Below are 57,671 nucleotides of genomic sequence, written 5' to 3'. Positions count from 1 at the left end.
CATTTGGAAAATGGTGTCCATTCTTAAGCCATCTCTAATATCTGCAACAATAGCCGTATAACTATGTTTACCTTCACGTTTTAAGTCTTGTTGTACATCATAAAGAGCAGATTCAGCCTGGTCTACTAAAATTAAATGTTTAACATTAAAGTTCGATAATTGTTTTACTAATTCGCTTCCTATAGACCCAGCTGCTCCTGTAACAAGTACAGTTTCGCCATTAAATTCGCTTAATAAATTAGGGTTATCAATTTCAATTGGAGGACGCCCTAATAAGTCGTCTATTTGTACTTGTTTTATCTGTTTAGCACTTAACTCACCATTAATCCATTGTTCAATTGGTGGCACTTTGGTTACTTTTACACCAGAGTCAGACAAACTATCCATAAGTTGCATAAGTTTACTTGTCTCTGTATTTTGAGGTGTTACAATAATTTCATCAATGTCATTATTAAATAGATAATGTTCATTTAAAGCTTTATAATTTAAAATTGGAATTCCATTTATAATTTTAGAACTCTTTTTAGCTTGGTTATTAATAAAGGCTACTACTGTAAAACTTACCGTAGCATTATTTAGTAAAGCGTTATAGGTTGCAATTGCCGAGTCCCCTGTTCCATAAATTAACACACGTCTTGTAGATAAAAATTTACATTTCAAGTATTTGTAACCCATTTTAAAGGCTAATCTACTAGCACTAAGTATTACAAAACTTAATAGTGCATGTATTACTATTATTGAAAGCGGTATGGTAAATCCTGGAATAATACTAGCCGCTCTATTTGTTAGTACAAAGCATATACATAGTAGAGACATTAACAAAACAGATTTAAATACATTAAGAACATCTGTAAATCCCGTATGTCTAATAACACTTCTAAAAGACCCTACAAAAAGCATACTAACTGCAGAAACCACAATTAAGAATGGTATTTCTATAAAGAACTGATTTAAATCAAAATCTAATGTAAAATTAAACCTTATAACATAAGCAGCAAAAAAAGCAACTAAGATTAAAACCAAATCTATAGCAAATACCAACCACTTGGATACATATTTTTGAGAGAAGTTAATAAAATAATTGTTTATCATAATTTGAGGGTTTTAGTAATATTATTTAGGATTCTGGATAAATCATCCTGTGTTAAATTAGAGCCACTAGGTAAACAAAGTCCTCTTTGAAAAAGATCTTCAGAAATACCGTTACTAAAATGCAAATTATCCTTAAAAATAGGTTGCATATGCATTGGTTTCCATAATGGTCTAGATTCTATATCGTCTTTTAATAATTCTAATCTTATTTTTTCTCTTAATTCGAATGATGGTGTTTCAATACAAGTAATCCATCTGTTCGAAAAGAAGTTATCCGGTTCTTCTAAAAATGTAATGTCTTTAAATTCAGACAAATGTTTTTTGTAAAACTCAAAATTCTGTCTCCTAGCACGTACTCTATCATCAAGTACTTCCATCTGCCCTCTTCCTATACCTGCCAAAACATTACTCATTCTATAATTATATCCAATAGATGAGTGCTCATAATGAGCGGCATTATCTCTGGCTTGCGTTGCATAAAACACAGCTTTTTCTTTCAGCTCCTTTGTTTTTACTACTAACGCTCCTCCACCAGATGTTGTTATAATTTTATTACCATTAAATGAAATAATACCCATATCCGAAAGCATACCACACGTCTTACCAAAATAAGTGCTACCTAAAGCTTCGGCACTATCTTCAACTACCGGAATATCGTATTTATTAGCTATAGCATTAATTTCATTAGCTTTGTAAGGCATTCCATATAGATGTACGGCAATTATGGCTTTGGGTTTTTTGTGTTTTTCAATTCTATCTTTAATAGCAATCTCTAACAATTCTGGACACATATTCCATGTATCTCTTTCGCTATCTATAAATATAGGTGAAGCACCTTGATACAGAATGGGATTAGCTGAAGCCGAAAAGGTGAAGCTTTGACATAAAACTTCGTCACCACGTGTTACTCCTAAAAGCTTCAATGCCATATGAATAGAAGCTGTTCCTGAACTTAATACAGCTACTTCTTTTTTACCTCCTAAATAACTTTTTATATCATTTTCAAAGCCATCAACGTGCGGCCCAAGTGGAGCTATCCAATTAGTATCAAAAGCTTCTGATACATACTTTTGCTCTGAAGTTCCCATATGAGGGGAAGACAAATAAATTTTTGTTTTTGTTAGCATCATTTATTTAACTTAATTACAAGAAAAATTAGAACTTATAATTCTACAAGCCCATAAATTAATATTTAAATAAACATGAATAATATTCCCTCTAGTGTACATATAACAAAATTAATTTTGATAAAATAGTTAAACTAAGTATTAAACAACCACCAAACATTTAAAACGAATAAGTTATCCACAAATTCTTAATTTGAGAGTTTGAATATTTAAGTGTTTCCTGGTACTTATAAATTACATTTAATACAATTAAATTAATTTGCTATTAATCAATCTAATTTCATTTTGTTGAGACAAATTTAATAATTGTTTTAAATTTATTAACCATCAATCTAGTTATTTCGCTAAAACAGTATTTTAAATCGGTTAAATACCTTTTGTTTAATTTTCATAGTAAAAGTTAGCACATTATCGATAGCTGGACTAGCCTTTTTATAAGTAGTGGTACTTATTTTACCATAAAAAGCTTGTTGTTTTATAACTTAGATAAGGACCAGTAAATTAGTTATTCCTTTAGGTAGTTTATTTACGGGTAAATTGGAGGGCTGCGCTGTTTTCTTAGCCTTTATATTACTTATTATAGCTGATGAATGTATTTGTTCTAATAAACATTAAGTATTAAAAAAACAGTTATACTATACTTAAATATGATTATGGTTTTAACTATTGTGTTATAACGGTTATTTAAAAGCTGTACTGTAATTTTAATAAAAACAACTATTTTTAATCGGGGTTATAAAGTGCATTTTTACCGATAAATTCCTACATTCTATTTGTTTTAAGTTTTTTGTCGTAAAAAACCTCTACTTAGAATAATAAAAACGCTTGTTAATTTATTTTTTTACATATTTGTCCTGTAAAATAAAATAAACCCAAATTGAATGTTTCATAATTTACAAAATAAAACAGTTTTAGTCACAGGAGGAGCAGGTTTTATTGGCTCTAATTTATGCGAAGTACTACTAGCCAATAGCATTAAAACTGTCTGCTTAGATAATTTCTCAACAGGAAAAAGAAAAAACATTGAACCCTTTCTTGGTAATTCAGATTTTAAACTTATTGAAGGCGACATAAGAAATCTTGAAGATTGTAAAAAAGCATGTAAAGATGTTGATTATATTTTACATGAAGCAGCTTTAGGATCTGTACCACGTTCTATTAACGACCCTATTACTACTAATGATGTTAATGTATCTGGTTTTTTAAATATGTTAGTTGCAGCCAAAGATGCTCAAGTTAAACGCTTTGTATATGCTGCAAGTTCATCAACTTATGGGGACCATGAGGCGCTACCTAAAGTTGAAGATGTTATAGGAAAACCTTTATCTCCATACGCTATTACTAAATATGTTAATGAGTTATATGCCGATATTTTTCAGAAAACGTATGGCTTAGATACTATTGGTTTACGCTATTTTAACGTGTTTGGTAAGCGTCAAGATCCAGATGGAGCTTATGCAGCCGTAATCCCATTATTCGTAAAACAGTTTATAAATAAAGAATCTCCTATTATTAATGGAGATGGTAGCTACTCAAGAGACTTCACGTATATTGACAACGTGGTTCAAATGAATATTTTAGCATTAACAACTACTAACCAAGAAGCGTTAAATACCGTTTATAATGTGGCCTATGGCGACAGAACAACGCTTTTACAGTTGGCTAACGTATTAAAAAGCAACCTTTCTGAGTTTGATTCAACTATTCAGGACATCGATATAAAACATCGTGAAAACCGTGTTGGAGATATCCCCCATTCTTTAGCATCAATAGAAAAAGCTAAAAAACTTTTAAATTATAATCCTAAATTTAATATTAATAGCGGCATTAAAGAAGCTGTTAAATGGTATTGGAAAAATTTATAGTTACGCAAATGAAAGTTACAAAAATTTGTTGTATTGGTGCAGGATATGTTGGTGGACCAACCATGGCTGTAATAGCTAAAAAAAACCCAAACATAACAGTTACTGTTGTTGATGTAAATCAAGACAGAATTGATGCATGGAATAATGCCGATGTAAACAATCTTCCTATTTACGAGCCTGGTTTAGCTCAAATTGTTAAAGAAACCAGAGGAAAAAATTTATTTTTTTCTACAGAGATTGATAAAACAATTGATGAATCTGAGATGATCTTTATATCTGTTAACACGCCCACTAAAACCTATGGAAAAGGTAAAGGGATGGCAGCAGATTTAAAATATGTTGAGCTATGTGCAAGAAATATTGCAAAAGTAGCCACCACAAATAAAATTGTGGTAGAAAAATCGACTCTTCCAGTAAGGACAGCTCAAGCGATTAAAAGTATTCTAGATAATACAGGAAGCGATGTTAAATTTAGTATACTTTCAAATCCTGAGTTTCTAGCGGAAGGCACTGCTATTCAAGATTTAATTAATCCAGATCGTGTACTTATTGGGGGCGAATTTGAAGATGCTATTGAGGTTTTAGCTAATATTTATGCAAGTTGGGTACCACAAGATAAAATATTAAGAACTAACGTATGGTCTTCAGAGCTTTCAAAACTAACGGCTAATGCGTTTTTAGCGCAGCGTATATCGTCTATTAATGCCATTTCAGAGCTTTGCGAAAAAACCGAAGCCAATGTAAACGAAGTAGCAAAAGCTATTGGCATGGATTCTAGAATTGGACCTAAGTTTTTAAAAGCCTCGGTAGGATTTGGCGGGTCTTGTTTTCAAAAGGATATTTTAAATTTAGTATATATAGCACGCAGCTATAATTTGCATGAAGTTGCCGATTATTGGGAGCAAGTTACGCTATTTAACGATCATCAAAAAAGGCGATTTGCAGACCATATTGTAAATACACTTTATAATACCGTTTCCGGAAAAAAAATTGGGTTTCTGGGATGGGCGTTTAAAAAAGACACCAATGATACTAGGGAATCTGCTGCTATTTATGTGGCAGATTATTTGCTAAACGAACAAGCTAGCATCTCCGTTTACGACCCAAAAGTACCTGCTAAAAAAATGCAATCAGATTTAAATTATTTAAATACCAGGTCTGTAAGTGAAAACGAGCAACAAGTTACTGTATTTAGCAATCCTTACGAGGCACTAAAAGATACACATGCGGTTGCCATTTTAACAGAATGGGACGAATTTAAATCGTATGATTGGAACAAAATATATGTAAACATGAAAAAACCTGCTTTTATTTTTGATGGAAGAAACCTTCTAGACAAAACTGAAATGATAAAAATAGGTTTCGAATATTCTTCAATTGGACAATAATAAATTATGAATAAAGAAAAAATCGCGATTATAGGACTGGGCTATGTAGGCTTACCACTAGCTAGATTATTTGCAACCAAATACGCCGTGGTTGGATTCGATATAAACCAAAGACGAGTTTCAGAACTTACTCAAGGTAAAGATGTTACTTTAGAGGTTGAAGACGATATTTTAAAAGCTGTTTTAAAGGATACATCAAATGATAATGTAGGACTTTATTGTTCTCATAATATTAAAGATATTGAAGATTGTAATTACTACGTAGTAACAGTACCTACACCTATCGATAAAAATAACAGACCAGATTTAACGCCTTTATACAAGTCTAGCGAAACAGTTGGTAAAGTATTAAAAAAGGGAGATATTGTAATTTATGAGTCTACCGTTTATCCAGGAGCTACCGAAGATGAATGTATTCCTGTTCTAGAAAAAGTAAGTGGTTTAAAATTTAACCAAGATTTCTTCGCTGGCTATTCCCCGGAGCGTATTAACCCAGGAGATAAATTACATACCGTAGATAAAATTTTAAAAGTAACTGCTGGTTCAACACCAGAAATTGGTAAAAAAGTAGATGCTCTATATTCAAGCATCATTACTGCAGGAACTCACCTTGCTCCTACTATAAAGGTAGCCGAAGCCGCTAAAGTTATAGAAAACTCGCAACGCGATATTAACATTGCATTTGTAAACGAGTTAGCAAAAATATTTAATTTAATGGATATTGATACGCACGCTGTTTTAGAAGCAGCTGGTACAAAATGGAATTTTCTTCCGTTTAAGCCAGGTCTTGTTGGCGGACATTGCATTGGTGTAGACCCTTATTATTTAGCACAAAAAGCGCAAGAAGTTGGGTATCATCCAGAAATTATTTTAGCCGGCCGACGTGTAAATGATGGTATGGGGCAATATGTAGCTTCCGAAATCATTAAATTAATGGTTAAGAATGATATTAGAATAAAGGGAGCTAAGGTATTAGCATTAGGTATAACTTTTAAAGAAAACTGTCCGGATGTAAGAAATACAAAAGCCGTAGATGTTATTAGCCAATTAGCTAGTTTCGGCACTGCTATTACAATATATGATCCTTGGGCAAATCCTGAAGAGGTAAAACATGAATATAATTTAAAAACAACAAGAGATTTACCCCAAGAAAAATATGATGCTATTGTATTAACTGTAGCACATAAAGAGTTTCTAGACATTAATTTTAAGGCCCTATTAAATACAAATGGTGTGCTTTATGATGTAAAAGGTGTTTTAAAAGAGGGCGTAACCGGTAGATTATAAATCTATCCTAAAAACAATTATTTTGAGCCAATTAAAAAAAGGAGCCTTTTTAAACTATGCTACTATAGTTTTAACCAATGTAATTGGGTTACTAATGACGCCCTTTATATTAAACCATTTAGGAAAATCCGAATATGGAATTTACCTAACCATTGGGGCGTTAGTTGGTACCATTTCTTTATTGGATTTTGGTCTTAACAACACCATAGTTCGTTTTGTGGCTAAATACAGAGCAGAAAATGATAGTAAGGGTCAAGAAAACTTTTTAGCTACCACCATGCTTCTATACCTAATTATATCTACGGTTATTGTTAGTATTGGCATTATTTTTTATAATTATATCGATACGTATTTTACCAAAATGAATGCGTCCGAAATTGAAATTGCTAAAACCATTTATAAAATTTTTATTTTTAATTTAGCTATAGGTTTACCGGGAGCTGCTTTAACTGGTATATGTTATGGACACGAAAATTTTGTATTTCCAAAAACGCTTAATATTGCAAGATATATTTTACGTTCTATTACTGTAGTTGCGGTATTAATATTAGGAGGAAAATCCATTTCTTTAGTTATTATAGATTCTGTATTTAATATTCTAATTATAGGTATTACTAGTTATTATGTATTTAAAAAACTAAAGGTAAAAATTAAGCTACACGAGTTTTCTATAAAATTCATAAAACATATTTTTAGTTATTCTACCTGGATCTTTGTTTTTGCATTAGTGTCGTTATTTCAATGGAAAGCTGGACATTGGGTATTAGGCCGCATAAGTCCGCCAGAAATACTAACTATTTATGGAATTGGTATTGTTTTAGGAACTTACTACGGTGCCTTTTCAACAGCAATTTCAAGTGTGTTTTTACCAAGAGCAACAAAAATGTCTGTAGATGATGCTTCGGGTGAAGAACTTACAGATATGATGATAAAAATTGGTCGATTATCCTTTATAGTACTCATGTTTATTCTTACAGCGTTCACGCTTTTTGGAAAACAATTTGTATTTCTTTGGGTGGGTAGCGAATTAGGAGAAGACGGGAGTTTCCAATCATGGATCATTGCATTAATGATAATGGTTGCTTATACCCTGCCCCTAGTTCAAGGTTTTGGTAATTCTATTTTAGAAGCAAAAAGCAAATTAAGGTTTAAAGCCATATTATATTTATCCTTTATGCTAATAGGAACCGTATTAGGTGCTATTCTTGCCAAAAAGTATCAAGCCATTGGTATGATGGTGGGTACGGTAATAGCATGGTTAATTGTTCAAAATGTCATGAATTTTTATTATCATAAAACTATTGGTTTAAATATTCCTAGATTCTTTAAAAGCCTTTTAAACAAAACTTTTGTTGTAGTTATTATAGCTTTTGCTATAGGTTATGCTATAAATTTTATTCCTGGTTTTGGTTGGTGGAATTTTATTATAAAAGCGGTAATATATGCTGTAGTATTTTCATTGCTCATGTATAACATGGGCTTAATACCTTTCGAGAAACAACTATTTAAAACCACATTAAGTCCCGTACTAAAGTTCTTAAAATAATAACATGGTAAAACTTAATAACATACAATTAGCAGACCATAATCATAAGATTGTATATGATTATAGTACAAATACAAATTCAAAAAAATATTTTAATAAAAACATACCGTTTTATTCTAAATATAAGCAAGAATTATCAAGTGTACCTCAAAGTATTCTGGCTATTCCTTTTATTTCTAATGTATTACCTATTGCATGGTTTGCAGGTTTCAATATAGAAGTTCCGGAACTAGACGAAGATTTTTTTAATGCCTTAAAACAAGTTAAAATTGAATTTGAAAAGCAATTTCCGGACTATGAACTAAAGGGCGAAATTAAAGCCTTAAAACTTGTAAAAAACACAATTAGCCAAACAAACTCTGCCATGCTTTTTAGTGGCGGTGTTGATGCCTACGCAACCTACATTAGAACCTTTTCTGAAACCCCAGATTTAGTAACTATTTTAGGTGCAGATATTGAAATTGAAGATCAAGAACAATGGTTAAGCTTTACAAATTTTATAGAAGAAGAACCACTACTAAAACAAAATAAAAAGCGATATATAGAAACCAATGTACGTACGTTTTATACCTATCAAGTAGAGCTTTTACTAAAAGAAGTTGGTTGGTGGGGTAAGGTGCAACATGGCCTGTCTTTAATTGGTTCTCTTGCTCCTATATCCTATTTAAATGGTTATAATAAAATTTACATTGCATCCTCCTATACCGAGCAAATTGCTATCGCTTGGGGTTCAACACCACAAATCGATCAAAGTATTTCTTGGGCAGGTATAAAAGTTTTTCATGATGGTTACGAGCTCCAACGTCAAGACAAAGTCGATTTAATTACGCAGTTTTCAGAAGAAAAAAACATCAACTTTAAATTGCGTGTTTGTTATTCGGAGCTACGTAGCTCTTTTAATTGTAGCAAATGCGAAAAATGCTACCGTACCATTTTGGGTCTCATTCTTAACGGTAAAAACCCAAACAATTATGGTTTTAATGTGGATGAGCATGTTTACACAAAAATGTTTGCAAACCTAAACTATGGAAGTGCCAGTAAAGGCATGCAATATTTCTGGTGGGAACTCATGGAAAAGGCAAAAAACACAAAATCTATATACACATTTAAGGACGCCTCTATAGAGAAAATAGAACTAGATAGAATTAGGAATGGCGAAATCCATAACTTATTGCAGAAAAAAATTGACACACCTAAAAGTAAAAAAAGTAAAATAAAGTTTTTAATAAGAAATAAATTTTCAGGTTTATACAACATATATAAAAAATTAAGATAGCCCTTTTATTATGAAATACGGATTACTAAAATACGACGAAAACAAACGCTTTTTTAATGTAGGCGATAATATACAAAGCTTAGCGGCTAAACAATTTTTACCTAAGGTAGATACGTTTTTAAACCGAGAAAAGCTGGGAGAATATAAAGGTGAAAAAACTAAATTAATTATGAATGGATGGTTTACACATAACATTCATAATTGGGTACCTTCAGAAGATATCGACCCTTTATTTGTATCCTTTCACATGAATAATACCGCTGCTCCTTTTATGTTAAGCGAAAAAGGTATTGCCTATTTAAAAAAGCATGAACCTATTGGTTGTAGAGATCAATTTACGGCAAACACGCTTATAGAAAAAGGTATCGATGCTTATTTTACAGGCTGTTTAACCCTTACATTGGATTCGTATAAAGTACCAGACTCCCAACGTGGAGACGACATATACATAGTCGATCCTTTATACAGCTACCCAAGGCCAGAAAAAATATTTTATAACGCAAAAGCTACGGTGCGTAATGTTTTAAATGGTACAGCTTTTAAATTAAATAAAAAAAACAAACATTTAAAAAACTTTATTAGTCCAGAACTTTTAGAAACCGCACATTTTGTTAATCAGGAGCCGCCTTCAAATACCTATACCACAGAACAAAAGTTTGAAATGGCAGAAGATTTATTAAAAAAATATGCAAAAGCTAAATTAGTAATTACCTCTAGAATTCACTGTGCACTACCCTGCTTAGCGTTAGGAACCCCGGTAATTTTTGTTAATGGATTTGAAAGTTTTGTTGATTCTTGCCGTTTTGATGGTATTCTAGAGCTATTTAATAGAATTGATATCGATAGTAAAACCGGGAGTTTTACAAATAATTTTAATTTGGAAGGTAAAATTGATAAAAACACAAAAATAAAGAACCTTGAAAAGCATCATGATTTAGCTAATGCTTTAAAAGATCGAGTAAAAAAATTCTTATCATAAAACAATACTATTAAATGAAGCTTGTTTACATTGTAAATAGAATAGACGGCCCTGGCGGTTTGGAAAGAGTCCTTTCTATAAAAGCTAGTATGTTGGCAGATAAGTATGATTATGATGTACATATTATAACGTTGAACCAAGATCGTACAGATCTGTTTTATGAATTCAGTAATAAAATAGTTTACCATAATGTTATAGCAGTTGGTAATCCTATTCTAAAAGTGTTTAAGTATGTTAATAGTCTTCGAAAAACAATTGCATCTATAAACCCAGATGTTATAGCCGTTTGTGATGATGGACTTAAAGGATTGTTTTTACCCATATTATTAGGTAAACCAGCACCTATGGTTTATGAGAGGCATGTATCGCGTCAGGCTGGAAACTCAAGCGAAAACAAATCTATTTTATCAAAATTTAAAATAGGAATTACTTTTAAACTCATGAATTTTGGAGCTAAATTCTACAATAAATTTGTGGTTTTAACTAATGGTAATTTAAATGAATGGCGTTTAAAAAACATTATGGTAATCCCAAACCCGCTTTCCTTTTATCCCGAAGAAAGTAGTACTCTTAGTAATAAAATAGTTTTGGCCGTTGGTAAACAGAGCTACCAAAAAGGATATGACCGTTTATTAAAAAGTTGGCAAATGGTAAATAAAAAATTTCCAGACTGGACATTGCATATTTATGGTACCATTAGTAAAAAAGAAAATCTAGACGGATTAGCTAAAACACTTAATATTAAAGATATTGTGAATTTTTACCCTCCAGTAAAAAACATAAAAGAAAAATATAAAGAAGCGTCTGTATATGTTTTATCCTCACGCTATGAAGGCTTTGGCATGGTCCTAACAGAAGCTATGGCCTACGGTGTACCTTGTGTAGCATTTAATTGCCCTTATGGCCCATCAGATATTATAACAGATAAAAAAAATGGTATTATAGTTCCAAATGGCGATGTTAAGGGTTTAGCTCTAGGTGTTATCAAGCTTATAAATAATGAGGAACTTAGAAAAAACATGGGGCAAAAGGCTAAAATAGATGTAAAGCGTTATTTCCCCGAACAAATAGTAGCCCAATGGGACAATTTATTCCAGAGTTTAATTAAAAAATAATTATGAAACGTATTTTACTAATTTTACCCTATGGCGGTGTTGGAGGCATGGAACGATTAGCGTATTCCTTTTATAATTTCTACAAAAAACAGGGGTATTTTATTAAAGCTGTAAAGTTCATAAAATTGGAATCTGATATTATAAATTTTGATGAAGATGAGTTATTCTTATCAAAATTAGACTATCAAGACATGACAAAAGCTAATAGGTTATTATTTAATTTAAAGGCCCCATTAAAGCTTCGGGCTTTAATTAAAAAACACAAAATAACACACTCTATAGCATTTGGAGATCCACCAAACCTATACAGCTCACTTACATTTACAAATGAATATAAAATAGGAAGCATACACGCGTTAAAAAGTGTAGAGCTAAGTAATAATTCTAAACTAAGTAAACTTACTAGGTTTGGTTTTAAATACACCTATAAAAAGCTAGATAAGTTAGTATGTATAAGTAAAGCTATAAAGGAAGATTTAATAAAACAATGTGATTATAAATTTGAAGAAAACTTAAAAGTCATTTATAACCCACATGATATAGAGGAAATTAATAAAAAAGCTTTAGAACCTTTAAACGCAAAAGAACAAGACACGCTTTTTAAAACAAAAACACTGCTGTTTTTAGGTAGGCTATCTACTCAAAAATCACCTTGGCACTTAATAAAAGCGTTTTCGTTACTGCTAAAAGAAAGTCCAGAAACCCAATTACTAATTATTGGAGATGGTGATGCATCTGTTACCAATCATGTTAAGTCTTTAATCGAAACATTTAAAATTGATAAAAACGTTGTTTTTTTAGGTAGAAAATCTAACCCATATAAATACCTTGCAAAAGCAGATGCTCTAGTACTTTCGTCACACTATGAGGGCACACCAAATGTTATTGTAGAAGCCATTTGTTTAGGTACACCTATTGTTACTTCAAATTGTACCGAGGGTATATTAGAACTCATGAGTTTAAAAGCGCACAATAAAACCAATAAAAACTTAATAGTAGAAAGTGGGATAATTACACCTAATTTGTTTAAAGGGCGTTTAGGCATACCAAAAGATAATACATTTATTCAAGAAGAAACCTTATTTGCCAACGCATTGCATGATGTATTGCATACCCAAACATATCGCAATACATTACAAAACCACAAAAATAATTTGTTAGACAAGTTTAATTTAGAGCATGTAGCTAATACGTATTTAAATGATAAAATAAATTAATATGAAGTTTATACATGGTTTTATTTATACTTTACTTTTAATACCGCATCTTATAATTTATAAACGTAGTTCGGTAAAGGCTACAATAGATATGGATATTGAAAGATGGGCAAAAGAAAAACAAATTTCTGGATCTCATACCAAGCTACTCATTAGGTTTTTATCCCTTTCTCCAGACTTTAGAACCATTTTTTATTTTAGAAATAGAAGTCTAATTACAAGCTTGCTTAATATTTATATGCCTAAGGAAAAATATTTTAGAATAGATATGTCTACTAAACTAGGCGGAGGTATTTTAACAGGGCACCCTTATAGTACCATATTAAATGCAGAATCTATAGGCGAAAACTTTTATGTTAACCACTTAGTAACCATTGGCGAAGTTAATGGTAAACGCCCCATAATAGGCAATAATGTTTCTATTTATACAGGAGCAATAGTTATAGGAGGTATTACCATAGGCGATAATGTTAAAATTGGCGCAGGTAGTGTGGTAACAAAAAATATTCCAGCCAATAGTACAGTAGTTGGCAACCCTGCAAGAATTATAAAACTAGAATAATAGAAAGCTGTAACAATTAAATATTTTAATATTTAGTTGTTATTATAAATCATCATCATTACACCATAATTAGTGGTAATTAACAGGTTATAAATTGAAACAAACAGAAAAAGCACATTTTTTCTAATTTAAATAGAATGTTATCCAAAGTTAGGTATAGAAAATAAATAGAAATGCATAAAAGCAAAATTAGTCCTAAAAGAGATTTACAAACTAATATTAAACTGAAACTATACCATAAATTACACTTTCAACTAATTCAACCATCGTTTAATGCCTGTTGTTTGTTCGTTCTTTTATGTTTTTCATTAACACAGAAATAATTATATTCGTTTTAATGTCAATTCCTTCGTATAACAGATGGTACGGCGAATCGTAAAAATATTTGGAATCCAAAATCATTTTATCGGTCGGGTACGCATAATTTAAGCTTGCTTTTTTATAATATTCAACGTTTACTTCAACTAAATTTTCACTTAGATTATAGCTGTTTTTTTCATACATAGGAGGGATTAATAAAATAAGGTTTCCTCTTTTAGTGAAAGTGTCAGTAAAACTTTTAAGATAGTTCGTGGATACAACATTTATTATATCTGGGTCGATATAGTCCTGATGCTTTTTATTTTCCCAATACCAATGAGCGTTACAATCGCCAAATTTATTAAAAGCACTAGCCCTATTGTGGCTTTTTTGATTTGGAAATGTACCCTCTTTCAATTTAATTAGAAATCTAAACCTTTCATTAACATAAGAAAGAAAATCTCTAGGAGAAATATCAATTTTAAAATCCGAATAATTTAAGTTTTCTATACGTAATTTTGCCAATGGCTGATTGCCAAAGTAATCATCTAAAATTAATTGGTATTCGGGAACGATAACTATAATATCATTTTTATTTAAATAATTTTTAATTTCACTTATATAGAAGTCTAATCCATAATGAAATCGATGGCCATAATTAATTATTTGATAGTCCGGGAACGAAGATTGAATTTTATTGGAATCAAGGCCTAATGCCAGATTACTTCCACCAATAAATACTATTTTTTTTTTATCCTTATTTTTTTCTAATAATTGATGTTTTAGTTTTAATCCTCCGTCAAAGTCATAGTCAGACATCAATGGGAATTTTAAATGCATACAAAATAATAATAACAATATTATTATCGGAAAAGCTATAAAATAACAAATTTTAATAAAAAACTGTTTCATATTAAAATTGAAAATAAATAAATTGTTGTTCTTTACCTCCAAACCAAAATATGGCGATAATAATTATATAATACATTAAGTATCTTATTGGTCGTTTCCAATTTAATCCTAATTGAGCAATTGCAAATTCGCCCGCTCTCCCTTTCCACTCAACTAAAACAAAAATTCCTACAATAAAAATTATTATTAAAGCACTTCCAATTCCATCAAATTTTGGTAAGGTAAAAAGTGATGATGAAAATATTTCAGAAATATAACTTAATGCATGGTTAATGTTATTTGCTCTAAAAAATATCCATGCGAAAACAGTTAAACTAAAAGTTAGCAATATAGCAGAAAACTCTCTAATATTCGGGAAGTTTTTTCCTTTAGCTACAATATCCATATTATTACGATTATTTTTAGTAAGCATAAGTGGTAGAAAATAAATGGCATTTAATGCACCCCAAACAATAAAAGTCCAATTTGCACCGTGCCAAAACCCACTAACTATGAATATAATAAAAGTATTTCGGACTTTCATCCATGTACCACCTCTACTTCCACCTAAAGGAATATAAAGATAATCCCTAAACCAGGTTGATAAAGAAATATGCCAACGCCTCCAAAACTCTGCAATATCTCTTGAAAAATAAGGGAAATTAAAATTTTTCATAAGGTCAAAACCAAATAAACGTGACGTGCCAATCGCGATATCCGAATAACCAGAGAAGTCACCATAAATTTGGAATGTGAAAAACAAAGCACCTAGCACCAAAGTACTTCCATTCATATCTGCAGAATTATTAAATATTTGGTTTGCATATTCCGCACAGTTATCAGCAATTACAACCTTCTTGAATAAACCCCAAAGTATTTGACGCATCCCATCAACGGCTAATGCGTAATCAAATTTTCTAAACTTGTAGAATTGAGGAAGTAAATGTTTTGCTCTTTCAATAGGTCCTGCAACTAATTGCGGAAAGAAACTCACAAATGCAGAAAATGCGATAAAGTCTTTTGTGGGTTCAAGATTTTTTTTATAAACATCAATAGTATAACTCAAAGTTTGGAAAGTATAGAAACTAATTCCTACTGGTAGTATAATATTCAATGAGTTAGCTTTAATTTCTGAACCAAAAAATGAAAAAGCAGTTATAAAATTATCAAGAAAGAAATTGTAATATTTAAAAAAACCAAGAAATCCAAGATTTACCAAAATACTTGTCCAAAGTAAAACCTTCCGTTTAGTTTGCTTCTCTTCGGTTAGCAGCATTCGTCCAATTGAATAATCAACAATGGTACTAAAAAGAATTAGCGATAAAAATCTCCAATCCCACCAGCCATAAAAGATATAACTTGCTACAACTATTAAAAAATTCTGTAGCTTCAAGTTTTTGTTTGTTACAAACCAATAAAGTATAAACACTATAGGTAGGAAAATCGCAAAGTCAATTGAGTTAAAAAACATAAAATTCTATCTATTCGTTTAATGTAATAATTATTCTATTCTTAGTTTATTTTCGCTATTTCATCCGTATTACTAAACATTTGTTATTTAATAAGCTCCTTTGTCATTTTTATAGCTCCATTTACAGAAAGATGGTCTCCATCTGGAATAAAACAGCTCTCATCAAATCTTAAATTGTAAAAATCAATAAGTTTTAAATTAAACTTATTGATTATTTCATCATATTTATTTATAAATTTTTTCGGGATTTTTTCTTTATAATACGGATCTAAAGGTGTATTAATTATCACTAAATCAAATTTATATTTTTTACTTAGATTGATTATTTCTTCTAAATAAAATAAATTTAAATTAGAGTACCCATTAACCAATTTGTCCTTATAAAAATGATAATTAATCCTTTTATCCATAATTCTTTTTTTCGATGCAGTACTGTAGAAATAATTGGAGTAACCTCCAAATTTTGAATTATTCACTAAGGGCCTAAAGCTGCTCTTAATCAAAATTTTAAAATAGTTATGTAAATGATTACTTTTGTAATTTGAATAAAGTACCTTTTTTTGCTCACTAAAAGGTAGGAGGTAAAAATATTTTGGAGCTGTTGAAAATGAACTTTTACCATAGACAAAATCATCATTAATACTGCTTAAACTGTGATATCCTAACCCCAAATACACCTTTTCTATATTATTTTCTGATTCAAGTATTTTTTTTAATCTAAAATATGAGAAGTAAAATGTTTCAGCCTCAACAGCAATATTTTGACTTTCCACCAATAAACTATCCACAATTGCATATTGTATGTGAGAGTCACCAACATATAAGTTTTTAATCGCTGGATCAATTTTATAATATTCTGATTTAGGTAAAAAAACTAACGCAGCTATACTTATAATTAAAAGAAAAAGAAACGGTATTAATAAAAAACTTAATATTCTTTTTAAAAAATATTTCATCTAAAAATATATTTATGTAATAGTTGTTAGGTTTTAAAACATACCAAAAAAGTAAATGCTCTATTTATTTTTAAAGAAAATACTTACCAAATTCATTTAACAAGTTTTAACTTTTATAGTTCAAATATAAATGTATTTTACTTGCGTTGCACAAAAAAAATATAAATTTTACTGCCATTTTTTTTATGAAGCCTTTGAAAATGAAATACTAAGCCTCATGTTGTTAAACAAACATCTCTATTTTTTTTACTGCAAATTAACAACCAAATAAAAATAACACTAATAATATGTTAGGTAAAAAGAACTTACACTATAATTTGCAACTAACAAGTTATACTTATTAACGATATTATTCGCAACGCATTAGGACGTTTTTGTTACTTGGTTAGATAATATTACATAGCAATAAAATAAATGCATATTAAATTAAAACAAACTAAGTTGACTTAATATTTTAGTGTTTATTCTTTTTATTATTCTCTTTAACTAGTCAATAACACATTTAGACGAAATTTTAAATAAATATGATTGGGTTTTAAAAAAAAATAACATATTTGCTTACCAAATTATATAAACTTATACCCTAAAATTATTAAAAATGGACTTTAATTTAAGTTTTAGAGCACTTCAAAAACTTGCAAAAGATTTCCCCAAAAGTAATACGGCAATAAAAATTGCAGTTCTTGGAAATCATACTACAACTTTTTTCTGTAAAGCGATTGAAAATCAACTTGTTTTGGCAGGTTTTAATCCTAATATTTTTGAAGCTGATTTTGACCAAATTGATATCACTTTAATTGATGCAAGTTCAAAGCTATATGATTTTAACCCTGAAATTATAATTATATTTGAATCAACGCTTAAAATCAAAGACGATTTTTATGCCTTAAAATCAAATGAAGCACGTGCTCAGTTTCATAATGATTTGTTAAATAAAGCTAAAAACCGAATAGATTTTTTAAATAAAAATAACAGTAGTGCAAAAATTATTTACGCATCCTATGAGTTATTAGATGATGAACTTTATGGAAATCTTTTTTCAAAAGTACCTCATAGCTTTTATAATCAATTATGGAAAGCCAATACTGCGCTTATTAATATATCTGAAAATGAAAATAATTTTTATGTATTTGATATTAATAAACATATAAAAAATATTGATGCTTATAGAGATTGGCCAGCTTACATAAATTCCGATTTGCATTACACCATAGACACATTTGCACATTTTAGCTACCACATGACTTTATTCATAAAAGCTTTAAAAGGTAGTTTTAAAAAATGTTTGATTATTGATTTAGATAATACAACCTGGGGAGGTATTATTGGGGATGATGGAATTGATAAAATACAAATTGGAAACTTAGGTATTGGAAAAGCATTTACCAAATTGCAAAAATGGATAAAGGAATTAAAAGAGCGAGGAATAATTATCGCGGTATGTTCTAAAAATACTGAAGAAGTAGCTAAAGAGCCTTTTATAAAACATAGCGAAATGGTTCTAAAACTAGAAGACATCTCCATTTTTGTTGCTAATTGGAACAATAAGGCTGATAATATAAGGTATATACAAGAAGTACTTAATATAGGTTTTGATTCTATGGTATTTATAGATGACAATCCAGCCGAACGAGATATTGTTAAACAAAGTTTACCACTTGTTACTGTACCAAATTTGCCAGAGGATCCTGCATTATATTTACCGTATTTAACAGACTTAAATTTGTTTGAAACGGCATCATTCTCGAGTAATGATAAAGATAGAACTTTACAATATCAGCAGGAAGCTGAAAGAAAAAAGCTTATTACATCTGTAACCAACATGGATGACTACTTAAAGTCATTAGAAATGATTGGAGAAATTAAAAGCTTTAATTCTGAAGATGTATCACGTATTGCGCAGTTAACACAACGTTCCAACCAATTTAATCTAAGAACAAAGCGTTACACAGATGAGGATATTATTCATTTTATGAATTCTGAAAACCATGTAACTTATAGTATAAAACTAAAAGATAAATTTGGAGACTACGGACTAATATCTGTAATTATATTAGAAAAAACCGATGCCAACACTTTTTTTATTGATACTTGGATTATGAGTTGTAGAGTATTAAAAAGAGGTGTAGAATATTTTGCTATGAATCAAATCGTAGAACAGTTATTACAAGTTAATGCTAGTAATTTAATTGGAGAATATTTAGAAACACCAAAAAATAAATTGGTTTCAGATTTATTAGACAAACTAAGCTTTACAAAAACCAATGAAATTAACTATAACACAGAATTAAAAGAATTTAACAACTTTAAACATTTTATCTCATGCAAGAATATCTAGACGAATTAAACCTACTTTTCCGTGAAGTTTTTGAAAATGAAGACATAACTCTTACTCCTGAAACTGTAGCTAGTGATATTGATGAATGGGATTCTATAAATCACATTTATTTAGTAGTTGAAATTGAAAAACACTTTAATATAAAGTTCACGAGCTCTCAAATTTTAGAATGGAAAAACGTTGGTGAAATTGTAAATTCTATTCAAGAGAAAAGATAAAATTATGATTTTTAATTCTTTTGATTTTTTTGTTTTTTTACCTATTGTTTTTTGCGCTTATTGGTTTATTTTAAAAAAGCATTTAAAATCTCAAAACGTTCTATTATTAATCGCAAGTTATGTGTTTTATGGCTGGTGGGATTGGAGATTCCTATCGCTTATTATGCTAAGTACCGTAGTAGATTATTTTGTGGGTCTTCAAATTTTTAAAAATGAAGACGCCAAAATACGAAAAAGGTGGTTAAGGATATCTGTTTTGTTTAACCTAGGCTTGTTGGGATTCTTTAAATACTTTAACTTTTTTATTGACTCATGGGTTGATGCTTTCAATAGTATTGGCTATCAAATGGATTACTACTCCTTAAATATAATTCTTCCGGTAGGTATATCGTTCTATACGTTTCAAACAATGTCATATTCCTTAGATATTAGTAAAAGAAAACTAGAGCCTACTAAAGACTTCATTGCCTTCGCAACTTTTGTTGCTTTTTTTCCGCAATTGGTAGCAGGTCCTATCGAACGGGCCTCCAATTTATTACCACAGTTTTTTAAAAAAAGAAAATTTGATTATAATACCGCAGTGGATGGTGCTCGCCAGATGCTTTGGGGTTTGTTTAAAAAAATTGTAATTGCAGATAATTGCGCACCTTATGTTAATGACATATTTCAAAATTATTCAGACTATTCTTCTGGTACGCTAATTTTAGGTGTTGTTGTATTTGCATTTCAAATTTATGCAGACTTTAGCGGCTATACAGATATTGCTATTGGAGTTGCTAAATTATTTGGTTTTAATTTTAAAAGAAACTTTAACTACCCTTATTTCTCTACTAATATTTCCGATTTTTGGAAGCGTTGGCATATATCATTATCCAGTTGGTTAAATGATTATGTGTTTACACCACTTGCAATAGAATATAGAGATTACAAGAAATATGGTATATTTTTGGCACTATTCTTAACCTTTTTAATTTCGGGCTTATGGCACGGTGCAGGTTGGAATTACATTGTTTGGGGTGGCTTACATGGCTTATTTTATATTCCCGTAATTTTTTCTAAAAAACGATTTAGTTCTATTTCATCTAATAAGATTAATTCGAAAAACAAAAGTACATTACGAGATTTTCCTAAAATGGTTTTAACTTTCGCAATGGTATGTTTTACATATATTTTTTTTAGAGCCATTAATCTAACAGAAGCTATAAACCTTAATAAGGCCATAATTAATGGACTAATAACGAATAACATATTTGATATTAAAATACCTGATATTAGAATAGTCCTTTTCATACCTTGCCTTATTCTTATTGAATGGTTACAAAGAGAAAAAGCATACGGGTTGGATTTGCAAAAAGTAAATTCTACAGTTTTACGATGGGTAATTTATTTCATATTAATAAGTGTTATAATTATTTTTGGAGCAAAAGCACAATCATTTATTTATTTTCAATTTTAAAATGAAAAAATTTATAAAAAAAACATCATTATTTTTTCTAATATCGGCTGTACTTATGTCGTTATTTTTAATGGCTTTTGGAGGGGTAGTAGATAGTTTTTATTTAAAGTTTACAACGCCTAAGGCTAAGTCCATGATAATAGGTGACTCAAGAGCTTTAATGGGAGTTGTACCTAGCACCATAAATAATAAATTAAAAAATGAAGGATACGAGCTTCCTATAACAAATTATGCATTTACGATTGCTCAAGCTCCTATTGGTCCATTGTATCGAAAAAGTATATTAAAAAAGCTTGATCCAGAAACTAAAAATGGGTTATTTATACTTTCTATTTCTCCATTAATGTTACTTTCTGAAAATTCTCATGATAATTATAAAAATGAATTCATTGAAGACGACATGTCTCCTCACAATATGAATTCTGTAGATGTAAATCCAAATTTTGAATACTTAATAAAAAATTATAGTAATTTCCATTTTAAAGCCATTTTTAAGCGAAAACTTATTTTACATAATGATGGTTGGTTACAGGACAACAACTTACCAAAAAATAAAAATGAGTACGAAAACAGAAGAGAATGGTGGCTAAATAGCTATAATAATTTTGATAAAAAATATGCGTTCTCTAATTATCGTTTAGCAAGTTTAGACACTTTAATAAAAACATTAAAAGTTTATGGAGAAGTACATTTAGCTCGATTACCGGTAGACTCAATTTTTCTAGAACTTGAAGATAAGATGGTGCCTGGTTTTGATAATCTAATTGATTCCATAACTAAAAAAAATAAAATTAAATATTATAATTATAAAAATACCAGTAAAAAATATAAAACACTTGATGGTATGCACATTACGAAGTTGCTTAGCAATACATTTACTGAAAGCCTGTGCGACTCTATTTTGGTTAAGTAAATTAATTTCATTCCTGTAACAAGAAGATAAATAAAATATGAATACTCTAGTACCTTTACATTTATATTTTCAAGTTTATATAAACGTCTTCTTTTTTTTAATAATGTTTACATTATTACATACTAGAATATTAAAACTAGATGATCCTAAAAACATAAATTTTATAAGGGTAGCCGGATTACTTATATTAGTCTTTGCTATTTTATACATTGGACAAAGACCTATAAGCGGAAGGTATTTTGGAGATATGAGAACCTATTCTATATACTATGCCGATTACCAATTGGGAGCACCTCTGAAAGGCACTAAGGATCTTTTATTTCATATATTTATGAAAACGTCCTCCTACTTTGTTTCAGTCCATACGTTTTTTACAATTTGCGCTATGGTATATATACTTCCATTGGCAAGAATTTCCATAGTCCTTTTTAAAGAGTATTGGTATTATGCTTTCTTTATGTTTTTGGTTTCTTTTTCTTTTTGGGCTTATGGCACTAATGGTATTAGAAATGGAGCAGCCGGCTCGTTATTCTTATTAGGACTAAGTTATAAAAACAATAAATTTATTATGGCGCTATGTTTTTTTATAGCAGTATCTTTTCATAAAACCATGTTTTTACCAATATTTGCTTATCTCATTACATTGGTTTATAACGATCCTAAAGCCTTCTTAAAAGGCTGGTTAGCTTGTATTCCCTTATCCTTGGTACTAGGTAGTGTTTTTATAAGTATATTTAGCAGTATAGGTTTTGGTGATGATGATAGGCTTGCTGGTTATTTATCGGGGCAATCTGCAGAAGGCACTTTTTCTAACACGGGGTTTAGATGGGATTTTCTTTTCCACAGTGCTTTTGCCGTTTTTGCCGGTTGGTATTTTATTATTAAAAAGAAATTTCATGATAAATTTTATTATCAATTGTTAAATACGTATCTCATTTGTAATGGGTTTTGGATCTTAGTTATTAATGCTAACTACTCCAATAGATTTGCCTATTTATCTTGGTTTATGATGGCTATAGTTATAATTTATCCTTTACTAAAACAACGTCTTTTTAAAAATCATCATTTCATGATTGGTAAAGTATTATTTGTCTATTTTATGTTTACATATTTAATGGCCTATGTTTTTTATGCATAAATAACATTTTATTAACAAGTTAAAATTTAATAAACTTTTTTAGATGACTAAAACAATTACTGTATTTACGCCTACTTATAATAGAGCTTATTGCTTAAATAAGTGCTATGATAGTTTGGTAAATCAATCCAACCAAGATTTTTTATGGCTAATTATAGACGATGGTTCTTCAGACAATACGAAAGATGTTGTAGAATCATGGATTAAAGAAGCAAAAATATCAATTCAGTATCATTATCAAGAAAACCAAGGTATGCATGGTGGCCACAATGCTGCTTATCGTCTTATAGAAACACCTTTAAACGTTTGTATTGATAGTGACGATTATATGGCAGATGAAGCTATTGAAAACATACTTGAAAATTGGAAAAAAATCAAAGACAAACCCAATTTTGCAGGTCTAGTAGGCTTAGATGCAGATGAAAGTGGTACTATTATTGGAACAAAAATTCCGGAACATTTAAAAGAAACAACGCTATATCAATTATATAATACGCACAAAGTTTTAGGGGATAAAAAGTTAGTATTGCGCACCGATGTAGTAAAAAAATACCCACCCTACCCTATTTTTGAGGGTGAACGTTTTGTACCTCTAGGCTATTTATACCAATTGATTGATCAAGATTATAAATTATTTCCTGTAAATGAAGTTTTTTGTATTGTTGAATACATGCAAGACGGGTCCAGCATGAACATGCTTAAACAATACAGAAGGCACCCACAAGGATTTGCCTTTTCAAGAAAGAGTAGAATGAAATTGGCAGAGAATTTTAAAGATAAATTTAAAAATGCCATCCATTATGTTTCTAGTTCTTTATTCAATAAAAACTGGAAATTTATTCAAGAATCGCCAAAAAAACTTACAACAATCTTTGCTATTCCGTTTGGTGTACTCTTAAACATATATATTAGAGTAAAAACTAAAGGTGATTTTTAAAAGGTTTTACCTATCCTAAATAAGGATTAAGTTTTTGGAACTAGCCTTTTTATGCACATTGTTAAGAAACCCGAAAATTCATGAAAATTATAGAGTAATAGAATAGATTATGGCAGGTTTAAAAGAGACGATATACAATATAATGCCCCACCCTATTAAATTTGTATTGCTAAATATTAAAGGGTATTTAAATAGAAAACAACGCTATAATAAACAATTTGATTTGTTTTTGGAGGAATACAAAACACTTTGGAACGCTGATCTCAAAATTATTAAACAGTTTCAGAAAGAAAAATTAATTGTTTTACTTTCTGAGATTTTAGATCATTCAGATTGGTATTCTGCCAAAATGAACGTCTTGGGTATTACTAAAACTGAAATATTAAATAATCCATTTGAAGTGCTTACTAAAATACCAATTTTAGAAAAAAACGATAGAAAAAATAATGTTGAAAGCTTATTAAACAATAAACGAGAAACAGCCATGGTTGGCCATACTAGTGGTACATCGGGCTCACCAACATTAGATTATATCGATATCGAATCCATAAATGCTTCATTTGCATTTTGGAAGCGCTTTCACCATACCATTGGCATTAAACCAAACACCAAACAAGTTAGATTTTCAGGACGATTAATAGTAGATGCTAAGTCCAGTAAACCACCTTTTTGGATGTATAATTATTTTGATAATCAATTGTTAATGTCCACCTATCATTTAACAGAAAGTAATTTAGGTCATTATATTAATAAACTCAATGCATTTAAGCCCGAATTACTAGATGGATATCCTTCTGCTCTTTATATTGTTAGTAAATACATTAACAAACACAATTTAAAACTAACCTTTATACCCAAAGCCATAGCGGTAACTGCCGAAACCTTATACGATTACCAAAGGGAAGAAATCGAAAAAGCTTTCCAATGTAAAGTCTATAATCAATATGCTTCTAGCGAGGGAAGCCCCTTTATTACCGAATGTACGGCAGGTGAATTACATTTAAATTTAGATTCTGGTATATTCGAGTTTATTAATATTAAAGGTGAACCTGCCAAACCCGGTGAAATAGCCAAACTTGTAGTAACTAGTTTTATAAATTATCGCACGCCTTTAGTAAGATATAGTATAGAAGATACGGTTCTATTAAAAAGCGATAATGCTTTATGTTCGTGTGGTTGCCAAATGCCACTAATCGAAAAATTAATTGGACGCGAAGACGATATTTTATGGACTGAGGCTAAAGGGTTTGTTGGCCGAATGGATACAGCTTACAAAGGACTTGTAGGTATTAATAAAGGCCAAATTATACAAGAATCACCAAGTTTAGTTATAATAAACCTAGAAACAGACGCCTTATTTACTAAAAAAATGGAAACCCAATTTTTAAACAATTTAAAGGCTAGATTAGGAGATCAAATTGAGTATAAATTAAATAAAGTAGATGCTATCCCTTTAGGGGCTAATGGTAAATTTGTTGCGGTAAAGCGCAAATTTAAACTCAATTTATAAAAATAGATAACACATTTCTAATATGACCCCAATACGAGTTTTACAAATATTTACCATAATGGATCGCGGCGGCGCAGAAACTATGATTATGAATTATTACAGAAAGCTAGACAAAACAAAAGTCCAGTTTGATTTTTTAGTACATAGACCTGAAAAAGGAGCCTACGATGACGAAATTGAGACCATGGGAGGCATTATTTACAAGTTACCACAAATAAATCCATTTAAGCCCAAGGCTTATTATAAGGCTTTACGTGCGTTTTTTAATAGCCACAACAATTATAAAATTGTACACTCCCATCTAAATACATTTAGTTACTTTCCGCATAAAATAGCCGCAGAGTTTAATATTCCATGCCGTATTGCACATGCGCACATTGCTATAAATAAAGTAAGTTTACCCTCTATAATTTCTGGTAAAGAAAGTTTAAAAGAAAGTTTAAAAAAACTGGTAAAACTCCAACTAAAAAAACGCATAAAACAACATGCAACCCACTATTTTTCTTGTGGAGATAAAGCGGGAAATTGGTTGTTTGGTAAAACGCCTTTTAAAACCATAAATAACGCTATTGATACCGAAAAGTTTAAATATAACCCTACCATTTCGGCGAGATATAAAAAAGAGTATGGACTAGAAAATGAGTTAGTTATTGGGCACATTGGCCGGTTTGTTAGTCAAAAAAATCATGCTTTTTTAATTAAAATATTTGCAGCATTATTAAATAAACAACCTCATGCTACCCTAGTATTAATTGGTGATGGCCCCTTACGAGCAGGATTACAAACTGAAGCTAAGCAATTAAAAATTGATCATAAAATACAATTTTTAGGGGTAAGAACCGATATTCCAGAACTTTGCCAAATGATGGATGTTTTTGTATTTCCCTCATTTTACGAAGGGCTTCCGGTTACTCTAATAGAAGCCCAAGCTGCAAGTTTAAAAATTATAGCCTCCAACTCTATTACAAACGAAGTAAGCTTAACTAACAATATTAAATTCCTTTCTATTGAGGAACCGGCCGAAGTATGGGCACAACACATTTTAGATTTAGATGCTTCTAAAAAAATAGACCAATCTAGTTTTATTATTAATGGTAACTACGATATTATTTCTAATACTAAGCAAATAGAGCTGTTTTATTTAGAGCAAAATAACACTACACATGGCACAATTACAAGATAAATTATATAAGTACGCCCCTCATTTTCTTCAAAATTCTTTAGTTAGTATTTATAATATTTTAGCGTATAGAGGGCGCAATTCTGGCAAATACCACGAGTTTTTAAAACACTATAAAGCCAATAAAAACTTGTCGTTACAAGAGTTAAAAGCTATTCAATCCAAAAAGTATACAGCATTTATAAAATACGCCATTACAAATTCTAAATACTATAGCAATACGTTGTCTAAACTAGACTCTCCAGAAAATATTGAAAATATACGTTTGCTTCCTATCGTTAATAAAGAGCTAATACGGCAAAATATTAGTGATATTTATACCATAAAAAAAAGTGAAGGCAGTGTTGCAAAAACAGGAGGCACAACAGGAAAATCTTTAGAAGTAGTATATCTTTTAGACGACTCAAGAGAGCGTCATGCTATTTTAGATTATTTTAGGCATAATTTTGGTTACCGTTTAGGTAAAAAAACGGCTTGGTTTAGCGGTAAAAATTTATTAACACCAAAAGATATTCGTAAAAACCGATTTTGGAAAACAGACTATATTTATAACGTACGCTACTACTCTACTTTCCATATACATTCTAAATATTTAAAATACTATATAGAAAACCTTATAACATTTAAGCCGGAATATTTTGTAGGATTCCCATCTACCATGTACGAAATAGCAAAGTATGGTATGCATTATAATATTGTATTTCCTGCTGGCATTATTAAAGCTATTTTTCCAACCGCAGAAACCATTACCACAGAAATTAGAACCGTTTTAGAAACTTATTTTAAAACAAAGGTATATAATCAATACGCTTCATCTGAAGGATCTCCATTTATAATTGAATGTGAGCAAGGTAACTTACATCTCGAATTACAAAGTGGCGTTTTCGAGGTTTTAGATAATCAAGACAACCCATGCACAAATGGTCGTTTAGTAGTTACGCCTTTTAATACAAAGGGTACACCATTAATTAGGTACGATATTGGCGACCAAATTGAACTAGACGAGCCTACAGCAGTTTGTCCTTGTGGCAACAATAACCCTTTAGTAAAACATATTTTGGGCCGCATCTCCGATTATATATACTCGGAGGAAAAAGGGAAAATTAATTTAGGCAATATATCTAACTGTTTAAAAGGCGTAAAAGGAGTCATTCGGTTTCAAATACAACAGCATCATATAAATGCTTTATTGGTACTTCTTGAAAAAGATGATAAAACCTTTACTAATAAAGACCAAGACGTATTTCTTAAAAATTTAAAAGATCGTGTTGGTAATCGTATTAAAATAACACTAAAGTTTACAGATAATATACCTGTGGAAAAAAGCGGTAAATACCGATTAATAAAAAATACTATTAAGGATGAAATTGTAGAGCAATAGCCTAAAACTAAGTGTCCCTAGCTATAGATAAAACATAAGAATATTTTAACTAATATTAGTAAAATATTACCATACAGATTATACTTCAAAAAGTAAGGAATAGGAAAGATTAATTAACCGAGGAATTTTTATTTAATTTCAATTAATAACTGCTTAAACTCCTCCGTAAAAATTTCAGCTCCATAGTTTGACAAATGGATTTTATCTTTCCAATATTCAAATAAGTTATTTTTTTTAAAATAATCTGTCATGTCCAGATATGTCAACCCCATATTTTCCATTGTTTGACTAAATTTTAAATTATCTTCTTTACATTGATCATTATATTTTGGAGAGGTAAATAAAATTAATTTTTTGTTATTTTGGTCGCAAAATAATTTAAGTTCACTTAAATAATTTTTATAAATTTCATTAATTACAAAAACATTTTCGCATTTTACAGATGCTTCATTTTTTAAAATATTTTTAAAAATATTTTTTTGATTTTCAGTGACAAAAATAGGATCAAAACCTGAGTAGTTTTTATAGTTGTAATTTGGGTGTAAGTAATTTTTAATTATTCCAAGTACTGTTCTATTGTATCCTAAACTCCAATAAAATTTCTGAAAACGGTCTGCTTGTTCAAGTTTATCAATTTCATTTTTAATAAGTGGATTTCTATGATATTTAGTACCTAAAACCTGAATATCATCACCTTTATAGTTTTTTAAGTAAGCTTTTTCTGGATCTATATGTAAAAGTACGGTTTGTTCCTTTTTTCTTGGTAATATTTTAATCAAAGTAGCGGCAAAAGATAATTTCCGACCATCTGCCCCCATATTAAAACTGTTTTTTGATATTATTTCAGGATTTAAATTTCGATTTGCCCTTGAACTGCCAAAAACAACAAAATCTAAACTGTCTTTTAAAACTATATAATGATTTAATTTACCAATACTTTGGCCTGTAAATACCTTATCACTTATTTTGTTTAATGAAAAAAAAACAACTTTATCCGTTAAATATGTAAAAATTAAAACTAACGTAATTGTTTTAACTATGTATTCTATGTTCTTTAGATTCATAATTTAAAATTGAAAATAAATAAAATTATTTGAAGAAGAATAAAAAAGATTAATTAGCATTATTACAATACAGGATACAATTACAATTTTTAATAAACTGAACTTAGCTCCTAAGTTTTCTAAACTTAAGTTTTTATTGAAAAGGTATAAATCAAAAATTAAACCAATGGATAAAACTAATATAGAATTTGTTATCAAATTTATATCTCCAATAAATGGGGCAGAAAAATTAAATTGAAAAATTTTTTTAATAGCAACAAAAGCTGAGTTTAAATCCTGTGACCTAAAAAATATCCATGAAAATATTACAATCCCAAATGTTAAAGGGTAACCAAGAAAATCAACTGTTTTAAATTTATTAGAAAACCGAATAGATTTTAAAAATTTCTCTAAACTTAAAACAACGCCATGAATACCTCCCCAAAAAAGAAAAGTCCAATTGGCTCCATGCCAAAGACCTCCTAGTAACATAGTTAACATTAAGTTTCTATACGTTATCTTTATTCCTTTTCTGTTTCCACCTAAAGAAATATATAAATAATCTCTTAACCAAAAAGATAAAGATATGTGCCATTTTCTCCAAAACTCCGTAAGCGATTTAGAAAAATAAGGTAAATTAAAGTTTTGATTAAATTTAAACCCTAATAATTTAGCAGTACCAATAGCTATGTCAGAATAGCCAGCAAAATCGAAATAAATTTGAAAAGCATATAAAACTGTTGCCAAAAGAATAGTTGATGAATTATATAAACTTACATCTGCATAAATTGTATCAACGTATCCAGCAATATTATCTGCAATAACAATTTTACGAAACAAGCCTATAAGTATTTGAATAACTCCTGCATTGAACCATTCTTTTTTAAAAATCCTCTTTTTCTCTATCTGTGGTAATAAATTGGAAGCCCGCTCAATAGGACCCGCAACTAACTGCGGGAAAAAAGACACATAAGTGAAGAATGACACAACATTATAAGTTGGTTTAAATTGTTTTCTATAAATATCGATAGAGTAACTTAAAGTCTGAAAGGTATAAAAACTAATACCTACAGGTAAGATTATATTTAGAGTTAAATCATTTGGTTGCCAACCAAAACGATTCATTAAATCTGAAAAGGATTCTGCGAAGAAATTATAATATTTAAAAATGGATAAGAAACCTAAATTAGCAACTAAACTCACAATTAACCATTTTTTTCTTTCCCTTTTAGTTTTAGATGCAAATATTTTAATCCCGGCTCGAAAATCAATAAACGAACTAATTATTATTAAGGATAAAAACCTCCAATCCCACCAAGCGTAAAAAATGTAACTGGATAATAATAATAATAAATTTTGTTTTGTTAAATCTTTGTTTAAAACCCAATAGATAGTAAAAACGATTGGAAAAAAAATTAAAAATTCGAATGAATTAAATAACATGGTTATTAATAGTTTTATTCTTGCTTTTTATAATTTACTGTATTCAAAATAAAGTCTAACTTTAATGATGTTACCTCGAATTAAAGAGTACTATAATCCAATAAACAAAGTTAGAATTTTCTGATTACAAATCAATAAGCACTTATACGTACTTATCAATAAAAAATTTAATTAATTTTTTGAAACTAGAACAATACGCACTAAAGTATAAAACTTCCTATATTTTTGAGACCATTAAATGGAACTAAAACCATCTTTAATTTTTAAATTTGTAATTTCAATTTCCTTCCAACAAACTACAAAAACATCAATACATATTTGTCTTTTTGTGGTTTCTCATTCTTTGTCAATTACCTATGTTGCCATATTATAAAAAAACCACACTTTTTTAAAGTGTCCCAAAAAACCTAAATCGTGTAAATTGATTTAGTTCTATTAATTTTAAAGATGGAATCATTTAAATAAATTTAATTTTTAAAACCAACACGGTTTACACGCTACTATGTAAAAAAAACATTATTAAAAAAGGGAAGACTATGTACAATCTTCCCTTTTTTTAGTAATCTTTTTAACTTTAACTTAATTACAAGTATTCCCTTTCTCAATAATTTCATCTTGACTCTCCGAGCCGTTATTTATACATTGAAATCTAGAAGCACCTGTAGGTTCATAAATAGTATTGTTTATAAGTGATACATTGTCATGATCGTCGTATAAACGAATGCCATCAAAATCTGTTGGTTTTATTGTATTATTAGAAATTGTCAAATTTGTTGAGTTTGCTATTTGAATACCAGCAACTTCATTATTGGAAAAATTAACTCCATTAACCTGCAAAAAATCTATTTTTTTGTCTGTTTTACAAATATTATCGGTAACAGAAAAGGTATAATTAGCATGCTCTGGTTTATTATTACTATTAGAAAATTTCATGTTTAAAAATCCTGCAGATAGGGTATTCCCTTTTATTTCCACATTGTTTAGCCACGTATTACCTACAATGATACCAAAAGTATTTGCAGTAACATTATTATTATAAATATTAGAATTAGTCGATTTTCCTAACAAAATACCTGAAGTTACTCCAGAAATCACATTACTATGAACTTCAATATAAGCAGAACTTAAAATCATACCAATATTATAATCCTCAATGGTATTACCATAAATTTCATTATTATAAACCGTATCACCATCACCAGTAGCAAATATTGCATAGTCAGATTTCGATGCTCCTAAACCTTTAAATCTATTATTAATAATTTTGGTCCCATTGGTATAAGCATATGTTACTGTTGTTTCAAAATCATTATCTTCAATAGTTACATTTTGACCAATATGCACAGAAATGGAACCTCCTCTACTTCCTGTTTCTTTATTTCCACGTATTATTATATCTGTTACTTTTTCACGTTCAACTAATATTCCGTTAGCGTCACGTACTCTAGTTGCCTCCATATTCATGGCATAACCAACCTCTCCACCAGTGGAATTTGGTCCTGGTTGACCAGTATTTGTAAAGGTGTTTCCTTCAAAAAGTATATCACGCCCATCAGTTAATGCAACTGCCATTCTTCGTATATTGGTAAACTCGCAGTTTAAAACTTTTATATATCTACTAGGGTTGTACCATGCTTCAAAAGTGGCTCCTAAAGAATAGATGTTTAAACCTCCTTTAGAGCCATCAATAAACTTAATCCCATCTAATATAACATTACGCCCAGATTCTATATAAAATAAATGAGCTCCTTCTAAACCATTATTATCGGGAGAAAAATATCTAACCTTTCTATCTCCGTGCAAATTCCCTCCAGTAACAGTAATATTATCCGCATCTCGAATGGCAAAAATGGCTCCATTTTCTAATCTTTCTGATTGAGCAGTGGCAGGTTGGATTCTTAAATGAGTATTGTCTGTCATTACTAAATTAAAGTCTGAAGGAATATTTACAGCTTCTACTGAAGGGTAAAAATTTGTCCCTGGTGCATTACGAGATCCTTCAAAATAAGCATCTATTACATCCATTTTAAATGTTGTTGCCCCTAATTCTTTAATTAAAGACATGGTAAATTCTAAATTTTTATTGTTATCCCAAGCAATATCAGAAGTGGTTTCGCCCTCAACAATATCCCAACGTTCTGGTAAAAAATTGAATTCTGGTTTGGTAAGTTTTGGAGTTTGCCCTTTTACGTTTAATGTGTAGTTTAAAAGTTCGCCATCAATGGTGTTACTGGCACCAAAATTAATTGTGCCATTAATAATATCGCCACCAGCATAACTAAGATATACACTGCTTGGCAAGGTAATTGTTTGTCCATCCAAATCTAGTATGCAATCTATTACAACTGTTGAGTTTGCTGTAGCACTACTTAAACTAAAGGCACAAGGCGCAGTTGGGTCTACTACTGGGTCTTCTACTTCTTCTTTAATGTTATCGGTTTCTACTAGCTCTTCGGTAACGATTTGGTCTACAAATAACTCTTCGTTGTTGCAAGATGTTAAAGTAACCACCGTTGCCATTGCCAAAGCAATGTTTTTAATTGTAATCTTCATAATACTAAATAATTAAGGACATAAAATATATTGTTCAATGATATAATTTTTTTTTGAAAAAACCGACAAACTGTTCAAATAAATCGATAAATTAATACTATAAAACATAAAAACATCGACAAAATACCTAATTTTAACGTTTAAAAACAGTTTTAACCTATATATCACTCATTAACTTACGTTTACTTTGTGCTTTTTGGACTTCGAGCCGTAAAAATAATAGCAAATATTTTATAATAGACCTTTTGTTAATAAAAAATAACAATTTTAACTAGCTGTTTATAAGCTTTTTATAGTTGTATCATGTAAATTTTATACACTTTATATAATTATTTTAAATATATATGTAAATCACATTTAATTTTTATTTAAACTACAATGCCACTTTATTACCAACGTAGTAAATAGAAACTAAGAAACCGTTTACATAACAAAATAACTTTTATATATTTACGCCCTCTTGAAATACGCAGATATTAAAGTCTTTATGAAGAAAAAAATTATTAGAGTTACAACAGTACCAGCATCCCTAAGAGGTCTACTTTATGGTCAACTTAAATTTATGTCGGCGCATTACAATGTTATTGCAATTTCCTCCAATGATGAGTACAACCTTCTTAAAATGGTTTCGGAAAGAGAAAATGTACCTACAGTTGCTATAGATATGACTAGAAAAATCACACCAATAAAGGATTTGATTTCGGTATATAAACTCTATAAATTATTTAAAAAAGAAAAGCCTTTTATAGTACACTCGCATACGCCTAAAGCAGGAACACTATCCATGATTGCGGCCAAATTTGCTGGTGTACCTCATAGGTTGCATACCATTGCTGGTTTACCGTTACTTGTGGCTACAGGTAAAAAAAGATGGTTACTAAACACGGTTGAAAAAATTACTTATGCAGCCGCTTCTATGATTTATCCAAACTCCCATGGTTTGTATGATATTATTTTAGAAGAAAAGTTTACTACCAAAAATAAATTGAAAGTTATAGCACATGGGAGCTCTAATGGTATAGATGTCGATCATTTTAGTTTAAATCATTTTAGTAATACAACCGAAAACAAAGCCCTAAAACAAAAGTTAAATATTGCAGAAACCGACTTTGTATTTATTTATGTTGGGCGTCTAGTGGCCGATAAAGGTATAAAAGAACTTCTAGAAGCTTTTAATACTATATCTAAAACGCATAAAGATGCTAAACTTTTATTGGTAGGCGATTTTGAAACAGATTTAGATCCCTTAGATGAAAAAACATTAGAAATAAAAGATACCAACCCACAAATTATATCTACAGGTTGGGCTACCGATGTTAGACCTTATTTTGCTATTGCCAATGTTTTGGCTTTCCCTAGTTATCGCGAAGGGTTTCCTAATGTAGTAATGCAAGCTGGTGCCATGGAATTACCTGCCATTGTTACTAATATAAATGGTTGTAATGAAATAATTATTGAAGGCGAAAATGGCTGTATTATTCCTGTTAGAGATGCTAATGCCTTACACGACGCCATGTTAAAAATATATAATAAAACTTTTGTTTACGATAAGGCTAAATGTAGAGAACTTATTGTAAAGCGCTACCAACGCCAAGTAATTTGGGATGGCCTTTTACAAGAATATAAAAACCTAGAAAACAAATAAATGTTATTTAATTCTGCCATATTTTTTCTGTTTTTACCCTTAGTACTTCTTTTATATTGGGTAGCTCAAAGAAATTTAAAATTACAAAATGTAATTTTATTAGTTAGTAGTTATGTGTTTTATGGGTGGTGGGATTACCGGTTTTTAATGTTAATTGCTACAAGTACTATTGTCGATTATTTTGTAGGAATACAAATTTATAACTCTAAAGAAACAGCTACTAAGAAAAAATGGATGCTTGCAAGCATTATTTTTAACTTGGGACTTTTAGGCTTTTTTAAATATTATAATTTTTTTGTGAATTCTTGGATAGAATCCTTAAGTCTGCTTGGTTACACAGTGCAAAACAGCTGGACTTTAAATATTATACTTCCTGTAGGAATTTCGTTTTATACGTTTCAAACGCTATCCTACTCTATTGATATTAAAAGAGGCAAACTAAAACCTACAACTAATTTTATAAGTTTTGCCGCATTTGTTTCGTTTTTTCCGCAGTTGGTAGCGGGTCCTATTGAAAGAGCGTCTAATTTATTACCTCAAATATTAACATCTAGAGTTTTTACAAAACGTAAGATAGCCTCGGGCGTTAAACTTATAATTTGGGGCTTCTTTTTAAAATTAGTCGTGGCCGATAGAGCGGCTATTTATGTAGATGCTGTTTATAATAATGTAGAAAACCATGATGGTATAACGTTTATGGTGGCCACAGTTTTCTTTGCTTTTCAAATTTATGGTGATTTTGCGGGCTACTCTTTAATAGCTATTGGTATTGCTAAATTATTTGGTTTAGAATTAATGGTAAATTTTAATCGACCTTATTTTGCGGCATCGGTTGGCGAGTTCTGGAAACGTTGGCACATAAGTTTATCTACCTGGTTTAAAGATTATGTGTACATTCCATTGGGAGGAAATAAATCTAAAAAAGGACGTTATTTATTTAATTTATTTATAACATTTTTAATAAGTGGTTTATGGCATGGTGCTAATTGGACCTTTGTTATTTGGGGCGCTATTAATGGCCTTTATTTAATTGCCGAAACTTTAATTTTTAAAAAGAAAAGGTCGGGGCTTATTAATATAGCGCTCACCTTTGTACTTATAAATTTAACCTGGGTGTTTTTTAGGGCCAATTCTTTAAGTGAAGCTGTACTAATTTTTAAAGATATGTTTACCAATTTTGGAATTCCATATATTGGTGGAAGAGATGATATTACGGCTCCTGTTTATACTGTAATAGCCATTTTTATACTTGTTTTAAGCGAACTAAAAAGAGAGTTTTTTAATAACTACCTAGTGCTTCCTAAATATTTAAAGGCTACAGCTACACATTTAAGGTACGGTATTATTGTTTTTATAATTTTTTATTTGGGTGTATTTGGTAATAGTCAATTTATATATTTTCAATTTTAATAATTATGACAACTGAAATAAAACGTGTTACCTTATTAATATTAAAATTTGCTGTAGTTATTCTAGTTATAGATTTTTGTTTTGGTATAGTAGCTAAAAAACTATTTTTAAGTCAAGAAACGGGAAAATTTGCGCGATCATCGTACGTAATAAACCAATCTAAAGACGCTATTATGGTTATTGGGAGTTCGCATGCTATTAGACACTACAAACCTTCTATAATTGAAAAAAGCACCGGAAAAACTTGCTACAATGCCGGTGCAGAAGGACAACAACTTATTTACCATACGGCGCTTCAAAAAATGCTGTTAAAAAGGCATAGACCAGAATTAATTGTTTTTAATATAGATGAAGAGTTCCTTTTTAAATCGGATATAGCCTTTAGTAGACTTAGTGACTTACATCCTTATTATGGTGATAATAAAGCAACTTTAAACCCATTTTTAAAGTTAAAATCTAAATATAAAGACCTTAAGCTTTTATTTAAGGCATACCAATATAATTCTACAATTGTTCATGTCTTAAAATATAAGTTTGCTCCACAAATAGCACAAAAAGGATATAGACCTTTAAAAGAAGAAATGACTCCAGAAAAATTGGTGTCTTATACCCAACATCCACCAAAAAAAATTTACACCGAGCAAATAGAACCAATTTTTGTGCAATTACTTAAAGATTTTATTAGCGAAACTAAAAAGCACAATGTTAAATTAATATTTGTTAGCTCGCCTAAACTTATTGAGCGCGACTTATCTAAAAATGAATCCTTTACAACTATACAAGCAATAGCTAAAGCAGAAGGTATACCGTTTTATAATTACCTTAACAAACCAGATTATATTAATAAACTAGACCTGTTTTGGGACCCTTCGCACTTAAACGATAAAGGTGCTACCCTATTTAATAATAATTTGGTTAAAATTATAAATAAGCATCTTGATTAATGTAATTTTCTGAGTGTTGTTTTTCTTACAACACACATAAGTGTTACTTTATTTATAAGACAACTTTAATTTATGAACCTCTTATCGAAAAAAAAGTAATGAATAACGTAAATATATAAATGAACACCAATTGCTAATCATATAATTATATATTTGAATGAGATTGTTGCTTTTACTAAATACCAACACGTATAACAAAACCAATGAGTGAAGATTTAGAAATCGTTAACTTAACTAAAAGTAAGTTAAGAGAGCATATTGAAAATAATACATTTTGGAAATCTGGTTTAGCGCCAATGGCCAAAAGTAAAGCTATTTGGTTAATTGCTAACAACAGAATTGAGGAAGAAGATTTTTGTGGAGTTTTAGCCATGGAGAAGGATAAAATGGTAGCGTTTATTTACATGTTCCCCGATGTTATTAATATGCAAAGTCAACCTTTAAAAAAAGTATATTGGATGATTGATTGGTGGGTGGCTAAACAATATAAAACCACAGTTTTAGGTACGTACATATATGATTATGCTGTTAAATTAGTACAAAACCAAGTGGTAATAAAAAGTTATACGGAAAATGTGCAGGACTTTTACGATAAACGTCCTTTTCGCGTTATAACATCGAGATTAAGACACACCATATTTTACAGTTTAGATCGCTCTATGCTTTTAGGCCGATTTCAGTTTTTAAAACCCGTGAAGTTTCTTTTAGATATTATTGATGGTACAACAGGAAAACTGATTCGCTTTATAAATAAATTAAAACTAGGTAAGAGAACAGCACATTTAACCTACGAATTTATAAATGAATTGGATAATCCAACTTGGCATTTTATTGAGCCTTTGTGTAAAAACGACCTAATTTTAAAAACAAAAGATTATGTAAATTGGCAACTAAGCAATACACAATATCTCCAAATACCTTTAAATCATAAAAAGCCATATACAAACTTACAACCTGGTATAAGTGATAATATTCATATTCATAATTTAAAAATTATGAAAAACGAATCGATAATTGGCTTCTTATCATACATAATAAATTATAATGAATTTAATGTTAAATACTTTTTAGTTGAAGACCTTAAGCATTATGATGTGTGTGTAGACGTATTAATGGAAAACCTTTTAAAATCTAAACGCAATTTTATTTTTACTGATGATACTAAATTATCTGATAATTTAAATAAGCGTTATTTTTCTGTGTTTACTCATAAAGTTACCAAAAAAGGTATTGTACACAACGATACTATTTTTGATTATGAAGGCATAACATTGTATAATAGAGATGGTCATTTTTATTAAAAAAATATGGAGTATATCGTTAATTTACAGCAATCTATTTTAAAGCATTCCAACAAGCATGCTTTTTATATTGGCAATATATTTTATACCTATAAGGACTTTGCTGTAGAAATATCTAAAATTAGATTTCATATAGCAAATTATATAGACCCTTCAGAGCAACTTATAGGTTTAGTTACTAACGATGACTTACAAACCTACGCCAGTATTATAGCCTTATGGCTAGAAGGAAGAGCTTACGTTCCTGTTAACCCATCTACCCCCGTGGAGCGTAATATTCAAATTTTTAAAGCTACCGAAACTAACACCGTTATAGACTCGTCTCAGAATTCTATCTATTCCGATTATAATGTGGTAGCATCTAAATCGTTAAAATTTACAGAACTAAATTTAGAATGTAAACAAGTAAATCCAGAAGATATTGCTTATATTTTATTTACTTCTGGTACTACTGGCCAACCAAAAGGTGTACCTATAACCTTTAATAACGTAAATAGTTTAGTAGATGCTATAGATGCTGAACCTGATTTTAATTTATTAGCTTCAGACCGCTGTTTACAAATGTTCGAGCTCACCTTCGATTTTTCTGTGGTTACTTATTTATTTCCACTTTTAGCAGGAGCTTGTATTTATACTATTCCTAAAAATGCAATTAAGTATTTTTATATATTTAAACTGATACAAGAACAAAAGTTAAGTGTGCTTACTATGGTGCCTTCTATTTTAAATTATTTGCGCCCTTATTTTGCAGAAATTAACTCGCCACATGTGCGTTACTGTAGCTTTGGTGGTGGTGCTTTACATAACAATATTGCTGAAGAATGGAGTAATTGCCTACCAAATTGCAAAATTTTTAACTACTACGGCCCAACCGAGTTTACAGTATATAGTGGCTTTTACCCTTATAATAAACACACCCACACAAAGGCATTAAATGGTATTATTGCCATTGGCACTCCACAAAAAAACACCAAGTATTTAGTTGTTGATGAAAATAATAAAGAAGTGCCTTTAAACACGGTGGGCGAATTATGTTTATCGGGACCACAAATTACACCAGGCTATTGGAAAAATCCTGAGCGCAATGCGCTTAGCTTTTTTAATATTAAGGAAAATGGTAAAACGGAACGCTATTACAAAACCGGAGATCTTTGTTTAAAGGATGAAGACGGGGATTTTTTATATGCTGGAAGAGCAGACTTTCAAGTAAAAATAAGAGGCTACAGAGTGGAATTGGCTGAAATTGAATATCACGCTAAAGCTATTTCTAAAAAGAAATCGAACATAGTAGCAATTGATATTACTAACGATTTAGGTAACGCCGAACTAGGATTAGCTTTTGAAGATGCCCCATTTGAAACTGATTATATTTTTGATTATTTAAAAGGTAAAATGCCCGATTATATGATTCCGAGGCATATTCGCTTTATTAAAGAGTTTCCACATAGTTTAAACGGAAAAATTGATAGAAAGGCACTAAGAACCTTTTTTTTAAAAAACTAACATACACCTATTATGAATGAAGAAACAATAAAAACAAAAGTAAGAGCTGCCTTTGTAAAAGTATTAGAACATGAAGACTTTGTTTTAAATAACGACACTAGCGCTAACGATGTAAAAGGCTGGGAATCTATAACCCACATGATGATAATTAATGAAATTGAACAAGAGTTTAATATAAAATTTAAGTTAATGGACTTAATGAATATGAATAATATTGGAGATCTTTTACAGGCCATTAAAACTACAATGAATTAACTGGTATGTACAAAAATATAATAAAGCCATTTTTAGATTACCTTGTTGCATTGATAGCCTTAATTTTGTTTTCACCACTAATAATTATAGCCACTATTTTATTATTTTTTGCCAATCAAGGTAAACCTTTCTTTTTTCAAGTAAGACCTGGTAAAAATGAAAGATTATTTAAAATAGTAAAGTTTAAAACAATGAATGATAAAAAGGATGCTAATGGTAATCTGCTTCCAGACACGTATCGTTTAACAACTATTGGTAAAATAATTAGAAAAACATCTATTGATGAATTGCCGCAATTATTTAATATCATTAAAGGCGACATGTCTTTAATTGGCCCAAGACCTTTGTTACCACAATACCTACCCTATTACACTAAAAATGAGCAAAAAAGGCACACTGTTAAGCCTGGTATTACAGGTTATGCTCAAGTAAACGGCAGAAATAATTTAGACTGGGATACCAAATTAAATTTTGATGCAGAATATGTTGATAATCTATCATTTAAGTTAGATTTAAATATATTAGTTAAAACTGTATTTAAAGTTTTGTCTTCTAAAGATGTCGCGGTTGACAATACTAATGTTGAATCGTACTTAAACGTTATCCGTCAAAAACAATAAAAAGCAAATAGCATTACCTAATTTTATATGTTAGAAAAATCGTTAAAAATGACCCCATATTTAGTATTAAAACAAATTTTAGACATTATTATTGCTTTAATAGCTTTAATCCTTTTATCTCCCATTTTTATATTTGTACTTATTTTCTTGTTATTTGCTAATAAAGGGAAACCTTTCTTCTTTCAAAACCGTCCTGGGAAAAACGAAAAACTATTTAAAATTATTAAGTTTAAAACAATGAATGATAATACCGATGAAAATGGAGAGCTCCTTCCATTTAAAGATCGGGTAACTAATGTTGGACTTTTTATAAGAAAATATTCGTTAGACGAAATTCCACAATTAATTAATGTTCTTAAAGGAGACATGAGTATTATTGGCCCTAGACCATTACTTGTTAGTTATTTACCATTATATAATAAAGAGCAACGAAAAAGACACTCCATTAAACCAGGTGTTACAGGGTGGGCACAAGTTAATGGTAGAAATGCTATTTCATGGGAAGAAAAATTTAAACTAGATGTTTGGTATGTTCAAAATATAAGTTTTAAAACAGACATCAAAATAATTTTAATGACTATAAAAAAAGTTATAAAAAAAGAAGATATAAATAGCAGTGGAAAAGTAAATATGGAAGCTTTTAAAGGAAATACACAAGTACAATGAAAAACGCAGTTATAATAGGTGCTGGCACACAAGGACAAGTTTACGCTTCCTACCTAAAAGAAGATGGAATTAATATAGTTGGTTTTATTGATGATGATAAAGAATTAATAGGTAAAAAGGTTATAAATATTCCTGTGTTAGGACAATATAAAGATTTATTTAGTTCAGAATTTAAAAATAAAATCCAACAGGTTTATTGCCCAATTGGAAATAACATTATACGTTCAAAATATCTATCTACTTTAAAAAAAGAAGGTTATGAAATTCCAAGTTTTATTCATAAAACGGTATCTATTGGACCCGATGTAAGCTTAGGCGAAGCAGTGTATATGCTTGCTGGAAATATTGTTATGCCACATACTACAATTGGAAACTATATTATGATTAATATGGATAGTACAATAGCTCATCATGTCAACATGGAAGATGGAGTTTTTATGTCCTCTGGAGTAAATGTTGGAGCCTTAATAAATGTAAGACAAAACGCATACATAGGAATGGGTGTAACAGTCATGACTGGCGTAAAAGAAATAGGCGCAAATTGTTTAATTGGTGCTGGTACAGTTATAATTAAAAATGTTCCCGAAAACGCTACAATGGTAGGTAACCCAGGAAGAGTATTAAAAATTAATAATAATGACTAAAGTGGACAGTACTAAAGAAATTACAGACTTAACATTTATTGGATCGGGTATATCAACTTCCTTTAGTATCCTAAATTTTTTAAAACTCATTAATAATGACGAAACTAATGGTAAAAAAATCTCTATAAACATTATTGAGAAATACCATGAATTTAACTTAGGCCTACCCTACGGAGAAAGATCTGGATATTCAACGCTTTTAATAACGTCATTACGAAATTTTTTAATTGAGCCCGAATTAGGCTTATTCATTGCCTGGTTAAATAGTAATAAAAATTGGCTGCTACAAGAACTTAAAAATGAAGGTGGAACTTTAACTCAAGACTGGCTCACTAACAACCATGACGATATAAAACATAACAGATGGGAAGATTTATTTATTCCTAGGCGTTTTTTTGGGTGTTATATGGATCAATTAATTAAAGCCAAAACTGAAAAGCTTAGGAAAACCAATAAAATAGAGTTAAATAAAATCAATGGAAAAGTAATTGATATTGAACGTGTAAACGGTGTGTACACTATTAAAATAGAAAATAAGGATGATATAAAATCGAAAAAGGTTGTGCTTTCTGTAGGTTCTTTACCAACAAATTATCTGTGGAAAAATAAAAGAATAATTGAACAAGACAACCTCCTTTTTTTAAACAACCCATATAAGCCAGAACTAAAAGTATCTCTTGATAAAATTCAAAATTTTATTGGGGTAAATACCAATAAAACATTAAATATTTTAATTATTGGTGCTAATGCTAGTGCACTAGAGCTAATATATAAAATTAACGATTTTAAAGACAAGAATTTTAATAATACAAATTTTACATTCCTTTCTACGCAAGGCAGAATACCTGATACTACTATAAATTTTGAAAAACAACAGCAATTTAAACCTGTACATTTAGAGGCTTTAAAAACCTGTAACAAACTAACAGCCCAAATTATTGCAGAGGCCACTTTTAAAGATTTAGACCTCGCTGATGACATTAATTTAGGTCCCGCATCTACGGTTGAAATTATTTCGAAAGCCTTTGGCGTGTTGTTAAATTCTTTAAACGAAAAAGAGCTTGAAATATTTGCTTGCGAATATGGAAACGCGATAGGAAAAAGACAGCGTTGTGCTGGACAACATTACACAAACGTTATAGATAAGCTAGAACGAGAAAATAGATTCGAGCACATAGCTGGAAGATTTAGCGACTTAGAAAAAGATAATAACGGTGACTACCTTTTAACTTATTTAGATACTAAATCGGGCAAAACTTTAACAGCTAAAAAAGCGTATCATATTATTATAAATTGTGTTGGCGGCAAAAATTTAAAACATGACGACCTGCCAATACTTTACAAAAACCTGTTACAAAAAAAATATTGTGTTCCAAACCAATCTAATATAGGTTTTCATGTAAATAACGCATTGGAAAGTAGTAAGAACCTTCATGTTATGGGACCAATGCTTGCCGGTAATGTTATTGAAAACCGTGCTGTATGGCATGTAGAGCATTGTGGTAGAATAATATGGTTATCTAAAGTTTTATCTAAAATTCTTTATAACGACATATATCCAGTAGAAAACCTAAATAAAGAATACGATTTTTTAAGTGTAAAATTAAACAGTACTGAAGAAATTGAAAGCTACAAAACCTTACTTAAAAATAATTGGAATAACAACGTATATTATTCATACGATCATTTGAAATATTTTGTTAGCGAGACAGATACCCTAAAATGCTTCCAATTTAAAATAAACGGCGAGGTTAAAATTATAATGCCCGTAATACTTAGGAAAATAGATTCAAAAGACTCTCAAGAGGAATATTATGATACTATAACGCCATATGGTTACAATGGTCCTTTATACGACGGCAAGCAAGTTAACTCCATCGATTTACAAGCCTTTTGGAAAGCTATAGATAGTTGGTATGAAAAAAAGAATGTGGTTACAGAGTTTATTCGGTTTAGCTTAAACAGAAATTACATTAGCTATTCTGGCCTACTCATTTCAACACTTTTAAATGTTAAAGGAACATTAGAATCCGATTTCGACCTACAATGGGAAAAATTCCTTCCTAAGGTTAGAAATAACTATAGAAAGGCTGTAACAAATAACCTAACCTTTAAAATTCTGCAAGAACAAGAAATAACTCAAGAAGAAATTAAAACGTTTTATAATATCTATACAGACACTATGAAACGAAATAATGCAAAAGAATTATACTTTTTTTCGTTACAATATTTTAAAGAGTTAATTTCCAATCATAGATCTGAAATACTTATGGCCTTTTCTTATTTTGATGGCCTGCCTATATCTGCAGAATTAATTATAAAAAATAAAGATACATTATTTGCTTTTTTAGGAGGTACCGATGCTAACTACTTTAGCCATAGACCTAATGATTTTTTACGTGTTGAAATTATTAGATGGGCCATTAAAAATAAATTAAAACATTATGTATTAGGCGGAGGCTTAAGCGATGGCGATGGTCTATATAAAAGTAAGAAAGCCTTTTTTCCTAAGGATGATGATATAGTTTTCTACACAGGAAGAAAAATAAACAATTACCAAGTTTATGAAAACCTATGTAAAAACAAACATGAAGATTACAATAATTCACATAAAGATGAGGTTAAGAAATATTTCTTTCCGTTTTACAGGTTTATGAATAGATAATTAAATAATTATACCGTGGTATGTTATTAATATTTAATACTCTTAAAACTTCTTTAAAAAATGAAATTTTCTAAACTAAACAATGACAATTAAAAATTTAAATATAAGTATAACCTTAATAAATGAAAGGAACCTTTGGCGAGAAACCCTCGCTGAAGTGTCTCATTATGACTTTTATCACACATATGATTACCACCAGTCATCTAAATTAAAGAATGAAACCGCTGTTTTAATAAAATACATACAAGACGATATTATTATTTGTTTACCATTACTTATAAGACCTATTGAAGGAACAACATTTTATGATGCAACTTCGGTTTATGGATATGCTGGTCCACTACGAAATAATTGGACTACTAAATTTGATAATACCCATTATAAAAAACATTTAAATGAATTCTTAGTTAAGCAAAAAATAATTTCTGTTTTTAGTAGATTACATCCCTTTTTAGATAAGCAAGAAGATATTCTTGAAAACCTAGGCGCCATTAAAACCCTTGGCAACGTAGTATATTTTGATTTAAAAGAATCCTATGAAACACAAGAATTAGCATTTTCTAAAACAGCAAAAAGATATTTAAAGAAAGCCCAAAAAAATCTGGATATAAAAAAAAGTAACGATTTAGCTCACCTAGAATCCTTTATAGATTTATATTATGAAAATATGGATCGCTTAAACGCACATAAGAGTTACTATTTTAGTAAGGACTATTTTTTAAGCTTCATTAATAGTAATGAATTTGAAACAGACATTGTTTATGCTGTGGATAAAGAAACCAACAAAACTATTTCTGCTGCTTTAATAATCAGGACAAATAAGATTATTCAATATCATTTATCCGGAACGAATGAGAATTATTTGCACCTCTCCCCACTTAGAGCTTTAATTAACAAAATTAGGTTGGATTACTATAACGCTAATTATTCCTACTTTAACTTAGGTGGTGGCCTAAACAATAAACAAGACAGTTTGTTTGATTTTAAGTCCTCATTATCAAAAAATTATAGACCTTTTAAAATTTGGACTTATATAGTTAATGAGGATGTTTATAACGCATTAGTTTCCAATAGAAACTTCACTAAAGATACTGCTCCCGACTTTTTTCCAAAATATAGATGGGAAGAAAAAAACACTATATAAATTAAAGTCTTATACGTATAAAAAATGAATAAAACTTTATCGTCTTGTCGGCTTTTTAAAGAAAAATGGAAATTACATTATGCAAAGGCAACCAAACTATATAATTATAATTCTATAGATGGTATTTCGTTTACTAAAGGTAAATTACTTCCTGTTTATAGCAGTATTGGAGGTAGTTTGTTAATGACCAGTAATAATTATACAATAAAAGCAAATAGCCAATGGCCTTTAAAAAACAAACTCTTTATTGTTTATAATATACCAAATTATAATAATACTCTTAAAAATTTAGAACCTAAAGCAAAGTATAAAATAAAACGAATTCGTGAATATAAAGCATATATGGCGGATTTTTCTGAATATGAAAATATTAATGACTATTTTACCAAACAAGTTGGACGAAAAAAAATAGGGAATATTAAAAGAAGACAAAAGAAATTGGAGTCCTGCTTTAATATTTCTTATAAGTTATTTTACAAAACCACAATTAATAAAAAAGAGTATTTAGATTTAATGAATGCCTTTAAAGCCTTATTAATTGAAAAATTTAAATTACGAAAAGAATTTTATTCAATAACAGATAATTATTTCTGGAATTTTTACACAGATACAATACTTCCTATGGTTTCTAATGGAGAAGCTTCGTTATATGTTGTATATAACGACAAAAAGCCTATATCATTTTACTTATGCTACCATATAGAATCCTTATCTATTGGTGTTATTCCAGTATTCGATGTAAACTATTATAAATTTGGTTTAGGTTCTATAACTATAATGAATTTATTTGAATCTCTAACAGCAAAAGGTTTTAATAAGTTCGACTTTTATAAAGGCGAATATGGGTATAAGAAAGATTGGTGTAACAAAACGTATAATTACGAGTATCATTTAATTTATAAACCCTCCATACTAACAAGTGGATTATCCTGTTTTATAGCGGCAAAATTTAAACTAAAACAATTTTTAAGGCAGAAAGGCGTAAACAATTTTTATTACAGCGCAGTTTTCAAACTAAAAAACAGAAAATTACCAGAAATAAAACATTACAAAATAACTCCTGTTTTACCTTCGGAGGTTAGCAATTTAATTTTAGAAGCCTACATTATAAGTGTAGAAAGCCTTAATTCTGAACTTAAAAAAGAAGTATACAACCACTTGTATATTAACAACTTACATTTAGACTTAATTAGTGTTTTTCAAGTTAAAAAAGAGCAATTTATAATTAAAAATAATTCTAACAACAGCTATTTTAAAATTTCGCCTAGTAGCCTAGAAATAAAATAAGAGTAACATGTTCATACTAAAATTAGTTTAAATCTAATTTAAAAAACGTGCTAGTAGTAATATTCTTTGCTATAAAAATATTCTTTTCAAATTTAAAACACGCTATATCTTCGGTTTTAGCTACTAAAATATACTGCAAATCAAACACTGGTTTTCTTAAAAAAACATAATCTTCCTCTTTTATATCAACAGGAGTTAAATTTTTGTAATCAAATTCATTAAAATTACTTAAAGCCTTAAAAACCGGTTCTTTAGCTTCTATAATAGGTTTATTATCTATTGGTTTACCTTTAAGTTTAGACATTGCACTAGACAAAGCCTTAAACTTATCTTTGTTTAGTATAGCGTAAGTTATAGCTTGGTTTTTTTTAAGTATTACAAAAGCTTTCAATAAATTACCTAAAGATTTTTTGTAAACAATATAACTATCATATTTAAAAACAGTATTACACCACATACGTTTATATGGATAATCTCCATAACGCATATTAAAAAACTCGAAACCGTTATCAAAGCACCACTCTAATTTTTTAAGAACAATTATATTTCCTAGCCCAAACTTTGCAAAATCAATTTCGTAAGAAGTAATAGCACTTTCAAACACTTTATTAAATAAAAAGTTTAAACTCATTGCAATTGGAGTTTTGTCATTATAAATAACAAATAAACAAGCCTTTTTATTTCTAATTAAATGAGCTGTTTCATCTCTATAAAACGACCAGTTTTTTAGGCTACTATGTATATCTCCTCTTTGATTAAAGCGTTTTTTAATCATTATTTTAAAGGTGTCCATTAATACACGACATTCTTCATTTTCTATATCTCCATAAAATATTTTATAATCAATATTAAAACATTGTTCTAAACGACTTAACCGTCTAACAACTATCTTTTTCTTCTTTTTACCTAATTGAGAGTACATGTAATCATCCAAAGATTTACTTGAGGTTAAATTACACATAAAACCATTAAAATAAGTATACCTAAAAGTCGACAAAACACCTTTTGTATTGTTAAACTTTAGGTTAAAAAAGGGAGGTACAAATTCTATTAAATGTATAGTGTCTACATTTGCTTCTTCTAAATTTAAACTAGAGTTTTTAAATTTTTCCTCTTTATTTTTATCGAAAATCTCTGATATTAGTGGGTTAAAATCTCCTTTCTCGAAAAAATCTTGTGTAAAATTATGATTAACCGTATTTAATAAGCTCATCTCTACCCTTTATTTTAAAGTAATTTTAGTTATTCCATACCAAATGTCTAACAAAAGAATAATATTAACAAAATTATTCTTTTAACAGTAAGTTTTATCTTATTATATACATACTAAATTAAAATAAATTAAATAATTTAAAGTAAAAACTTAATTATTACAGATTAATTTTAAATATTTGAGGTATATAAGTCCCAAAACTAATTTTAAGGCTTAAAAAAGAACTACTTATTTATGCCAAATAAAGCAATATCTATATTTATTCCCGATGGAGAAGCTCCAGTTTTAATGATCGTTTTAAACTGTCTTTCGGAAATTAAAAGAATAAAAATCCATGTTATGTCCAATAACAAAGACATACCTATGAAATACTCTAAAAAAGTATTTAAATTTTACTATAAACCCAAAACAGAAAATGGTTCGGATTACATTAATAATATTAATGAAATCACTAAAAATCAAGAAGTTGATTTAATTATGCCCATTTTTGAGGATAGTATTAGAATTATTACCAAGTATAAAAATTTATTAACATCGCCTAATAAATTAGCTCTACTCCCATCCCATAGTAATTTTGAAAAAGCTATAAACAAAAATTCTTTAACTAATTTTTTAGAAGCTTTGGGATTACCTTATCCTAAAAGCCAAGTTATTAAAATCAATGTTAAACCAGATTTAAGTAAAATAGAATACCCAGTACTTATTAAACCTATTGATAGCCCTGGAGGCGGGTTAGGTATTGAAGTTTTTAATGAAGAACGGGAGTTTTTAAAGTTCCTTAAATCGATTGATTCTAAAACAAATTATCTTGCTCAAGATTATATTGAAGGATACGATATTGATTGTAGCGTATTATGCAGAAATGGAGAGGTTTTGGCTTATACTATACAAAAACCCAATATGTATGGAGGCCATAAGTTTGCTCCCCAAATTTCGTTTAAGTTTGTAAAGGAAGACGCAATTATTAACCAAGTAAAAACTTTAATGAAAGCATTGGCTTGGTCTGGAGTGGCCCATTTAGATATGAGGTTTGATGAAAACGCCAAAAATTTTAAGGTAGTAGAAATAAACCCAAGATTTTGGGGTTCGCTTGAAGCATCTTTATTTGCAGGTGTTAACTTCCCATACTTATACTACCTATCCAGCTTAAATAAAACGTTTGAAACTCCTGATTATAAATTAATAGATTTTATGCTATTAAAGGGCCTAGTAAAAAGTATTAAAAAAAATAAAAGTCAGTTGTTAAAATTGAAATTTATTTTTAACAACACTCCTATTAAATACATGTTAAGTGATTTAAAACCAACAATATATAGGTCTTGTCGTTTTGTTTTAAGAAAACTGAATATTAATAATTAAATTCCAATTGTCTGGTATACTTTACAATAGCATTTGCTACAATGCTCCTGCCTTTATCATTCCAATGGCTATCATAAATTAATGTCGTAGGTGTTTTAGACTTCTCTAAATCACTACTTAAATCTATAAATTTAAAATTATTTGCCTTTAAATAATTTTTAAACGCATTTGGTGTATTTCTTTTTTCTAATAAGAGCACAAACCTTGATTTATCGAAATTATAAGTTTCTACCAGCGTATTAAAATTAGCTAGATATTTAGGGTTAATTTCATCCACTTCTTTAAGTTTGTTCTCATTGCTAGGTGTTATATCTGGTTTAATTTTTAAGGCTATTAATTCTCTAAAACGTGTTTTTAAATCTCCTGTTACTCCAATACTATTTAAATATACTAATAATTTAAATTTACGCAAGTTTCTATAAAATGGTGTTTCTAAGTTCATTCTATCAGGAATTACAGCATACACCCCTCTTTGTAGATCTGTGTTAAATTTAAGATCGATAAACACGTAATCGATTAGATTAAATTTATCTTTATACTTACTTATTAAATTTAGTTCGTCGGCAAAGTCATAGCCCGCATAGGCATATTCATAAACTTCAAAACCGGTTAATTGTTTTTCTATTTTATTTCCAATGGAAAATCGATAATCTTGGTGAAAACCTTCAATATAAGAATCGCCAACTAGCGCTATTTCCTTTTTTTCTTTTGAGGGGGTAAACTCTCGATAAGAATTGAAACCTGAATTATTAATCCGAAATTCTGAAAAATTCTGACGTCTGTTACCTGTAACCGAATATCCATTTTGATTAGGTTTCCACTTCTCTACTTGGTTTTTATCAATGATACGAATTGGATAATCTTTAGTTAAATGAAACCCCCTAATAACTAACTCTAAAACTAAAACAATCAATAAACTATAAAAAGCCCCTTTAAAAAATATTTTTTTCATTTCTCAGTTTTTTAAATAGTTAAAATTGAAAATAAATAAAAGATCTATCTATTTTACTATCATAAAACAACAACATGCACAATATAACCATAGCATAAACCATAAATCGAACATACCTCGATTTAAATTTAAAAGGAGCCCGTTCATCTCGTCTAATTAAATATTCATATATAACAAAGAGAGCTACTAAAATATAATAATCTATCATCCTGAAACCTCTTGGGTGCATATATGATTCAAAAGTAAATACCGAAAACATTCTTAAAACATAGTTAAATGCATCAGCAATAGTTGCCGACCTAAAAAACACCCAAGAAAAAGTTACAATACTAAATACCATCATCATTCGAAATACTTCATTTATTGATGGTAGTTTAGAATTTTCTCCTATTGTAGAATTTTTATATTTTGAGTTTTTACCCAATAAAAAAACAGGAACAAATGCAATGGCATGAAAAGCACCCCAAAATAAATACGTCCAATTCGCACCATGCCATAATCCACTAATTAAAAATACTATAGCTATATTCCTAATAGAGACTAATTTTGAAACTTTAGATCCTCCTAAAGGAAAATACACGTAATAGCGAAACCAATCTGATAATGAAGTATGCCAACGTACCCAGAACTCGGCAATATTTCTCGAAAAATAAGGGAATTTGAAGTTTGATTTTAACTCTATCCCAAAAAGCTTAGCTGTTCCTATGGCTATATCAGAATAACCACTAAAGTCGCCATAAATTTGAAAACTAAAAAACACTGCACCCAATACTAATGTTGAAGCCGAATAATTGGAATAATTTATAAAAATATCATCTACAATGGGTGCTAAAGAATCTGCTATAACCATTTTTTTAAACAAACCCCAAAGCATGAGTTTCAAACCACTAATACATTGGTTATAATTAAATACTCTTTTACTTGTAATTTGACTTAATAAGTTTGATGCTCTTTCAATTGGGCCAGCAACCAACTGCGGAAAGAAACTAACAAAGGCTGCAAAAGCAATAAAGTGTTTAGTTGGCTTTAATTTTTTATAATAAATATCAAACGAATAAGACATCGTTTGGAACGTGTAAAAGGAAATACCTATAGGTAAAATAACACTCAGCGTCCATGTGTTTTTAATACTATAACCTAATACCGAAAACATATTTACCCAAGATTCTACAAAGAAATTATAATACTTAAAAAAAGCCAGCAGCCCTAAATTAAACAAAACACTACACCACAACCATGATTTACGTACCTTTTGTTTATCGCTATTAAAAATTTTAATACCTATAAAATAATCTACAACAGTACTAAGTAATATTAAAAAAAGAAACCTCCAATCCCACCAGCCATAAAACATATAACTAGCAACTAAAAGTAATATATTTTGTCCTTTTAAACTTCGCTTTAAAACAAACCAATAAATAAAACCTACAACGAGAAGAAATAAAAAAAACTCTAAAGAATTAAATATCATATTTTTTAATGTATAACAAATATGTCTGCAGTCGAGAATATGACCAAATACTTACTTTAAACGGTAAAAAATTGTACCAAAGTAAAAATAGCACTAATAATTAATACAAACATGCATGAAAAAAAAAGCTCCGTTTTCACAGAGCTTTTAAATGCATATTGAATATGGTTACAAATCATTAAAAATAGAATGCATTAAACGTTTTTTATCGTTAATACTTTCTTCTAACGAAATCATTGTTTCTGTTCTATATACGCCTTCTATATCGTCTAATAAAAAGATTACTTCTTTAGCGTGTTCTGTACTTCTAGCTCTAATTTTACAGAAAATATTAAACTTACCTGTAGTAATATGAGCTACTGTAACATAAGGAATTTCATTAATACGCTCCAAAACAAATTTAGTTTGAGACGTATTGTTTAAATAAACCCCTACGTAAGCAATAAACGAATAGCCTAACTTTTTATAATCCAACATTAAAGAAGATCCTTTAATAATACCAGCTTCTTCCATTTTTTTTACACGAACATGAACCGTACCTGCTGAAATTAATAACTTTTTTGCAATATCAGTAAAAGGAATTCTTGTGTTGTCGATTAACATGTCAAGAATTTGATGATCTATTTCGTCTAATTTGATTTTTCCCATAATTAACTATTCTTATATATGAGGCAAAATTAATACATTTTTATTAAAAATACAGAACTATTTCTATGTTTTATTTCGATAAAAGCAATAATTTCTCATTATTTAATATTACGAAAACGTTTTCGTAACCTATTTCCAATACCCCGCCTTCTCCGTTATAAATGGCAACACCTTTAGCATCAATCTCTTTGTGTCCATAAAATGCATTTAACTTTTCAATTTTCTCAATTTTGGGTATAAATTCCACCCGATTATTAACTAATCGCTCTTGAAATAATACACCTACATCTAGCAAAATACCATCAATTTTTGCATTTCTAATAATAACATCTAAAAAGCACTTCCCGTTTTCTGGAATATTAAAGTAAGATTCGTACTTATTCCCTGTAACTTCTGTTTTGGCTATATAATCCAACGAAGCTAAATAAGATACATATATTAACTCGCGTGTTACTTCTCTACCATAATCATTTGGAAAATGCCCCGCTTCAAATAATATAGTTGGGACATTCTCACTTTGAAACGTATCTCCAACACAATTTAAATTAAAAGCATCGTCATACACCCCTACTTGATTGGATATAATTTGTTGCAGCGCATTATTCATTACCCCTATAACCTCCATAGCCACTTTTCTATTGGGTGTAACAGTACAAGCCTCGTCTTGGGCTGGAGCTAAAAATGAAACCGTTGCTAATTTATTTGTGTTTCCTGCACTAAATATAGTACGCTGCCCATGTAAATTATAGCAAAAATGCGGCTTAAAATTCTCAAAAGTATTACGCAAGACTATACTTTCTGGTTGTGTTCTATTTTGAGCATCTCTATTTAAATCCACCTGATTTGCGTTAATTCTAGTATAAGATAAAGCGCCATCTGGATTTAAAATAGGAATGATATATAAAGTACAGGACTCTAAAATAAAATTAAGCTCCGAATTGGCGTCTATAAAGCTATTTAAGAGATCGAATATAGCCTTAGTAGTCGTAGACTCATTACCGTGCATTTGAGACCACATGAGTATTCTTTTTTTACCATTTCCAATTTTTAAACCATAAATAGGATTTGATAAAACAGACTTACCAATAGTTTCTACTTGCACATGTTTTGATAATTTTTCAAACAAAGGCTCAATGTCTTTATTGGTTATATAACGATGAGATAATTGATCTTCTTTGTGCCGTTTAAATAACGCCTTAATATCCTGTAATTGCATCTTGATTATTTTGTGTACACAAATGTAAACAATTACTTTTTTACATTTGTAAACATTAATTTTCAACAGTTTGTTTACAATATTAAACAAGAAGTTCGGTTTTAGATATATATTAATCAAAAAAACTTACTTTAATTGAAATTTTTAACTTAAAACACAAATATTCAGTTGTTTATATAGTGAATATTAAACCAAAACTTAAAACAAATAGATAACAACCATACAATATATTTCCTGATTTAAAGTTATATTGTTACATTTGTAACAACAATTACCTCAGACAACTATTTACAATGATAAACACAGAAGATTTTATTAAAAGACTACAAAAAGTTATAGATTACTACGGTGAGTCTGCATCTTCTTTTGCCGAAAAAATTGGAGTACAACGCTCTAGTATCTCACATATATTGTCTGGTCGAAATAAGCCAAGTTTAGATTTTATTTTAAAAGTACTCTCCGCCTTCCCCGAAGTTGATTTGTATTGGCTATTTAATGGTAAGGGAGCTTTTCCTTCTGAAGAAAAAACCAAAGCACCTATTCAAGAAAATCTTGCAGCAAAAGCTACAATACCAGAATTGCCGCCAATAACTAAAAGTGACAACAACAAAACTATAGACCGTATTGTTGTATTTTATTCCGACGGAAGTTTTAAAAACTACGAAAATTAACAGTATTGTTTAGTAGCTTTGCATGAAAAAAACAAAACATGCGCACATTACTTCTTTTAACCTTTTTTTTAAGCTTAACAAGCTGCTATGAATCGCCTAGAAACTGTAAAGACTATAAAACAGGCACATTTCGATTTGATTATATTGTAGATGGTGTAGAAAAAAGCGCAAACTTTAAGAGAACCGAGCGCTATAGTATTAATTTTTATGATGGAAAAACAGATAGCTCTGAAGTGAAATGGATTAATGATTGTGAGTTTGTGTTGTACAAGATTAACCCAAAATCAATCGCAGAGAAAGACCCTATCCATATGAAAATATTAACCACCACAGATAGCTCGTATACCTTTGAATACGCAAAAGCTTCTTTTAACGAAGGTGAGCCTCAGAGAAAAGAAAAAGGAACAGCTATTAAAATTAACTAAGCAACCTTCCTAATTATGTTATTAGGAAACTATTTTTTAATCAAAAGGGTAAAGAAAATGCTCTACGAGTTGAAATTTTAGTTGTTTTTCCTCAGTTATTTCATAAGTTAAAAACACTTCTCCCCAATATTGACCATCGGAAAAATCTGCAACAATCCATTTATGATTCAGCATTTTTACTGTATTTAACATCATTTTTCTGCCCTCACCAGAAGCATAAGGAATAATAGGATGATCTCCTTTTACCTCATTCATCTTATACAACTCATCTTTAATAAACGGAATTAATTCATCTATTTTATACCCATCATTTTCAAAATAACTAATAGCATCTTCGTTTCTGTATAGATTAAAATGTGATAACTCTAAAATATCCTTATGTAAAACAGCAACAGAATCCTTGTATTTTTTAAGCTGCGTATTACTTGTTACTAATTGCTTATCAATATCCTCGAAAATTCGTTTCGAACTAACATACTGAAACAACACTAAAAGCGCTGTAAACACAAATAAGTACATAAAAATTCTCTGCTTCATTATTCTTTTTTATTTAAACTGTTATTTTTAATCCGTCGTATGCCAAAAACACATTGTTAGGTAACTTGTTCTCAACATCATCGTGAAACCCTAACAGATGACTTATATGTGTTAAATAAGCTTTTTCTGGGTTAACTTTCCTTATAAAATCCAGTGCTTCGTCTAAATTAAAGTGCGAGTGATGCGGCTCTATACGTAAAGCATTAACCACCAAAACTTTTACATGTTTAATTTTTTCAACCTCCCTATCCGAAACCGTTTTCATGTCGGTTAAATATGCAAAATCTTTAAACTTAAAACCAAAAACTTGCAACTCATGATGTTTACCACTTACAGGAACAACCGTTAAATTTTTCAACTTGAAAGGCTTATTTTTAAGCCTGTGAGTTATAACTTCTGGAGCTCCTGGATACCTGTTTTCCTTTTTAAAAACATAATCAAATCGTTTTTTTATAGATTTTAAAACGCGCTTATGTCCATAAATAGAAATACCACCTTGCTTAAAATAAAATGGCCTAATATCATCCAAACCTAAAACATGATCGGAATGCTCATGAGTAAACACAATACCATCAATTCGTTTTACCTGCGCCCTCAGCATTTGATACCTAAAGTCTGGCCCACAATCTACTACATAAGTAAAATTATCCCACTCTACTAAAACAGAAACTCTTAAGCGCTTGTCTTTAGGGTTTTTACTTAAGCAAACCGGGTGGTCGCTTCCTATAATTGGAATGCCTTGCGAAGTACCAGTACCAAGAAAAGTAATTTTCAAAAATTTTAAGTTTTTACAAAAATAAGTTTATTTTTTTGTTTGCTACACTTATTTGATACCTTTGTAAGAACAAGACGTAACCTATACACATTATGGAAATAACCATTACTGGCGACAAAGAATTTGATGATATCCCATCGTTAAAATCTAAGGCATTAAAAATCAACTTAAATTCAAACATTTACGGAACCTTTGCTGAAATTGGCGCAGGACAAGAAACTTGTCGTCATTTTTTTAGAGCCGGAGGAGCTTCAGGAACCATCGCTAAAGCTATGTCTGCTTACGATAAAGATTTTAGTGATGCTATATATGGTGCCGAAGACGATGGACGCTATGTAACCGAAGCGCGTTTAAGAAAAATGCTTGCTCACGAAATGGACCTTATGGAAAATAGGCTAACCCGTGAAAAAAATCCCAATAAAATATTTTTCACCTACGCCAACACCGTTGCAACCATTGATTTTGCTAAGCAATTTAAAGGCCATGGCTGGGTAGGAATTAAATATCAGGTTGAAGCAGGCGCCGAATACAACGAAATAATCCTCCACTTACGTTTTAAAGAAACCGACGCACGACTGCAACAAGAAACACTTGGTGTTCTAGGTACAAACTTAATTTACGGCGCGTTTTACAAGTATAACGAACCTAAAAAACTATTACGTTATTTATACGACCATTTAGATAAAGACCAGTTAGAGATTGATACCATTAACTTTTCTGGACCTGTTTTTAAAGATATCGACAACCGCTTAATGAGTTTACAGCTGGTTAAAAATGGCATGACAGATGCCGTAATGTTTGGTCCAGATGGTACCAATGTTTTACCGGCTCGTGTGTTTTACAAGAAAAACATTTTAGCACTTAGAGGTAGTTTTAGACCCGTAACCAAAGTAAACATGGCAATGTATGAGAAATCATACGAAATGTTTATAAAAGAAAACAAAGTTGACGAAAAGAAAACTGTTGTGGTTTTTGAAATCACACTGTCTAATTTAAGAGCCGAAGGTGAAATTGACGAGCAAGATTTTATAGATCGCGCAGATTTACTATGCTCTCTAGGACAATCGGTTATGATATCCAACTTCCAAGAATACTTTAAAGTTGTAGAATACTTCTCTAACTACACAAAAGCTAGAAT

General features: G+C 29.8%; 49 protein-coding genes (2 of these 49 cut by a window edge). 34 read left to right on the top strand and 15 right to left on the bottom strand.

Features of this window, described 5'->3' with window-relative positions; translation table 11 throughout:
* Both BMY96_RS06990 and BMY96_RS06985 read right to left on the bottom strand, forming a co-directional pair.
* A protein-coding gene (locus BMY96_RS06990; RefSeq protein ID WP_092850808.1) for a nucleoside-diphosphate sugar epimerase/dehydratase crosses the window boundary here: on the bottom strand, positions 1-1,092 show its 5' portion. 861 nt of this gene lie to the left of the window's left edge; the window shows 1,092 of its 1,953 coding nt (coding positions 1-1,092); its start codon is at positions 1,090-1,092; the stop codon falls past the left edge of the window.
* Positions 1,089-2,219: an aminotransferase class I/II-fold pyridoxal phosphate-dependent enzyme gene (locus BMY96_RS06985; protein ID WP_092850932.1), complete on the bottom strand. Its 1,131-nt coding sequence runs from the start codon at positions 2,217-2,219 to the stop codon at positions 1,089-1,091. The genes BMY96_RS06990 and BMY96_RS06985 overlap by 4 nt, the downstream gene beginning before the upstream one ends.
* Before the next feature lie 881 nt (positions 2,220-3,100).
* On the opposite strand from BMY96_RS06985, the gene BMY96_RS06980 reads away from it, so the two are divergent.
* The 9 genes from BMY96_RS06980 to BMY96_RS16170 are packed head-to-tail and all read left to right on the top strand — an operon-like array spanning position 3,101 to position 13,454.
* A complete protein-coding gene (locus BMY96_RS06980) occupies positions 3,101-4,084 on the top strand; it encodes an SDR family oxidoreductase (protein ID WP_092850806.1) in 984 nt (327 codons plus the stop codon).
* Positions 4,085-4,092: 8 nt separating this feature from the next.
* A complete protein-coding gene (locus tag BMY96_RS06975; RefSeq protein WP_092850930.1) occupies positions 4,093-5,472 on the top strand; it encodes a nucleotide sugar dehydrogenase in 1,380 nt (459 codons plus the stop codon).
* Positions 5,473-5,478: 6 nt separating this feature from the next.
* Positions 5,479-6,759 carry a nucleotide sugar dehydrogenase gene (locus BMY96_RS06970; protein ID WP_092850804.1) on the top strand — a complete coding sequence of 427 codons (1,281 nt, stop codon included), beginning with the start codon at positions 5,479-5,481 and terminating at the stop codon, positions 6,757-6,759.
* A 22-nt stretch (positions 6,760-6,781) separates the two neighbouring features.
* Positions 6,782-8,305 (top strand): lipopolysaccharide biosynthesis protein, encoded by a 1,524-nt coding sequence (locus tag BMY96_RS06965; RefSeq protein WP_139205229.1) that lies wholly within the window; start codon positions 6,782-6,784, stop codon positions 8,303-8,305.
* Between the two features lie 4 nt (positions 8,306-8,309).
* The gene (locus BMY96_RS06960; protein WP_092850802.1) at positions 8,310-9,581 is read left to right on the top strand and encodes a hypothetical protein; all 1,272 of its coding nucleotides are present in this window, start codon (positions 8,310-8,312) and stop codon (positions 9,579-9,581) included.
* Between the two features lie 10 nt (positions 9,582-9,591).
* Positions 9,592-10,560: a polysaccharide pyruvyl transferase family protein gene (locus BMY96_RS06955; protein WP_092850801.1), complete on the top strand. Its 969-nt coding sequence runs from the start codon at positions 9,592-9,594 to the stop codon at positions 10,558-10,560.
* Positions 10,561-10,574: 14 nt separating this feature from the next.
* On the top strand, positions 10,575-11,675 hold the full coding sequence (locus BMY96_RS06950; RefSeq protein ID WP_092850800.1) for a glycosyltransferase family 4 protein: 1,101 nt from the start codon (positions 10,575-10,577) through the stop codon (positions 11,673-11,675).
* 2 nt (positions 11,676-11,677) lie between these two features.
* A complete protein-coding gene (locus BMY96_RS06945; RefSeq protein ID WP_092850799.1) occupies positions 11,678-12,892 on the top strand; it encodes a glycosyltransferase in 1,215 nt (404 codons plus the stop codon).
* A gap of 1 nt (position 12,893) precedes the next feature.
* Positions 12,894-13,454, top strand: coding sequence for a serine acetyltransferase (locus BMY96_RS16170; RefSeq protein WP_139205228.1), 561 nt, complete (start codon positions 12,894-12,896; stop codon positions 13,452-13,454).
* A 270-nt stretch (positions 13,455-13,724) separates the two neighbouring features.
* Here BMY96_RS16170 and BMY96_RS06935 read toward each other — a convergent pair whose 3' ends face one another.
* From BMY96_RS06935 to BMY96_RS06925, 3 genes are all read right to left on the bottom strand, one after another.
* The gene (locus BMY96_RS06935; protein WP_092850797.1) at positions 13,725-14,573 is read right to left on the bottom strand and encodes a hypothetical protein; all 849 of its coding nucleotides are present in this window, start codon (positions 14,571-14,573) and stop codon (positions 13,725-13,727) included.
* A gap of 94 nt (positions 14,574-14,667) precedes the next feature.
* Positions 14,668-16,116 (bottom strand): MBOAT family O-acyltransferase, encoded by a 1,449-nt coding sequence (locus BMY96_RS06930; protein ID WP_092850796.1) that lies wholly within the window; start codon positions 16,114-16,116, stop codon positions 14,668-14,670.
* A gap of 83 nt (positions 16,117-16,199) precedes the next feature.
* Entirely contained in the window at positions 16,200-17,072 is an 873-nt protein-coding gene (locus BMY96_RS06925) for a hypothetical protein (RefSeq protein WP_092850795.1), read from the bottom strand.
* 598 nt (positions 17,073-17,670) lie between these two features.
* Here BMY96_RS06925 and BMY96_RS06920 point away from each other — a divergent pair.
* The 9 genes from BMY96_RS06920 to BMY96_RS06880 all read left to right on the top strand — a co-directional run bounded on the left by BMY96_RS06920 (position 17,671) and on the right by BMY96_RS06880 (position 28,143).
* Positions 17,671-19,410 carry an HAD-IIIC family phosphatase gene (locus BMY96_RS06920; RefSeq protein ID WP_092850793.1) on the top strand — a complete coding sequence of 580 codons (1,740 nt, stop codon included), beginning with the start codon at positions 17,671-17,673 and terminating at the stop codon, positions 19,408-19,410.
* Positions 19,395-19,628 carry an acyl carrier protein gene (locus tag BMY96_RS06915; protein ID WP_092850792.1) on the top strand — a complete coding sequence of 78 codons (234 nt, stop codon included), beginning with the start codon at positions 19,395-19,397 and terminating at the stop codon, positions 19,626-19,628. Before BMY96_RS06920 ends, BMY96_RS06915 begins: the two co-directional genes overlap by 16 nt.
* Before the next feature lie 4 nt (positions 19,629-19,632).
* Complete coding sequence (locus tag BMY96_RS06910) at positions 19,633-21,084, top strand: MBOAT family O-acyltransferase (protein ID WP_092850791.1); 1,452 nt, start codon at positions 19,633-19,635, stop codon at positions 21,082-21,084.
* Between the two features lies 1 nt (position 21,085).
* Positions 21,086-21,997, top strand: a complete 912-nt coding sequence (locus BMY96_RS06905; protein ID WP_139205227.1) for a hypothetical protein — start codon at positions 21,086-21,088, stop codon at positions 21,995-21,997.
* A 103-nt stretch (positions 21,998-22,100) separates the two neighbouring features.
* A complete protein-coding gene (locus BMY96_RS06900) occupies positions 22,101-23,135 on the top strand; it encodes an EpsG family protein (protein WP_245750553.1) in 1,035 nt (344 codons plus the stop codon).
* Between the two features lie 43 nt (positions 23,136-23,178).
* Complete coding sequence (locus BMY96_RS06895) at positions 23,179-24,072, top strand: glycosyltransferase family 2 protein (RefSeq protein WP_092850787.1); 894 nt, start codon at positions 23,179-23,181, stop codon at positions 24,070-24,072.
* A 109-nt stretch (positions 24,073-24,181) separates the two neighbouring features.
* Complete coding sequence (locus BMY96_RS06890) at positions 24,182-25,582, top strand: phenylacetate--CoA ligase family protein (protein WP_139205226.1); 1,401 nt, start codon at positions 24,182-24,184, stop codon at positions 25,580-25,582.
* Between the two features lie 22 nt (positions 25,583-25,604).
* On the top strand, positions 25,605-26,765 hold the full coding sequence (locus BMY96_RS06885; RefSeq protein WP_092850784.1) for a glycosyltransferase family 1 protein: 1,161 nt from the start codon (positions 25,605-25,607) through the stop codon (positions 26,763-26,765).
* Positions 26,746-28,143 carry a phenylacetate--CoA ligase family protein gene (locus BMY96_RS06880; protein ID WP_092850783.1) on the top strand — a complete coding sequence of 466 codons (1,398 nt, stop codon included), beginning with the start codon at positions 26,746-26,748 and terminating at the stop codon, positions 28,141-28,143. The genes BMY96_RS06885 and BMY96_RS06880 overlap by 20 nt, the downstream gene beginning before the upstream one ends.
* A 128-nt stretch (positions 28,144-28,271) precedes the next feature.
* Here the strand turns inward: BMY96_RS06880 and BMY96_RS06875 are convergent, their stop codons facing one another.
* The 3 genes from BMY96_RS06875 to BMY96_RS06865 form a co-directional block, all read right to left on the bottom strand.
* A complete protein-coding gene (locus BMY96_RS06875; protein WP_092850781.1) occupies positions 28,272-29,207 on the bottom strand; it encodes a hypothetical protein in 936 nt (311 codons plus the stop codon).
* A gap of 3 nt (positions 29,208-29,210) precedes the next feature.
* Positions 29,211-30,629 (bottom strand): MBOAT family O-acyltransferase, encoded by a 1,419-nt coding sequence (locus tag BMY96_RS06870; protein ID WP_092850779.1) that lies wholly within the window; start codon positions 30,627-30,629, stop codon positions 29,211-29,213.
* A 579-nt stretch (positions 30,630-31,208) separates the two neighbouring features.
* A complete protein-coding gene (locus BMY96_RS06865) occupies positions 31,209-33,182 on the bottom strand; it encodes a right-handed parallel beta-helix repeat-containing protein (RefSeq protein ID WP_092850777.1) in 1,974 nt (657 codons plus the stop codon).
* 487 nt (positions 33,183-33,669) lie between these two features.
* Here BMY96_RS06865 and BMY96_RS06860 point away from each other — a divergent pair, with 487 nt between their 5' ends.
* From BMY96_RS06860 to BMY96_RS06805, 12 genes are all read left to right on the top strand, one after another.
* Positions 33,670-34,827 carry a glycosyltransferase family 4 protein gene (locus BMY96_RS06860; protein ID WP_092850775.1) on the top strand — a complete coding sequence of 386 codons (1,158 nt, stop codon included), beginning with the start codon at positions 33,670-33,672 and terminating at the stop codon, positions 34,825-34,827.
* The gene (locus BMY96_RS06855) at positions 34,828-36,237 is read left to right on the top strand and encodes an MBOAT family O-acyltransferase (protein ID WP_092850773.1); all 1,410 of its coding nucleotides are present in this window, start codon (positions 34,828-34,830) and stop codon (positions 36,235-36,237) included. It abuts the gene before it with no gap.
* A 5-nt stretch (positions 36,238-36,242) separates the two neighbouring features.
* On the top strand, positions 36,243-37,181 hold the full coding sequence (locus BMY96_RS06850; protein ID WP_092850771.1) for a hypothetical protein: 939 nt from the start codon (positions 36,243-36,245) through the stop codon (positions 37,179-37,181).
* Between the two features lie 203 nt (positions 37,182-37,384).
* Positions 37,385-38,482, top strand: a complete 1,098-nt coding sequence (locus BMY96_RS06845; protein WP_092850770.1) for a hypothetical protein — start codon at positions 37,385-37,387, stop codon at positions 38,480-38,482.
* Between the two features lie 6 nt (positions 38,483-38,488).
* The gene (locus tag BMY96_RS06840) at positions 38,489-39,985 is read left to right on the top strand and encodes an AMP-binding protein (RefSeq protein WP_092850769.1); all 1,497 of its coding nucleotides are present in this window, start codon (positions 38,489-38,491) and stop codon (positions 39,983-39,985) included.
* 12 nt (positions 39,986-39,997) lie between these two features.
* A complete protein-coding gene (locus BMY96_RS06835) occupies positions 39,998-40,240 on the top strand; it encodes an acyl carrier protein (protein WP_092850768.1) in 243 nt (80 codons plus the stop codon).
* 5 nt (positions 40,241-40,245) lie between these two features.
* The gene (locus BMY96_RS06830; RefSeq protein WP_092850766.1) at positions 40,246-40,860 is read left to right on the top strand and encodes a sugar transferase; all 615 of its coding nucleotides are present in this window, start codon (positions 40,246-40,248) and stop codon (positions 40,858-40,860) included.
* 48 nt (positions 40,861-40,908) lie between these two features.
* The gene (locus BMY96_RS06825; RefSeq protein ID WP_092850764.1) at positions 40,909-41,526 is read left to right on the top strand and encodes a sugar transferase; all 618 of its coding nucleotides are present in this window, start codon (positions 40,909-40,911) and stop codon (positions 41,524-41,526) included.
* Positions 41,523-42,170: an acetyltransferase gene (locus BMY96_RS06820; protein WP_092850762.1), complete on the top strand. Its 648-nt coding sequence runs from the start codon at positions 41,523-41,525 to the stop codon at positions 42,168-42,170. Before BMY96_RS06825 ends, BMY96_RS06820 begins: the two co-directional genes overlap by 4 nt.
* The gene (locus tag BMY96_RS06815) at positions 42,163-44,835 is read left to right on the top strand and encodes a GNAT family N-acetyltransferase (RefSeq protein WP_092850759.1); all 2,673 of its coding nucleotides are present in this window, start codon (positions 42,163-42,165) and stop codon (positions 44,833-44,835) included. The genes BMY96_RS06820 and BMY96_RS06815 overlap by 8 nt, the downstream gene beginning before the upstream one ends.
* 82 nt (positions 44,836-44,917) lie before the next feature.
* Positions 44,918-45,979 (top strand): hypothetical protein, encoded by a 1,062-nt coding sequence (locus BMY96_RS06810; protein ID WP_092850757.1) that lies wholly within the window; start codon positions 44,918-44,920, stop codon positions 45,977-45,979.
* Positions 45,980-46,003: 24 nt separating this feature from the next.
* Positions 46,004-47,266 carry a GNAT family N-acetyltransferase gene (locus BMY96_RS06805; RefSeq protein ID WP_092850754.1) on the top strand — a complete coding sequence of 421 codons (1,263 nt, stop codon included), beginning with the start codon at positions 46,004-46,006 and terminating at the stop codon, positions 47,264-47,266.
* A gap of 22 nt (positions 47,267-47,288) precedes the next feature.
* Here BMY96_RS06805 and BMY96_RS06800 read toward each other — a convergent pair whose 3' ends face one another.
* Complete coding sequence (locus tag BMY96_RS06800) at positions 47,289-48,479, bottom strand: GNAT family N-acetyltransferase (protein WP_092850751.1); 1,191 nt, start codon at positions 48,477-48,479, stop codon at positions 47,289-47,291.
* Between the two features lie 234 nt (positions 48,480-48,713).
* On the opposite strand from BMY96_RS06800, the gene BMY96_RS06795 reads away from it, so the two are divergent.
* Positions 48,714-49,838, top strand: coding sequence for an ATP-grasp domain-containing protein (locus BMY96_RS06795; RefSeq protein WP_092850747.1), 1,125 nt, complete (start codon positions 48,714-48,716; stop codon positions 49,836-49,838).
* Here the strand turns inward: BMY96_RS06795 and BMY96_RS06790 are convergent.
* The 4 genes from BMY96_RS06790 to BMY96_RS06775 all read right to left on the bottom strand — a co-directional run bounded on the left by BMY96_RS06790 (position 49,828) and on the right by BMY96_RS06775 (position 54,125).
* Positions 49,828-50,790 carry a hypothetical protein gene (locus BMY96_RS06790; RefSeq protein ID WP_092850744.1) on the bottom strand — a complete coding sequence of 321 codons (963 nt, stop codon included), beginning with the start codon at positions 50,788-50,790 and terminating at the stop codon, positions 49,828-49,830. The genes BMY96_RS06795 and BMY96_RS06790 overlap by 11 nt on opposite strands.
* 19 nt (positions 50,791-50,809) lie before the next feature.
* Positions 50,810-52,261, bottom strand: a complete 1,452-nt coding sequence (locus BMY96_RS06785) for an MBOAT family O-acyltransferase (protein WP_092850741.1) — start codon at positions 52,259-52,261, stop codon at positions 50,810-50,812.
* 168 nt (positions 52,262-52,429) lie between these two features.
* A complete protein-coding gene (locus BMY96_RS06780) occupies positions 52,430-52,909 on the bottom strand; it encodes an Lrp/AsnC family transcriptional regulator (protein ID WP_092850739.1) in 480 nt (159 codons plus the stop codon).
* A 70-nt stretch (positions 52,910-52,979) separates the two neighbouring features.
* Complete coding sequence (locus BMY96_RS06775) at positions 52,980-54,125, bottom strand: M14 family zinc carboxypeptidase (protein WP_092850736.1); 1,146 nt, start codon at positions 54,123-54,125, stop codon at positions 52,980-52,982.
* Between the two features lie 293 nt (positions 54,126-54,418).
* On the opposite strand from BMY96_RS06775, the gene BMY96_RS06770 reads away from it, so the two are divergent.
* Positions 54,419-54,796 carry a helix-turn-helix domain-containing protein gene (locus BMY96_RS06770; protein WP_092850734.1) on the top strand — a complete coding sequence of 126 codons (378 nt, stop codon included), beginning with the start codon at positions 54,419-54,421 and terminating at the stop codon, positions 54,794-54,796.
* A gap of 38 nt (positions 54,797-54,834) precedes the next feature.
* Positions 54,835-55,221 (top strand): hypothetical protein, encoded by a 387-nt coding sequence (locus tag BMY96_RS06765; RefSeq protein WP_092850731.1) that lies wholly within the window; start codon positions 54,835-54,837, stop codon positions 55,219-55,221.
* Positions 55,222-55,257: 36 nt separating this feature from the next.
* On the opposite strand, the gene BMY96_RS06760 is transcribed toward BMY96_RS06765, so the two are convergent.
* Together BMY96_RS06760 and BMY96_RS06755 are read right to left on the bottom strand one after the other, a co-directional pair.
* Entirely contained in the window at positions 55,258-55,758 is a 501-nt protein-coding gene (locus BMY96_RS06760; RefSeq protein ID WP_092850729.1) for a hydrolase, read from the bottom strand.
* 13 nt (positions 55,759-55,771) lie between these two features.
* A complete protein-coding gene (locus BMY96_RS06755) occupies positions 55,772-56,533 on the bottom strand; it encodes an MBL fold metallo-hydrolase (protein ID WP_092850727.1) in 762 nt (253 codons plus the stop codon).
* A gap of 92 nt (positions 56,534-56,625) precedes the next feature.
* Here BMY96_RS06755 and BMY96_RS06750 point away from each other — a divergent pair, with 92 nt between their 5' ends.
* A protein-coding gene (locus tag BMY96_RS06750; RefSeq protein WP_092850725.1) for a nucleotidyl transferase family protein crosses the window boundary here: on the top strand, positions 56,626-57,671 show its 5' portion. The gene runs 430 nt beyond the window's last position; only the first 1,046 of its 1,476 coding nucleotides appear in the window; the start codon lies at positions 56,626-56,628; its stop codon lies beyond the right edge, outside the window.

The sequence above is a fragment of the Algibacter pectinivorans genome, from assembly GCF_900112595.1.
Taxonomy (GTDB): Bacteria; Bacteroidota; Bacteroidia; order Flavobacteriales; family Flavobacteriaceae; genus Algibacter_B; species Algibacter_B pectinivorans.
Note: the sequence above shows the minus strand (reverse complement) of the source record. Positions and strands in the feature narration are given on the sequence as shown.

Bases quoted from the DNA above. Each gene is read 5' to 3' on its own strand.
- BMY96_RS06985 (WP_092850932.1), bottom strand. From the start codon at position 2,219: ATGCTAACAAAAACAAAAATTTATTTGTCTTCCCCTCATATGGGAACT.
- BMY96_RS06980 (WP_092850806.1), top strand. From the start codon at position 3,101: ATGTTTCATAATTTACAAAATAAAACAGTTTTAGTCACAGGAGGAGCA.
- BMY96_RS06975 (WP_092850930.1), top strand. From the start codon at position 4,093: ATGAAAGTTACAAAAATTTGTTGTATTGGTGCAGGATATGTTGGTGGA.
- BMY96_RS06970 (WP_092850804.1), top strand. From the start codon at position 5,479: ATGAATAAAGAAAAAATCGCGATTATAGGACTGGGCTATGTAGGCTTA.
- BMY96_RS06960 (WP_092850802.1), top strand. From the start codon at position 8,310: ATGGTAAAACTTAATAACATACAATTAGCAGACCATAATCATAAGATT.
- BMY96_RS06955 (WP_092850801.1), top strand. From the start codon at position 9,592: ATGAAATACGGATTACTAAAATACGACGAAAACAAACGCTTTTTTAAT.
- BMY96_RS06950 (WP_092850800.1), top strand. From the start codon at position 10,575: ATGAAGCTTGTTTACATTGTAAATAGAATAGACGGCCCTGGCGGTTTG.
- BMY96_RS06945 (WP_092850799.1), top strand. From the start codon at position 11,678: ATGAAACGTATTTTACTAATTTTACCCTATGGCGGTGTTGGAGGCATG.
- BMY96_RS16170 (WP_139205228.1), top strand. From the start codon at position 12,894: ATGAAGTTTATACATGGTTTTATTTATACTTTACTTTTAATACCGCAT.
- BMY96_RS06935 (WP_092850797.1), bottom strand. From the start codon at position 14,573: ATGTCTGACTATGACTTTGACGGAGGATTAAAACTAAAACATCAATTA.
- BMY96_RS06930 (WP_092850796.1), bottom strand. From the start codon at position 16,116: ATGTTTTTTAACTCAATTGACTTTGCGATTTTCCTACCTATAGTGTTT.
- BMY96_RS06925 (WP_092850795.1), bottom strand. From the start codon at position 17,072: ATGAAATATTTTTTAAAAAGAATATTAAGTTTTTTATTAATACCGTTT.
- BMY96_RS06920 (WP_092850793.1), top strand. From the start codon at position 17,671: ATGGACTTTAATTTAAGTTTTAGAGCACTTCAAAAACTTGCAAAAGAT.
- BMY96_RS06915 (WP_092850792.1), top strand. From the start codon at position 19,395: ATGCAAGAATATCTAGACGAATTAAACCTACTTTTCCGTGAAGTTTTT.
- BMY96_RS06910 (WP_092850791.1), top strand. From the start codon at position 19,633: ATGATTTTTAATTCTTTTGATTTTTTTGTTTTTTTACCTATTGTTTTT.
- BMY96_RS06905 (WP_139205227.1), top strand. From the start codon at position 21,086: ATGAAAAAATTTATAAAAAAAACATCATTATTTTTTCTAATATCGGCT.
- BMY96_RS06900 (WP_245750553.1), top strand. From the start codon at position 22,101: ATGTTTACATTATTACATACTAGAATATTAAAACTAGATGATCCTAAA.
- BMY96_RS06895 (WP_092850787.1), top strand. From the start codon at position 23,179: ATGACTAAAACAATTACTGTATTTACGCCTACTTATAATAGAGCTTAT.
- BMY96_RS06890 (WP_139205226.1), top strand. From the start codon at position 24,182: ATGGCAGGTTTAAAAGAGACGATATACAATATAATGCCCCACCCTATT.
- BMY96_RS06885 (WP_092850784.1), top strand. From the start codon at position 25,605: ATGACCCCAATACGAGTTTTACAAATATTTACCATAATGGATCGCGGC.
- BMY96_RS06880 (WP_092850783.1), top strand. From the start codon at position 26,746: ATGGCACAATTACAAGATAAATTATATAAGTACGCCCCTCATTTTCTT.
- BMY96_RS06875 (WP_092850781.1), bottom strand. From the start codon at position 29,207: ATGAATCTAAAGAACATAGAATACATAGTTAAAACAATTACGTTAGTT.
- BMY96_RS06870 (WP_092850779.1), bottom strand. From the start codon at position 30,629: ATGTTATTTAATTCATTCGAATTTTTAATTTTTTTTCCAATCGTTTTT.
- BMY96_RS06865 (WP_092850777.1), bottom strand. From the start codon at position 33,182: ATGAAGATTACAATTAAAAACATTGCTTTGGCAATGGCAACGGTGGTT.
- BMY96_RS06860 (WP_092850775.1), top strand. From the start codon at position 33,670: ATGAAGAAAAAAATTATTAGAGTTACAACAGTACCAGCATCCCTAAGA.
- BMY96_RS06855 (WP_092850773.1), top strand. From the start codon at position 34,828: ATGTTATTTAATTCTGCCATATTTTTTCTGTTTTTACCCTTAGTACTT.
- BMY96_RS06850 (WP_092850771.1), top strand. From the start codon at position 36,243: ATGACAACTGAAATAAAACGTGTTACCTTATTAATATTAAAATTTGCT.
- BMY96_RS06845 (WP_092850770.1), top strand. From the start codon at position 37,385: ATGAGTGAAGATTTAGAAATCGTTAACTTAACTAAAAGTAAGTTAAGA.
- BMY96_RS06840 (WP_092850769.1), top strand. From the start codon at position 38,489: ATGGAGTATATCGTTAATTTACAGCAATCTATTTTAAAGCATTCCAAC.
- BMY96_RS06835 (WP_092850768.1), top strand. From the start codon at position 39,998: ATGAATGAAGAAACAATAAAAACAAAAGTAAGAGCTGCCTTTGTAAAA.
- BMY96_RS06830 (WP_092850766.1), top strand. From the start codon at position 40,246: ATGTACAAAAATATAATAAAGCCATTTTTAGATTACCTTGTTGCATTG.
- BMY96_RS06825 (WP_092850764.1), top strand. From the start codon at position 40,909: ATGACCCCATATTTAGTATTAAAACAAATTTTAGACATTATTATTGCT.
- BMY96_RS06820 (WP_092850762.1), top strand. From the start codon at position 41,523: ATGAAAAACGCAGTTATAATAGGTGCTGGCACACAAGGACAAGTTTAC.
- BMY96_RS06815 (WP_092850759.1), top strand. From the start codon at position 42,163: ATGACTAAAGTGGACAGTACTAAAGAAATTACAGACTTAACATTTATT.
- BMY96_RS06810 (WP_092850757.1), top strand. From the start codon at position 44,918: ATGACAATTAAAAATTTAAATATAAGTATAACCTTAATAAATGAAAGG.
- BMY96_RS06805 (WP_092850754.1), top strand. From the start codon at position 46,004: ATGAATAAAACTTTATCGTCTTGTCGGCTTTTTAAAGAAAAATGGAAA.
- BMY96_RS06800 (WP_092850751.1), bottom strand. From the start codon at position 48,479: ATGAGCTTATTAAATACGGTTAATCATAATTTTACACAAGATTTTTTC.
- BMY96_RS06795 (WP_092850747.1), top strand. From the start codon at position 48,714: ATGCCAAATAAAGCAATATCTATATTTATTCCCGATGGAGAAGCTCCA.
- BMY96_RS06790 (WP_092850744.1), bottom strand. From the start codon at position 50,790: ATGAAAAAAATATTTTTTAAAGGGGCTTTTTATAGTTTATTGATTGTT.
- BMY96_RS06785 (WP_092850741.1), bottom strand. From the start codon at position 52,261: ATGATATTTAATTCTTTAGAGTTTTTTTTATTTCTTCTCGTTGTAGGT.
- BMY96_RS06780 (WP_092850739.1), bottom strand. From the start codon at position 52,909: ATGGGAAAAATCAAATTAGACGAAATAGATCATCAAATTCTTGACATG.
- BMY96_RS06775 (WP_092850736.1), bottom strand. From the start codon at position 54,125: ATGCAATTACAGGATATTAAGGCGTTATTTAAACGGCACAAAGAAGAT.
- BMY96_RS06770 (WP_092850734.1), top strand. From the start codon at position 54,419: ATGATAAACACAGAAGATTTTATTAAAAGACTACAAAAAGTTATAGAT.
- BMY96_RS06765 (WP_092850731.1), top strand. From the start codon at position 54,835: ATGCGCACATTACTTCTTTTAACCTTTTTTTTAAGCTTAACAAGCTGC.
- BMY96_RS06760 (WP_092850729.1), bottom strand. From the start codon at position 55,758: ATGAAGCAGAGAATTTTTATGTACTTATTTGTGTTTACAGCGCTTTTA.